The sequence below is a fragment of the Pseudomonas sp. GW822-FHT02D10 genome, assembly GCF_058802345.1.
In genome coordinates this window covers 170,377-228,047 of sequence record NZ_JBXAOB010000001.1, presented here as the reverse complement: position 1 = coordinate 228,047, position 57,671 = coordinate 170,377, and the positions used below count along the sequence as shown (strand labels likewise).

General features: G+C 55.6%; 49 protein-coding genes and 1 pseudogene (1 of these 50 running past the window's edge). 21 read left to right on the top strand and 29 right to left on the bottom strand.

Annotated features, from left to right (window positions below):
• Positions 1-418 precede the first annotated feature (418 nt).
• The 4 genes from AC1RPZ_RS01070 to tnpA all read right to left on the bottom strand — a co-directional run bounded on the left by AC1RPZ_RS01070 (position 419) and on the right by tnpA (position 3,121).
• Positions 419-772 (bottom strand): NIPSNAP family protein, encoded by a 354-nt coding sequence (locus tag AC1RPZ_RS01070; RefSeq protein ID WP_122737120.1) that lies wholly within the window; start codon positions 770-772, stop codon positions 419-421.
• 57 nt (positions 773-829) lie between these two features.
• The gene (gene tnpC, locus AC1RPZ_RS01065) at positions 830-2,395 is read right to left on the bottom strand and encodes an IS66 family transposase (protein ID WP_493133927.1); all 1,566 of its coding nucleotides are present in this window, start codon (positions 2,393-2,395) and stop codon (positions 830-832) included.
• Positions 2,396-2,456: 61 nt separating this feature from the next.
• Positions 2,457-2,792: an IS66 family insertion sequence element accessory protein TnpB gene (gene tnpB / locus AC1RPZ_RS01060; protein WP_493133925.1), complete on the bottom strand. Its 336-nt coding sequence runs from the start codon at positions 2,790-2,792 to the stop codon at positions 2,457-2,459.
• Positions 2,789-3,121: an IS66-like element accessory protein TnpA gene (gene tnpA, locus AC1RPZ_RS01055; RefSeq protein WP_205347564.1), complete on the bottom strand. Its 333-nt coding sequence runs from the start codon at positions 3,119-3,121 to the stop codon at positions 2,789-2,791. Before tnpA ends, tnpB begins: the two co-directional genes overlap by 4 nt.
• Before the next feature lie 336 nt (positions 3,122-3,457).
• Between tnpA and AC1RPZ_RS01050 the strand changes: the two genes are divergently transcribed.
• Positions 3,458-3,700 carry an AbrB/MazE/SpoVT family DNA-binding domain-containing protein gene (locus tag AC1RPZ_RS01050; RefSeq protein ID WP_493133922.1) on the top strand — a complete coding sequence of 81 codons (243 nt, stop codon included), beginning with the start codon at positions 3,458-3,460 and terminating at the stop codon, positions 3,698-3,700.
• 146 nt (positions 3,701-3,846) lie between these two features.
• Here AC1RPZ_RS01050 and AC1RPZ_RS01045 read toward each other — a convergent pair whose 3' ends face one another.
• Positions 3,847-4,296: an Xre family toxin-antitoxin system antitoxin gene (locus AC1RPZ_RS01045; protein WP_493133920.1), complete on the bottom strand. Its 450-nt coding sequence runs from the start codon at positions 4,294-4,296 to the stop codon at positions 3,847-3,849.
• A gap of 474 nt (positions 4,297-4,770) precedes the next feature.
• Here AC1RPZ_RS01045 and AC1RPZ_RS01040 point away from each other — a divergent pair, with 474 nt between their 5' ends.
• From AC1RPZ_RS01040 to AC1RPZ_RS01025, 4 genes are all read left to right on the top strand, one after another.
• Positions 4,771-5,466, top strand: a complete 696-nt coding sequence (locus AC1RPZ_RS01040) for a hypothetical protein (RefSeq protein WP_493133918.1) — start codon at positions 4,771-4,773, stop codon at positions 5,464-5,466.
• Between the two features lie 63 nt (positions 5,467-5,529).
• On the top strand, positions 5,530-5,739 hold the full coding sequence (locus AC1RPZ_RS01035; protein ID WP_493133916.1) for a hypothetical protein: 210 nt from the start codon (positions 5,530-5,532) through the stop codon (positions 5,737-5,739).
• Between the two features lie 98 nt (positions 5,740-5,837).
• Positions 5,838-6,176, top strand: coding sequence for a DUF7693 family protein (locus AC1RPZ_RS01030; protein ID WP_493133914.1), 339 nt, complete (start codon positions 5,838-5,840; stop codon positions 6,174-6,176).
• A gap of 54 nt (positions 6,177-6,230) precedes the next feature.
• Positions 6,231-6,473, top strand: a complete 243-nt coding sequence (locus AC1RPZ_RS01025) for an AbrB/MazE/SpoVT family DNA-binding domain-containing protein (RefSeq protein ID WP_493133912.1) — start codon at positions 6,231-6,233, stop codon at positions 6,471-6,473.
• A gap of 262 nt (positions 6,474-6,735) precedes the next feature.
• Here AC1RPZ_RS01025 and AC1RPZ_RS01020 read toward each other — a convergent pair whose 3' ends face one another.
• The 6 genes from AC1RPZ_RS01020 to zorA all read right to left on the bottom strand — a co-directional run bounded on the left by AC1RPZ_RS01020 (position 6,736) and on the right by zorA (position 19,114).
• A complete protein-coding gene (locus tag AC1RPZ_RS01020; protein ID WP_493133911.1) occupies positions 6,736-8,928 on the bottom strand; it encodes a DEAD/DEAH box helicase in 2,193 nt (730 codons plus the stop codon).
• Positions 8,925-10,541 carry a HamA C-terminal domain-containing protein gene (locus AC1RPZ_RS01015; RefSeq protein ID WP_493133910.1) on the bottom strand — a complete coding sequence of 539 codons (1,617 nt, stop codon included), beginning with the start codon at positions 10,539-10,541 and terminating at the stop codon, positions 8,925-8,927. Before AC1RPZ_RS01015 ends, AC1RPZ_RS01020 begins: the two co-directional genes overlap by 4 nt.
• A gap of 394 nt (positions 10,542-10,935) precedes the next feature.
• Entirely contained in the window at positions 10,936-14,697 is a 3,762-nt protein-coding gene (locus AC1RPZ_RS01010) for an SNF2-related protein (protein ID WP_493133908.1), read from the bottom strand.
• Positions 14,698-14,708: 11 nt separating this feature from the next.
• Positions 14,709-16,367: an EH signature domain-containing protein gene (locus AC1RPZ_RS01005; protein WP_493133906.1), complete on the bottom strand. Its 1,659-nt coding sequence runs from the start codon at positions 16,365-16,367 to the stop codon at positions 14,709-14,711.
• Positions 16,364-17,074: an OmpA/MotB family protein gene (locus AC1RPZ_RS01000; RefSeq protein ID WP_493133904.1), complete on the bottom strand. Its 711-nt coding sequence runs from the start codon at positions 17,072-17,074 to the stop codon at positions 16,364-16,366. Before AC1RPZ_RS01000 ends, AC1RPZ_RS01005 begins: the two co-directional genes overlap by 4 nt.
• Positions 17,075-17,077: 3 nt before the next feature.
• A complete protein-coding gene (zorA, locus tag AC1RPZ_RS00995) occupies positions 17,078-19,114 on the bottom strand; it encodes an anti-phage ZorAB system protein ZorA (protein ID WP_493133902.1) in 2,037 nt (678 codons plus the stop codon).
• A gap of 380 nt (positions 19,115-19,494) precedes the next feature.
• Between zorA and AC1RPZ_RS00990 the strand changes: the two genes are divergently transcribed.
• The 3 genes from AC1RPZ_RS00990 to AC1RPZ_RS00980 all read left to right on the top strand — a co-directional run bounded on the left by AC1RPZ_RS00990 (position 19,495) and on the right by AC1RPZ_RS00980 (position 23,588).
• Positions 19,495-19,848, top strand: a complete 354-nt coding sequence (locus AC1RPZ_RS00990) for a type ISP restriction/modification enzyme (protein ID WP_493133900.1) — start codon at positions 19,495-19,497, stop codon at positions 19,846-19,848.
• 97 nt (positions 19,849-19,945) lie between these two features.
• Positions 19,946-21,997 carry a DUF262 domain-containing protein gene (locus AC1RPZ_RS00985; protein WP_493133898.1) on the top strand — a complete coding sequence of 684 codons (2,052 nt, stop codon included), beginning with the start codon at positions 19,946-19,948 and terminating at the stop codon, positions 21,995-21,997.
• A gap of 400 nt (positions 21,998-22,397) precedes the next feature.
• Entirely contained in the window at positions 22,398-23,588 is a 1,191-nt protein-coding gene (locus AC1RPZ_RS00980) for a hypothetical protein (RefSeq protein ID WP_493133896.1), read from the top strand.
• Positions 23,589-23,722: 134 nt separating this feature from the next.
• Here AC1RPZ_RS00980 and AC1RPZ_RS00975 read toward each other — a convergent pair whose 3' ends face one another.
• From AC1RPZ_RS00975 to AC1RPZ_RS00960, 4 genes and pseudogenes are all read right to left on the bottom strand, one after another.
• Positions 23,723-24,676: a hypothetical protein gene (locus AC1RPZ_RS00975; RefSeq protein ID WP_493133894.1), complete on the bottom strand. Its 954-nt coding sequence runs from the start codon at positions 24,674-24,676 to the stop codon at positions 23,723-23,725.
• Between the two features lie 316 nt (positions 24,677-24,992).
• Entirely contained in the window at positions 24,993-27,137 is a 2,145-nt protein-coding gene (locus AC1RPZ_RS00970; RefSeq protein WP_493133892.1) for a DNA recombination protein RmuC, read from the bottom strand.
• Between the two features lie 121 nt (positions 27,138-27,258).
• A pseudogene (locus AC1RPZ_RS00965) lies at positions 27,259-27,558 on the bottom strand (histone-like nucleoid-structuring protein, MvaT/MvaU family); the annotation flags it as partial.
• A gap of 31 nt (positions 27,559-27,589) precedes the next feature.
• Positions 27,590-28,483 (bottom strand): LysR family transcriptional regulator, encoded by an 894-nt coding sequence (locus AC1RPZ_RS00960; RefSeq protein WP_493133890.1) that lies wholly within the window; start codon positions 28,481-28,483, stop codon positions 27,590-27,592.
• A 132-nt stretch (positions 28,484-28,615) separates the two neighbouring features.
• On the opposite strand from AC1RPZ_RS00960, the gene AC1RPZ_RS00955 reads away from it, so the two are divergent.
• From AC1RPZ_RS00955 to AC1RPZ_RS00945, 3 genes are all read left to right on the top strand, one after another.
• A complete protein-coding gene (locus AC1RPZ_RS00955) occupies positions 28,616-29,596 on the top strand; it encodes an aldo/keto reductase (RefSeq protein ID WP_493134775.1) in 981 nt (326 codons plus the stop codon).
• Between the two features lie 87 nt (positions 29,597-29,683).
• Positions 29,684-30,373 carry a carboxymuconolactone decarboxylase family protein gene (locus AC1RPZ_RS00950; protein WP_493133888.1) on the top strand — a complete coding sequence of 230 codons (690 nt, stop codon included), beginning with the start codon at positions 29,684-29,686 and terminating at the stop codon, positions 30,371-30,373.
• Between the two features lie 94 nt (positions 30,374-30,467).
• Complete coding sequence (locus AC1RPZ_RS00945; RefSeq protein ID WP_008001722.1) at positions 30,468-30,779, top strand: putative quinol monooxygenase; 312 nt, start codon at positions 30,468-30,470, stop codon at positions 30,777-30,779.
• A gap of 223 nt (positions 30,780-31,002) precedes the next feature.
• Here AC1RPZ_RS00945 and AC1RPZ_RS00940 read toward each other — a convergent pair whose 3' ends face one another.
• Positions 31,003-31,218 (bottom strand): hypothetical protein, encoded by a 216-nt coding sequence (locus AC1RPZ_RS00940; RefSeq protein WP_493134773.1) that lies wholly within the window; start codon positions 31,216-31,218, stop codon positions 31,003-31,005.
• A gap of 621 nt (positions 31,219-31,839) precedes the next feature.
• Here AC1RPZ_RS00940 and AC1RPZ_RS00935 point away from each other — a divergent pair.
• Positions 31,840-32,661 carry an SDR family oxidoreductase gene (locus tag AC1RPZ_RS00935; RefSeq protein ID WP_493133886.1) on the top strand — a complete coding sequence of 274 codons (822 nt, stop codon included), beginning with the start codon at positions 31,840-31,842 and terminating at the stop codon, positions 32,659-32,661.
• A 24-nt stretch (positions 32,662-32,685) separates the two neighbouring features.
• Here AC1RPZ_RS00935 and AC1RPZ_RS00930 read toward each other — a convergent pair whose 3' ends face one another.
• Positions 32,686-33,588, bottom strand: coding sequence for a LysR family transcriptional regulator (locus tag AC1RPZ_RS00930; RefSeq protein WP_493133884.1), 903 nt, complete (start codon positions 33,586-33,588; stop codon positions 32,686-32,688).
• Positions 33,589-33,694: 106 nt separating this feature from the next.
• On the opposite strand from AC1RPZ_RS00930, the gene AC1RPZ_RS00925 reads away from it, so the two are divergent.
• The gene (locus tag AC1RPZ_RS00925; RefSeq protein ID WP_493133882.1) at positions 33,695-34,678 is read left to right on the top strand and encodes an aldo/keto reductase; all 984 of its coding nucleotides are present in this window, start codon (positions 33,695-33,697) and stop codon (positions 34,676-34,678) included.
• A 35-nt stretch (positions 34,679-34,713) separates the two neighbouring features.
• Positions 34,714-36,030, top strand: coding sequence for a Bcr/CflA family multidrug efflux MFS transporter (locus tag AC1RPZ_RS00920; protein WP_493133880.1), 1,317 nt, complete (start codon positions 34,714-34,716; stop codon positions 36,028-36,030).
• Positions 36,031-36,077: 47 nt separating this feature from the next.
• Here AC1RPZ_RS00920 and AC1RPZ_RS00915 read toward each other — a convergent pair whose 3' ends face one another.
• Both AC1RPZ_RS00915 and AC1RPZ_RS00910 read right to left on the bottom strand, forming a co-directional pair.
• A complete protein-coding gene (locus AC1RPZ_RS00915; protein WP_493134771.1) occupies positions 36,078-37,088 on the bottom strand; it encodes an aldo/keto reductase in 1,011 nt (336 codons plus the stop codon).
• Between the two features lie 107 nt (positions 37,089-37,195).
• Positions 37,196-38,089 (bottom strand): LysR family transcriptional regulator, encoded by an 894-nt coding sequence (locus AC1RPZ_RS00910; protein WP_493133878.1) that lies wholly within the window; start codon positions 38,087-38,089, stop codon positions 37,196-37,198.
• A gap of 165 nt (positions 38,090-38,254) precedes the next feature.
• Between AC1RPZ_RS00910 and AC1RPZ_RS00905 the strand changes: the two genes are divergently transcribed.
• Together AC1RPZ_RS00905 and AC1RPZ_RS00900 are read left to right on the top strand one after the other, a co-directional pair.
• On the top strand, positions 38,255-39,313 hold the full coding sequence (locus AC1RPZ_RS00905; protein WP_493133876.1) for an NAD(P)-dependent alcohol dehydrogenase: 1,059 nt from the start codon (positions 38,255-38,257) through the stop codon (positions 39,311-39,313).
• A 77-nt stretch (positions 39,314-39,390) separates the two neighbouring features.
• Entirely contained in the window at positions 39,391-40,170 is a 780-nt protein-coding gene (locus AC1RPZ_RS00900) for a carboxymuconolactone decarboxylase family protein (RefSeq protein ID WP_493133874.1), read from the top strand.
• A gap of 9 nt (positions 40,171-40,179) precedes the next feature.
• On the opposite strand, the gene AC1RPZ_RS00895 is transcribed toward AC1RPZ_RS00900, so the two are convergent.
• Genes AC1RPZ_RS00895 through AC1RPZ_RS00875 form a run of 5 tightly spaced genes read right to left on the bottom strand, consistent with a single transcriptional unit; the run spans position 40,180 to position 45,543 of the window.
• A complete protein-coding gene (locus AC1RPZ_RS00895; RefSeq protein WP_493133872.1) occupies positions 40,180-41,148 on the bottom strand; it encodes an XdhC family protein in 969 nt (322 codons plus the stop codon).
• Positions 41,149-41,159: 11 nt separating this feature from the next.
• Positions 41,160-43,370 (bottom strand): xanthine dehydrogenase family protein molybdopterin-binding subunit, encoded by a 2,211-nt coding sequence (locus AC1RPZ_RS00890; RefSeq protein WP_493133870.1) that lies wholly within the window; start codon positions 43,368-43,370, stop codon positions 41,160-41,162.
• 12 nt (positions 43,371-43,382) lie between these two features.
• Positions 43,383-44,366 carry an FAD binding domain-containing protein gene (locus AC1RPZ_RS00885; protein ID WP_493133868.1) on the bottom strand — a complete coding sequence of 328 codons (984 nt, stop codon included), beginning with the start codon at positions 44,364-44,366 and terminating at the stop codon, positions 43,383-43,385.
• Positions 44,366-45,046 (bottom strand): (2Fe-2S)-binding protein, encoded by a 681-nt coding sequence (locus AC1RPZ_RS00880; RefSeq protein ID WP_493133866.1) that lies wholly within the window; start codon positions 45,044-45,046, stop codon positions 44,366-44,368. Before AC1RPZ_RS00880 ends, AC1RPZ_RS00885 begins: the two co-directional genes overlap by 1 nt.
• A gap of 53 nt (positions 45,047-45,099) precedes the next feature.
• The gene (locus AC1RPZ_RS00875; RefSeq protein WP_493134769.1) at positions 45,100-45,543 is read right to left on the bottom strand and encodes a (R)-mandelonitrile lyase; all 444 of its coding nucleotides are present in this window, start codon (positions 45,541-45,543) and stop codon (positions 45,100-45,102) included.
• Positions 45,544-45,742: 199 nt separating this feature from the next.
• On the opposite strand from AC1RPZ_RS00875, the gene AC1RPZ_RS00870 reads away from it, so the two are divergent.
• Entirely contained in the window at positions 45,743-46,636 is an 894-nt protein-coding gene (locus tag AC1RPZ_RS00870; RefSeq protein WP_493133864.1) for a LysR family transcriptional regulator, read from the top strand.
• A gap of 9 nt (positions 46,637-46,645) precedes the next feature.
• On the opposite strand, the gene AC1RPZ_RS00865 is transcribed toward AC1RPZ_RS00870, so the two are convergent.
• From AC1RPZ_RS00865 to AC1RPZ_RS00845, 5 genes are all read right to left on the bottom strand, one after another.
• Positions 46,646-47,809 carry an efflux RND transporter periplasmic adaptor subunit gene (locus tag AC1RPZ_RS00865; RefSeq protein ID WP_493133862.1) on the bottom strand — a complete coding sequence of 388 codons (1,164 nt, stop codon included), beginning with the start codon at positions 47,807-47,809 and terminating at the stop codon, positions 46,646-46,648.
• 1 nt (position 47,810) lies between these two features.
• On the bottom strand, positions 47,811-50,990 hold the full coding sequence (locus AC1RPZ_RS00860) for an efflux RND transporter permease subunit (RefSeq protein WP_493134767.1): 3,180 nt from the start codon (positions 50,988-50,990) through the stop codon (positions 47,811-47,813).
• 44 nt (positions 50,991-51,034) lie between these two features.
• Positions 51,035-51,325, bottom strand: a complete 291-nt coding sequence (locus AC1RPZ_RS00855; RefSeq protein ID WP_493133860.1) for a LysR family transcriptional regulator — start codon at positions 51,323-51,325, stop codon at positions 51,035-51,037.
• Positions 51,315-51,626: an antibiotic biosynthesis monooxygenase family protein gene (locus AC1RPZ_RS00850; RefSeq protein ID WP_493133858.1), complete on the bottom strand. Its 312-nt coding sequence runs from the start codon at positions 51,624-51,626 to the stop codon at positions 51,315-51,317. The genes AC1RPZ_RS00855 and AC1RPZ_RS00850 overlap by 11 nt, the downstream gene beginning before the upstream one ends.
• 372 nt (positions 51,627-51,998) lie before the next feature.
• Positions 51,999-52,922: a LysR family transcriptional regulator gene (locus AC1RPZ_RS00845; protein WP_493133856.1), complete on the bottom strand. Its 924-nt coding sequence runs from the start codon at positions 52,920-52,922 to the stop codon at positions 51,999-52,001.
• A gap of 127 nt (positions 52,923-53,049) precedes the next feature.
• Here AC1RPZ_RS00845 and AC1RPZ_RS00840 point away from each other — a divergent pair, with 127 nt between their 5' ends.
• The 4 genes from AC1RPZ_RS00840 to AC1RPZ_RS00825 all read left to right on the top strand — a co-directional run.
• A complete protein-coding gene (locus AC1RPZ_RS00840; RefSeq protein WP_493133854.1) occupies positions 53,050-53,877 on the top strand; it encodes an HTD2 family dehydratase in 828 nt (275 codons plus the stop codon).
• A 55-nt stretch (positions 53,878-53,932) separates the two neighbouring features.
• On the top strand, positions 53,933-55,096 hold the full coding sequence (locus AC1RPZ_RS00835; protein ID WP_493134765.1) for an acyl-CoA dehydrogenase family protein: 1,164 nt from the start codon (positions 53,933-53,935) through the stop codon (positions 55,094-55,096).
• 10 nt (positions 55,097-55,106) lie between these two features.
• Positions 55,107-56,456: an MmgE/PrpD family protein gene (locus AC1RPZ_RS00830; RefSeq protein WP_493133852.1), complete on the top strand. Its 1,350-nt coding sequence runs from the start codon at positions 55,107-55,109 to the stop codon at positions 56,454-56,456.
• A gap of 103 nt (positions 56,457-56,559) precedes the next feature.
• Positions 56,560-57,671, top strand: partial view of a CaiB/BaiF CoA transferase family protein gene (locus AC1RPZ_RS00825; protein ID WP_493133850.1) — the 5' portion only. It continues 91 nt past the right edge of the window; 1,112 of the gene's 1,203 nt are visible here — the first part of the coding sequence; it begins with the start codon at positions 56,560-56,562; its stop codon lies off the right edge, out of view.

Genomic DNA, 57,671 nt, shown 5'->3' with positions numbered 1-57,671 from the left:
CACTCACTGCCTGCGTTCTTGTCGATTACAGAATCATCCCAGGCATGTACCCAATTTGACACGATCGCTGTGTTGGAAGAAATTGATGATCCGTCTCTTCTCTTCGACCTGAAATCTTGTGGTTGTATCTGCTGCCCAAATTTTCGACACGATCGATTAAATGTTCCCCAACCGCCCCCTGGCCCAGTCGATTACTGGGTGCCTGGTTTCCCAACAGGAGTGACAAATTGCTGACTCGGCCCGACAAAGACGCGCTACGTGCGATGCTGGAATCTCAAGTTCAAGAAAAGCTGCAGCATGACCCTGACGCGGTAACGACTTATGCAGCACAGCCTGAACCCGAACGGTAACCGTCCGGCCAACACATCTTCCTGATCCCCGTGTTTAAGGCTACGGGGTCTGCCTTTGTCGATGTCAGCTACGCGGATCTAGATAGATCTACGGAAGCTCTGATGGCATCAATTACGTCTTGAGCGAGCGCCATAACTGTCGTTGTACTGATTTCAATCCGACTGATAATGTCTTCTCTCGGGCCCTGTTTCCAGGCATCGCTTGCGTAAAAAGCATCTTGAGATACTTGGCGATGGCTCTCGCTTTCATAGGAACGAATCAGGTGATAGCTGTCACAATCATGTAATGAGCTGCCATAAGAAACGACATCTATGCCAGCTTCTAGGTGAAGCGGAACACTTACATTCTGCATTATTTGATGAAAGTCCAATCCCGATCCTGGCTTTAAGGTGTACATCAGGATTTCAATAATTCGAGTCATTCCAAGTCTTCCATGTGGAGTTTCAACGTGAGCATCCGTACATCCCAGCTTACGTTATTAGGCGGGAGTCCAGCTATGCGGCAGCAGTTGCGTAATCTCACTCGCTCGCTGCGTCGGCAGGCGCGTAAGGACGTCCTTCAAATAAGCATACGGTTCATGCCCGTTGAGCCGCGCCGATTGGATCAGGCTCATGATCGCCGCCGCCCGTTGTCCGCTGCGTAGCGACCCTGCGAAGAGCCAGTTCTTGCGTCCAAGAGCCCACGGCCGGATCTGGTTCTCTGCCCAATTATTGTCAATGGGTACGGCCCCGTCATCAAGGTAGCGCGACAGCGCTGCCCAGCGTTTCAGGCTGTAATCCAATGCTCTGCTGATGGCTGAGCCTTCAGGCACGAGATCACGCTGGGCAATCATCCAGGCATGCAGCATATCCATCACCGGTACCGCTTTTTCTTGCCGTTTTCGGCGCCGTAAATCCGGCTCTAGGTCGTGGACTTCACGTTCGATTTCGTAAAGCAACTGGATATAACGCATGGCCTGTTCGGCGAGCTGGCTCTTGTTGGTGGCGTGCAGCTCAAAAAACTTGCGCCGCGCATGGGCCATGCAACCGATCTCGGTGACGCCGAGTTCAAAACTGGCTTTGTAGCCGCCAAAATCGTCGCACACCAGCTTGCCCTTCCAGTCTTGCAGGAAGTTACGTGCATGTTCTCCGGCGCGGCTGGGGCTGAAGTCGTAAACCACCGCTGCCAAGTCCGAGAACTGGCTAGTGGCGTAGGCCCAAACATAGGAACGGTGGGTTTTCTTTGAGCCTGGAACGAGCATCTGCACGGGTGTTTCATCGGCATGGATAACCTGCTGCCCGAGCACTACGTCCCGCAGCGCATCGACCAGAGGCTGTAACTGCACGCCAGTCACGCCAACCCATTGAGCCAAAGTTGAACGTGGAATCGCCAAGCCAGCTCGACCGAAAATCGATTCCTGACGGTAAAGAGGCAGATGGTCAGCAAACTTCGCGATCATGACGTGGGCTAGCAACCCTGCGGTCGGGATGCCCTTGTCGATGACCTGCGCCGGAACGGGTGCCTGGATCAGCGTTTCGCAGTCATCGCATACCCACTTGCCACGGACATGGCGTTCAACGGTAAACACGCCGGGCGTGTAGTCCAGCTTCTCGCTGACGTCTTCACCGATACGTTTCAGTGCGCAGCCACATGGGCAGTGGGTGTTGTCCGGTTCGTGATGGATCAGCGTGCGTGGAAACTCTGCCGGCAACGCAGTGCGCTTGGGCTTTTGCTTTTTCTCGGTCGGCGTTAGAGCTGTTTGCAGGGCTTGAAGCTCTGCTTCAATCGCCGCGATATCGGTATCGATCAAGTCATCGAGTAAACTGGCCTGCTGCGGATTCAACTGCTCGCTGCTCTTGGCAAACCTCAAGCGCTTGAGTTGTGCGATCTCGTGGGTCAGCTTCTCGATAACCGTTTGGTCGCGGTTGATCTTCTGGCCCATGGTCTCGACCGTCTTGCCCATCGTCTCGACTTGCTGGTCGAGAGTCTCGACACGCTGTATCAACTGCGCCGTCAACGCGCGCAGTTGTTCAGGATTCAGGTGGTCGAGATTAGGGAGAGTCATGGTGCCGATTTTGCCAGACCAGGCAGTTCGCGGCGATGGATCGATAGGCTAATGGCAGCCGTTAAAGCAGTGTGATCGCGCCTCTGGAGCCCGCGCGTTGCCATGGCAGGCCCAATACCAAGGCTTGAAGTTGTTCGGTATCTAACTGCATTTCAGAGCCATGGTGAATGCCTGGCCAGTGGAACTTGCCTTGATTCAACCGGCGAGCAGCCAGCCAGATCCCGAAGCCGTCATGCACCAGAACTTTCATTCGAGTGGCGCGGCGGTTGGCGAACAGATAAGCACAGTGCGGCTTCGCCGCACCAAACACCGCGATCACTCTGGCCAACGCCGTCTCGGTACCGGCGCGCATGTCCATAGGCTCGGTGGCGAGCCAGATGGAGTCGATGCGAATCATCGCAGCAGGTCTCGAAGAAAGGTCGCGCAGGCAGCAGCACTTTCGGTTGGCCAGTTCACTTTGACGGTGCCGCGTGGGTGCTGGATCTCAACGCAGATATTCGATGATGCTGCGTGCGAATTAGCTCCGGCCAGCTGCATGGGTAACGGGATAAATGCAGGTTGCAGCGCTGTTTTTTTCTGCGCTTGCACCCGAATCCATTTGTGGACGAGGTTAGCGTTGAGGCTATGGCTGAGTGCGATGCTGGCAATCGAAGCGCCGGGCTGGGCACACTCCTGAATGACCTGGGCCTTGAAGGACTTGGAGTAGGAACGGCGTTGTGGCTGCATGAAATACCCGCTTAAAAGGCTAGAACTGGTGCCCACTTAAATTTAAGTGCACACCATGTCTTGGCTTTGCGGGGCTGGGTAGATGACTTGGCCGGACGGATACCCCGAACGAAAGCCATACACCAGTAAGCCCACAATTCAGGACAAGGCATTTCACAAGGAACTCGAGCAGATGCGTGCGGATGCAGAATCGGGAGTGATGCATACGCCTAAGCGCGCACCGGAGGACGGAGGCGCTCCTAGCCTTAAGCTTGATGATTATCCTGATCTGTAAACGTGCCACTGAGAATCTACAGGCAGGAACGGCTTGCCAGCTCATAGAGACGGAGATCAAATGTGAAAAAGCCACCTATGAAAATTATGATCGAAGAATGGGATGGTGACGGTGCGATTCGAATTCCCGATGAGGCGCTGCAGGAATTGGAGCTAGACGTCGGCGACGCTGTGTATCTGATAGAGGAATTTGTCGGCAACACGCGCTGCCTCGTCCTATCAACAAAGCCTCAAATCACGGATCGAATAGACGAGCTCACTGAAGCCTGGGATAGCGCACGGATTGGTAACGCCCCGGAGAAATGAGGCAGCTGCAATGCGTCGTGATCGGCCAAATGTTGAGTGACTCGCCCAAGGCATGTGAAGACTTGGGATCGAGCCGGGCTTAAGCCCGAAGGAGCGATAGCCGTAGTAGCTTTAGCTCCACAGCCTAACAACTCGCCTATCGAATCTCACACAAGAACTCCCCTCTGCAGTCGACCGATAAGATCGAGCACAGCGTTCGTCTCCACCCTCGTCCTCAGCATCTCCAGCGGGCGCTTTGAACCGAGCCCTCGAGCCGGCGAGCTCATCCATTCTGTTGCTGCGGCGACGTCGTCCTCGAACAGGGACAATGCTTGCTCAAAGACAGTAATCAATGCGACCAAGCGGTCGCTTTCAACGGTGCTGAAGCGTCCCGTTTTTGCCCTACGTGCTAGTGATGCAGGAGATACACCGATAGCCTGAGAAATGAGCTTTCGCTCGACCTGCAGATTGTTCGCTATCAGATTGAAATACTCGTAAGGAAGGCCTCGGTGTATGAGGTCATGAAGGGTTGTGCCGCGCGAGGTCAGCCCTAAGGTTGACCAAATGTTTCCAAGCTTTGATGGGCCCGGCAGGTACTCTTTGATCGATGACAGCATTTGTACCTCCATTAGAAAAACCTAAAGCTAGCCGGGCCCTGCTGGCGCGAAGCATCGACTATAGGAAAAATGGCTCTACACGGCACCTGCTGTTATACCCTCGTTCTTGCGATGGGAAACACGGTGCACCGTCATAAATTGTCTCAGCTTAAACCCGCCCCGTTCTTGAAATCGTCTTGTTTTGCCGGTACTTCTAAGTGACCAATGTCATGCACGGAAAGCGACCATGCACGCAAGATTCAGAGTGATTGAAACCACCACACTGGACGATGGCAGCAAGCGATACAGGGTTGTTGATCTTGTAGAGGGAGGCTCAGCCAGTAAGCATGGTGTGTTCAAAGTCAGGACGGAGGCAGATGCTGTTTGCTCGACATTGAATGCTGAACACCCGAGGCAGTTGGCAGTGCGTGATGCTGCACCGTATGGCACCTACTGAGCTGGTGCAGTTGATTTAGCTATAGGGGACGTTGCCAAGTGGGAGACCTGATTGGTGAGTTGGATGGTCAGCTCGTTGATGGCTTAGAGTTTTGTGCCAAAGCCTATGCATTGTTCGAGGTGCTGAGAGCAGAACCTGGTGGCATTGAGCGTCTACGACTGAGATCGGGCAAGGATGAGAAACGTCTTTTAGACGAGATTTTACCAATCTGCCGCTATGTCCAGAACTACTACAGGCCCGGACGCTACATTTCCGTTCGTTGGGTCAACGGAAGCCAATCCTACGATGCCGAATTAACCCAGTCCGGAGACTACGTCACTCACGGGTACTATAAGCAGAACGCCTTTCTCGAAACCACTAGCGCAATGCACCCAAACGAGCATTGGGCATGGAAGCTCTTGAATCAAGGAAAAACCGCGTTTGCACCCGAAGGAATCGATGCAAAAAGAGGAACACCTCTTACGTCGGAACCAGTGGTTTTCACCAACTCCGAGCATGTGCTTGGATTCGCTCCTTTAGTCGTTTCTTCTATCAGAAGAAAAATGGGCATTCCGTACCCGGAAAATACATCGCTGGTCGTTCAGTGCCATCTGAATAATTTGTATGTGCCAAGCGATTGGCAACTACTCGTTTCTGAAGTCGAGCGTGCAGTAGTCGCAACGCCATTTTGCGAGGTGCTTCTGATCGACAGTCTTACGCAGCGCGCGACTCCATTGGCATTGCAGGCACTTTGATTCAAGTCCTCCTATCTTCAGTTTTTCCCCTGCTACGCTGACCTCTTCCACAGAGGAATGACTATGTCGAACGCAGACCTGCTCCCGTCCCTGCTATCCAAGATTTACCAAAATCAACTCGCACTCGAGGCGGCCATAATGGAGTTAACGCTGTGGGTCGAGCAGCGAGGCTCAGCGGAGGTCGCCGACAACGTTCGCGGTGCTTTGGACACAATCAGCAAGAACGAAGAGTTCATCAACATGACGCTTGCGGTGCTGATGTCGCCGGAGTGAGTAGGGTTCGAGTTTGTTAGGCTAGCCGGGGTCGTTGGCTCGAACGAGTGACACTCAATTCACGTCACTTCAAACCGCAGCTAAGCTAGGGGCAAGCGATGACTCGAACGCAGAATGATTTGAACACAACCTCTCCTCTCACCGCCCTCGAGGTCTGCCAGCTACTGACGGACGTCGCGCTGGGCAAACGCATCATGACGCGAGGTTCCATCCAGTCTTGGAGCGAGATCTATCGTGGCCTCATGCCCGTGAGCACTGATGGCTGGGTACTCACCCTTTTCAATGACTGTGACATCCTGGACTACTGCGAGTACTGCAGGTCGCCTGACGGCCGAGTCGGGACACTTGAACTCTGGCAGCGCGACGGAGCTGATCCAGTCGACCTATTGAGTACCTGGGAGCGTGAACAGCTCGAATGTTTGCTCGCTGCACTCTAAGCCTGTACGCAAAAGCACGTTACCATTACCGACCAAAAGCAATGGAGACTACACGTGAGAAAGCCACCTATGAAAATCATCATCGAAGAATGGGATGGTGACGGTGCCATTCGAATCCCCGATGAAGCGTTGCAGGAGTTGGAGCTAGATGTCGGCGACTCTGTGTATCTGATAGAAGAATTTGTCGGCAACACGCGCTGCCTTGTCCTATCAAAAAAACCTCAAATCGCGGATCGAATAGATGAGCTCACTGAAGCCTGGAATAGCAAACAGCGCGGCAGCCTTGAAGACAAATGAGGAAGCCATAAAATGCTTCGCTGAACCAGTACATTAGGCTGAACTTCAGAGCCCTCCGCCAAGCCGGTAACGCATACCTGGCACATCACCTGAAAGCGCGAGATCGAGCCGGGCTTAAGCCCGAAGGAGCAAACGTAATAGCTCAAGCTCCCCAATACTTTCAGGGATCGCAGGCCAGATTGAAAGGCTCAAAAGCATCGAACGCTATCTGCATAGCGTGCAAAAAGGCTCGCTACTGGCAACCTTAGGCGCTGCGTATCTATCAACAGAACTCCTGAGCGATACCCAGCGCACGTCTGACGAACGTCTGATCCACTTGGCCAATATCCTTCCAGGCGTCCACATTAGCCCTGAGATAATCAGCCAAGCCATCAACGCCAAGCTCCTTCGGGAATTCCACCACCGACGCCATCCGATGCAAGGTTTGAACTGGGATACCCATTTCCTCCAGGGCATTTACCCCAGGCGGAAGATGTAGATTCTCGAAGATCATCCTCAAATGGCCATAATCGATTTTGCCCCGAATGTTGCGCTTCGCCGCGTGCAGACGAACGACATCCTCCAGCAGTCCCAGCAGTTTCGGAATGGTGTATCCGAAGGTGTTGGTCACCAGCTTCAGGTCGTTGTTGAGCATGTTCGAGAGCGTGTGCTCGTCACCCTGCTCGATCCGCTGCTTCGCATACACAATCTGGCTCTTCAAATAGTCTGAATAACTCGAAGCGTTCAGGTAACCGGCCAGCTTTGCCACGACTACCTCGGTGGTTTTAGTCTGTACCCCGTTTCTGGAAAATGTGTTGGGCACTACCCGAGAGATCACCTTGGCAAAGGTCTTCAGGAACTCTGCCGCTGGCAGCCAGTGGAAAACGAGCGACGCAAATTGCTCATCCTTCAGCATCTCAACCAAGCTGTACAACTGCTCGAACTGCTCCATCCTGAAGTGGGAATGCTTTTTCACCAGATCAATGGAGAAACGGTCTTGATCGAATGCATCCTCAAACCTGTCCTGGGAATAGTCGGACAGATGATCAGGCTGCGCGCTAGCCAGGAGGTTGAGTGGTGTGTCTTCATCTTGTACGCCTAATGGGATGGCCACCTCTTGGTTGAGGTTGTCTTCCGGCACATCCTCCAAGCAGAACACCTTGCCAACGAAGTGGACACCCATACGGCCCGCACGCCCTTTGATATTGCCATGGGTGAATTTGTCGATACCACGACTGCCGTCCCGGTTGTCGTAGATGACTACATTCTTCGCGACAGTATTCACGCCCTCAATGATGGTCGAGGTGCACAGGAGAAAGCGGATGTCACCGGCATTGAAACGATCCGCCGTGTACTGCTGGAGCGCCCTGGGCAGACCACCAAAATGCAAGCCAATGCCGTTCTTTAGCGCGACGGTGTAGTCCCACTCAGGATCAAACTCTTCAGCGACCCAGTCGATGTGTTGACTCTTGAACTCCTGGCCATACCCTAGCCGGATGAGCTCCCGTGCCACTTTTCCGGCAACCCCGGAGGACTTGCAGTAAACAATCGTGGCACCTTCACACTGCTTGGCAATCTTGGCCAACGCTCTGAGCTTGCCCTTGTCGTCGTTTGCCTCCACGCCAAACGTCTGCACATCCACGGCGACCGTGTTGAAATCTGCTGAAATGAATGTGTGCTTGTATCCGAGCTCTGTTAGCCCGCGAATGCTGTTCACGAAGGGGCCGGTGAGATAGAACTGCTTCGATACCTTCAAGAGCTTACTCAAGGCGATATTAAGCTCGATAACCCGCTCATCCTTGAAATCAGTTCCGCCGCTTTTCAGTTGCCGGAAGGCCAGCTTGTAAAACTCGTCGATGACGAACAGATCGATGTCCTGGATGTCGTCACGCTCATTGACCCTCTCTTGGGTCAGGACGTATACAGCCCTGTCGGAACGGCACTCTTGTGAGCTGTGATGGATGATTTGATATTTGTCACCAAACCGATCCTGTAGACGTCGGCGGGTCTCGTCGGCCAAGGCGACTGTAGGCACGACCAGCACCACACGCTTCAGTTTCCCAAGCCCTAGGAGGGAGTCAACGATGGCGCTCTTCCCCATGCTCGTAGGAGCACTGAGCACTAGGTTGCGGCCCGCTTTCAGCAGGTCGAAGATGTGGAATTGCATCGAGTGGAACACGTACTTGTCGGAGAACGGCGTCCGATACAGGTCGAGCGCGACGCGGTCGCCGGGGGTGAGGTCAGTGAACTCTTTCTTGAGGTAGGGAAACAGACCCGATTTCCTTACCATGTTTCGCAGGATGGCAGTGTGGTCTGAAAACTTTTCGCGGGCATCCAGTGCCCTGACGATCAAGTCTCGCCCGAGATTGTTCGATACCGGGTTGGACAGGAGGGTATTGATCGCTGCCAGGTATCGGAACGCCGAAAAATCCTCACGCCCTAAGCTGAGCTTCGCCACATCATAAACATCAGTCATACGGCCTCCCTTACCTTAGCCTCAACCATCCTGGTCAACTTTTCCAAGCTCGGTGCTGGGTAGATGAAGACATCAATGACGAGCTCTGCGAAAGGCGAGTCGTGTTGCAGATCATCCGCAAACGCCTCGAAGAGCGCTGTCGTTTCCTGCTCCAGATGGTCTTCGTGCCCGGACGTCATAGGCTCAGTCAGCAGCGACGAGTCGTAGCCTACAAACAGCACGAACCGGAATCGTTCCAGGTGTTTCTCGAATGCGTGGCTTCCATCCAGAATCTCATCGATGTCATGGCGCAATAGGTAGTCATCATCCTTTATGTCGAGGATCTTGCCCCTGGCAGTGTCGAACCACTCGGAGATTTCTTCGTACAGCTGCTCTCGAATCTTCGGCAACCGCGTGGTGATGTTGGCTGCCGTTACCAACTCGCTGAAGCCGACCCATAGCTGATCGCCCTCTGGGTCACGGCGGACGATATGCACGTTCTCCAGGATCTTTTCTTCACCGTCCCCGTCCAGGTAGAGCAGGCATGGGATGGGCTGGCTCTCGTGCATTTGGCGTATCGTGGCGTGGAGTAGCACCCGCCCTAGAAAAGAACTGACGTCCGTCAATGACGCGAACACACTCGTCTTCAACCGCTGTCGCTGTTCAACGAAAGACAGCTTGTGGATGTCTGCCATTTCTTTGGGGCGAAGAAACACTTCATCCAGCCAGTTGCACACATTTTCGGCGATGTGCTTGTAGCGATAGCATTTCAAGCTGTAGTGCTGATGGAGCACCCTTCCATTTCGCTTTTTGCACGGTGAGGCGAGCGGGCTCCGAAAGGGAACGAGAATGTGTGGCAAGTCGCGTTTGACGTAAACCTTGCGCCCGGACTGCCTCTGATCCTCATCAACCAGTGCCTTGAACCAAGTGTTCAGATCAGCGCGAAGGTAGGACTTGTCATCTACGGTATAGATCCTGCGGGAAAGTGCGCCTTTGCGGGTGACCGTGTCCAAGATCCTGCGCCAGATGTCCTCCGCGCACGCCTCTGAACTCAGCAACACTCCGTGAAGATCCTGGACAGCCAGGCGGATGTTCCTCACGCCGAGCAGCTCAATCTCTCGCAAGGATCGGAAGACCTCCCACCACGTTGCATCAACCCAATCTGCAACATCCACGCCGCAGGGAGCTACGTAGTCCTCGGTTTTCATATTCAGGTACTCGATCAATTCGTCGCGCCCCTGCTTTTCCTCTCGGCCATCGCGGCTGACCCGCAAGTACTCAAGCGTCACCTTGACGGGATCTTCCGTGACGATACGAAATTTTCTCGGCACTTTGAGGCCAGGCTCGCTCTGCATGGATTTGTGCAGAATGGAACTGCAGGGGATCTTGGTCTTCCCGGTACCGGTGGAGAGGACGACAAGATGGGATCTGTCCCAGCGTGCTTTCGTGGTGGTTTTCACCTGCACGAATTCGACGAAGTCATCGCAGACAATGTCGATGTCGTCCGTGACCTCGCAGCGAATACGTTGGATGGACTTGTCACGCAGCATGCGGGTTACATGATAGGCGGCAACACAATCCTGAAAGATGAAGCCGTGCTTGGCGGCAACTCCGCCAGCGTCATTAGGTTCCATCTCGACTTCCATGGCATGTATGGAGTGGAATCTATGGGAATAACTGCCCCCAGTCCACACCATTAGTGGCGTTTTGCCCTGCGCTCATCGACAGAGATAAGCTGGATATCGCATTTCAGACCGTCTCGATGAGTTGAGGATAGGTAAACCCCCAGAGACCGTAACGCGGATTACGCCGCAATTATCCAGAGCAGTTCGGCCCCTGACCTGTTGTTCAAAATAGGTCACCTGTCTTGTCGGCTTTGATCTTCTCGCTAGGTCGAAGCTACCCCGACGATCAGTGCAGATGAGTACCGTGTAGTGGTCAACTAATACCGGACACCTCGATAGGTGCGATGTCCAACGTCCCGATCTCTGATGATCAGAGAGTCCCCCCGACGTTCCATCTCTAGCGCTATACAGGATCAGTTTGCCGCCATTCGGAATACAGCATCTTCTCCACTTCCTGCATCGTGATGGGGTACTTTTCCAACAGCTCTCTTAGGCTGTTCTGATCTAGCAGCTCTACCGAATTCAACGCGGCGTGCTCATGAGCCTGACGATTGAAGAACTGATTCGTAAAGCAAACCTTTTCAAAAATCACATTGGGGTGACGACGTTTATAGAAGGCCTCACCTGTCACCACATCCTTGACAGCCTCCCAGCTCAACATGGCGCCGTTTGTGCCACTGGTTTTTGCCTGCACCAACTGGCCCCTTCCTTCCCCTAGAGCCACCATATCCACGCCGTTGTCGTTGCTTCCTGGAGTTCGGTAGCACGAGTAACCGCGCTTAGCCCACAGCACACCGGCTAGACATTCGAAATGCTGCCACCCCATACGGAGTGCCATGTCGAGGTCGACACGCTCGTCTATACCCTCTTGATTGGCGTTCGGCACTACATCCACCAAGTTGAAGTCGCCTGGGCTGACATCACCAGCGCCATTGAGCATGTCCTCTGCCAATCCCCGCTTGTAGGCAAGCAACTGATCGAGCTTGACATCGAAGGTCGTGAAGTCATCGGCCCGAACAACGGGGTAGTACACATAGACATCTTTTTTCTGGCCGATTCTATAGGCCCGATCTGTCGCTTGATCTTCCTTTGCGGGATTCCAAGTACGGGTGTAGTGCACCACATGGTTCGCTGCCTGGATGTTCACACCGAAGCCAACCGCTACTGGAGAGAGAATCAGCACACCGAACCCGCCCGACTCCTGAAACGCTTTGATGCGTTTCTGGCGACTATCGGCGTGCCTCGTCGATGCGCTGGTATCGCCATTGATAATGTCAGGTTTGTAGCCAAATTCCGTTTCAATATAGTGCTGAAGTAGTCGCTGAATCTCTCGGAATTCGCAGAAAACGATGGCCTTCTCACCTTTGGCCTTAATGTTTAGCAATTGAGTCAGAAGCCAGTCGAGCTTCGGAGCCTTGCGGCGGTAATCGTGGGTGGGCTCAGGCTTGAACACATTCAGACCATGTTGCCGCGGATCCGTACAGATCAGACGGAGGTAGTGCAGCAGGCCCAGGTGATTCTTAAACGGCGATGGAGATTCAGCATCGGCACGTCGCTTAAAGCTCTCCACCGCCTTGGCATAGAGGATACGTTGCATTTCCGAGAGCCGAAGACTGCGACATTCTTCGACGATGATCTTCCTAGGCAAATCCTTAGCCACGTCAACCTTTAGCCGACGCAGTATTTGCGGCGCAATACGGGCGCGCAGTTCATCAACACGCGCATTTTCTTCGTCGGTCTTCGCTTCGATAGGTTTTCGATACCGCTGACCAAAGTCATTCAGCGAACCGAGCAGGCCTGGTTGGACATAATCGAACAAGCACCATATGTCAGCCAGCGTGTTTTCCACCGGCGTTCCTGTGCAAGCGATCTTGAATCCAACCTGCTGTTTCTTCGCTGCTCGAGTGATCATCGCAGCAGGATTTTTGATGCGTTGGGCCTCGTCGCACACCATGAGTGACCATTTCTGCGAGGCAAATGAGAACTCAAGGTCACGAAGCGTCTCATAGGTTGTCAGCACAATCTTGGCGTGACCTACCCAGTTTGGTGTCAGAAACTTAACTAACCCATCTTCAGATTGCAGTCGCTGATCAACTTGAGAGCGCGGTACACGTAACGGCGTGAGTGAATCACCATAAGCCATCAGGATAGAGAACGTGCCAGGCTCAAAGAACTTCTCTGCTTCTTCCTCCCAGTTCTCCAGCAACGAGACGGGTGCTACCACCAGCATCGGTTCGATAACTGGATCGCATTCGATGAGATAAGCCATCAAGGCTAAGAGCTGGAAGGTCTTGCCGAGCCCCATATCGTCAGCCAACACCGCGCCGCGCACCTGGTACTCGGCCTGCAAGTCATATAAATGCTGCATCCATGCCAGTCCTGCTCGCTGATGAGGAAGCAGAGTGAACTTGGCACGGATGGCTTTAGGCAGCCGGGGCTGCGCAGGGACAGCTTCAAGCGCTTCGCGGCGCAATTCCTCGTAATCGAGCGACTGTATATTTGCCCTCAAGATAAGTTGCTTGTGGGCGACCTGATCAGCACTCCTGGTGGGACGACGATCTTCTCCTGGATCGAATGTGCCCTCATCAAGCTCCTTAAAGACCTCCTTAAAGGTATCGGTGATCCGCTCTGCCTCCTCAAGTGAGATTGCTGTAGGGAGCCACGGTGGGTGAACAGTTTCCTCACCTGCAGTCCTAGCTTTCTTGACAGCTTCCTCCAACCTATCGATGGCCTTCCTGTCGGTGGGAACCGCTAACGGTTCGGCGGCACCATCCGGTAGATAGACCACAACGGGCATGACGTTTTCTGGAAACCAGCCCTCATCATCCTTTTTCTTGGCGATATAGGGCGAGTAGTACGGTTTCTCAACGCCAATGGATTCGATGCGTGATGAGTAGCCACTGAGATCATGAACTTGAGCATAGGAAACGAGGGTGGGTGGTGCCCGTCTTTGCTGTAAGGCGATTTTCAGTTCTTCGATATGACGTGGTGTATCGCCTTGTATCTCCAGTTCATATCCATTCCAGCTGATCAGTTGGTAGCCTAGACTGAATGCACGATCCGCAATGTTTATGAACGAAGACAACGGTTCATCATCCAGCCACTGGGTTTCAGATGAGGTAGGGCCACTTAGACTGGCGGTTTCGACAAGCAGTCCGATACGGAGCGGATATCCCGAGGCGTCCCGCTTGAAGGTTGGCACGAACCGCTCGTAGTTGAGTCCCGCCGCCTCCCGGGCCTGCTCGAATTGGGACTCGACGATGACATCAACCGCATTGTCACCCAAGGTGGCATAGGGATTGAGCAAAAAGGCTTGGGCACGGGATCCTGCGACTCGCCGGCCAGGCAGGCGCTTGATCTCCTGGAGGACAGTACGCACTTTGGGTGTCACCAGCACCTGTACGATGCCGTCAGGCGTAACGATATCGTAGCGATCCCGCACATCGCGGCTGCGGTCGAACGCGTCCAACCAGCCGGATGGCGCACCAGCGAAACCGGGCTCAATCTCGACCACTCGATCATCGGCCACCGCATCGGACTGCCGCAGACCAATCTCGAGCTTCTCCGGCGCTAGGACAACCGAGCGATATAGGAAATCATCGAGACGGGCATTGGCGGCCAATGCCAAAGACCGAATCCGGCTCCAGGCTTGGCGGTGGGATAGATCGTCCCGCTCATCTTCAGAGCGTCTTGCGAAGCTAATCACTTCCTTGAAGAGTTGCCACTGCTCCGAGCTCATCATTTCGAACTGCTCATCACGCGACATCAACGGGCCGGTCATTTCACATTGAGATTCCCGCCCATCCCCGAATTCCCAACCGGCAACCACCACCAAGAAGTCCCGGTCAGTCAATGAGTGGTTGCTTCGAAGCAATTGCCTAGCTCCAGTAAGCGTAGGCAGCATGAGCAATTCCGACAATGCCACATACTCAGGTCGACTGGTCGCCGTGTAAAACTCGTCCCATCCAAGCAGGTAGCCATCCGCTGTATCCAGCACCAAGCCGTCATCGACGAGCTGAGTCAGGAAGCCGTTCAGCAGCGAGCTTTCGACCCGGATACCGCCTTGTCCTTCGACACGAGAAAGCACAACCCCAGCGGGTAACAAACGCCTGCGCCAGAGTGCGGAGTTGCTGGATTCTTTCGACTTCCTGAAGATATTGAGCATTCGATCCCTCCTTACTTCCACCACCCCTTGCCGGCCTTGTAACGGAACCCCCAATGAGTCAGAACTTCAGAGACACGGGTGTCATCCACATTAGCCCGCACCCAAAGGCAGCCGCCTTGATGAGTTTTGTCCTCAACATGCAAGCCATGCTCCTTTACCAAGCTATCTAGTGCCATGCGACTGTACAGTTGTGCCCCATGGCTATGGGTAGCGGAATTGGAACGGCTGGCATGAGTGATTGGCGGGTTGTCCGAGACAAGTTTGGTCTCAGGTTTTATGCCGAATTTCTGCTTCATCACTCCCTCAAACCTTTGCTCCCACTTTGCCCAACCACGTATTCCGTTTTGATGCTGCAACCACAACACGCTATGAGGCGACTTATGCTTTAGGGAATTCGGGGCGTCAATTGCTAGGCGAAGAGTTTTTGTCGAATCAAACGGCAATAATTTGCTAGCGTCGTAGCCATACAGTGCATTCCCCATACCACTGAATTCGACTACGACCAGATCGCCCATTCTCATGATGAATGCGTTGTTCGTACCGGATGCGTCCAGATCGCAGATGAGCCCCTTCATCTTGTCGCGCAGCATAACGAAGTCCCTCTCTCGTGAACTCCTAGCGGTCGAACCTAGGGCAAACTCGATATGCTGAATTGCCTTGACGTAGCGCTTCCAGAAATCCATGCGCCGGCGATCCCCAAGTCCATCCTCGGCAAGTTTCGTGAAGAACGTCTCGATGAATTCAAGCTTGAGCCAATCGGCGACCATCGTCCGTGCTGCGTGAACAACGGCCCCCCAGCGTGTTTCGTTCGAAGGAAGCCATGGGTTGCCCCACCATTGAACCGAAGCCTCCCGAAGCCCCTGATGCAGGTGAGCTCCCGGAACATTCACATAGCGATCCAGGATCAAGGAGAGCCCCCTATCGCGTAGCATCACGTTGTTGGCCAACAACTCCAGAAGGCGCGGCATGAGCTCCTGGAACTGCTCATGACCAAGCTGAGTCGCACCACGCACCTGTGCGAGTACAAGCTCTCGAAGAAACCAAGAAGCTTTGCCGATTCCGAGTTGTTCGCATAGGTGGTCAATCGCACCAACATCTCCCCTCAGCAGTGCTTCAACGTAGGGCTCGCAAGGACTGTCGCCGAATAGCTGTCGATTTCCAATCGCCGTTTCGACCCACTCGGGGTTGATCTGAGTATCGTGAATCAGGCTATTCCGATCCTGCAGGTAATCGCGAAGGAGTTTCCAGTTATTGCGTCCGGCGGGAGGAACCGAGTCTGACAACGCGTCGTAGCTGAAGTAGCTCCTGACCAGTCCTTGGTAGAAGCGGCGGTACGCCGGTGGCTGGTAGTTCCAGTTGTCCGCGCGATCTAAAACCCGCTGGAGTCGAGGACGATCGTCGAGTACACACAGACCCATCGGGTGATATGGCAGACACAACCCCCATGAGAGCAAATAGGTGTCCCGGAAAGATGGCTCTTCCTGACTGTCCCAGAAGCGCCGTACAGCTTCGAGCTGATGATCCTCTGAGACCGATCTAGTAGTTTTCGACTTCGCACGAGAAGCCATCTCCGCTAGGACATCATCAATTCCAGAGAAGGTCTGCATGGGCTTGGCACCTTCTTGGATGCCAACCTGCAATAGTGCTACGAGATAATCGAGCCTGCTCATCGCAATGCGCACTCCCCGAAATTTTCGGAAGCAGCACCCGCACCGGCACGCTGTTCACCAATACCGAGAAACTCGATGCGCATCTCTACACGGCGGCTCTCTTCGTCACTGTCCTTGCTCGAATTGAATGAATAACCGCCGACAAGAAACAGACTGCGCACATCCAGTTTCTGTGTATTGCTCAGTAAATTGGGGCCTGAGTTTGTGAACATCGTGCAGAGCACGCGCTGACTACGCTGCAGGCTCAGATTGAGGTTGCTAAGGTATGAGCCCGTCTTATCGGTATAGCCTTCCACCACTATTCGCTTGAGTACGCGCTTTCCAAGTTCGTCATTCGCAAGGGTCAGGATCTCAGGAACGAACTGACGCAAGACGTTTTCCTGATCCACAGACAAATTGGACTTACCGAATGCGAAGCGGGCCCGGTCACCGAAGTCGATTACCCGTCGCTCTTTGTCGATCTTTATTCCGTCAAAACGCCTGGCGGCTTCAGTGAAACGCTCCAGGATGAGTTCGATATCCTGACGATGCAATTCTTCCTGTTTCTCTCGCTCGGTGACGTTCTTGGTGACGGCCAGTAATGCCACCCCCATCACGACAAGGAACAAAACCATGAGAGCAGTCATCAGATCGGAAAAAGAAATCCAAAATGGTTTCTCTGCTTCGTCTTTACCTCCGCGTTTAATGACAATCTTGGCTCCGAGCATCGCTTACCCCCTAGCCGAAGTCAGCGTGCCAGTTGATGCAAGAGTCAACTCAAGCTCTACTAGCGATGACGACAGCAAGCCCACCGCAGCAGTGAGTTTGGTGTGGAACTCGAGGTTCGCTTTGTCAAGCGTCCGTTTGACCTCCTCAGCGAACGAGGCATGTGCATCACCGAGAACACGACTAATCCCATTGAGGTATTCATCGGCCTGCTTCTGGGCCGTGGCCAGCAGGTTCGCAGACCCTTCGATACGATTGAGAATGTCGGCGGTCAATGTCGCTTCTTTACGAGCCCCTTCGACCGTGGCCCGTAGCTCGGCGAGCATCGATACCACTGCTTCACGCTGCCCCTGGTAGTCGCGCAGCAGTTCTTGCATCGTTGAAGCACCGGCGTTGAGGGAGTTCGAAGCTTCCGATAGCTTCACGGAAACGTCAGCGGCATGCTCCATGACACCGGCGACACGTTCACCCGCTAATGCAAAATCCTTCGAGGCCGTGCCGAGGAGCTCAGCACTGGTTTCCATCTTGCCGATGGAGGTACTCGTCGCTTGGGTCAGAGCCGCCACATTCTGTGCCATATAAGTCGATGCCTCGCTCATCTCCTTTATGGCGACCTCGACCGACTCCGACATCCCATCAACGGCACTTTGTGCACGTTCGGCCATGGATTGCTCACGAGCCCGATTGCCATCGAACACCTGCGCTTGAGATTCGCTCAACGTTGCGAGCATGCCAGTAACTTGAGTACCTATGGCTTCCATAGTGGTCTGAAGTTTCTGGCTGGTTTCGGACTGGGAGGTAGAGACCAATTGGCGGATCTGCTCGACGAATGCAGCAGACTGTTCATTCATCGCGTCCTGCCGAACCTCCATCTTCTCGATGGCTTGGGCCATTCGATCTGCCATAGAGTCAGTTGATCGGCGACTGGATTCCTCAATATTTTCAACCAGTGACTTCAGCGTAACGACCGCATCCTGAATGCTTCGAGCCGTTTGCTGATTTAAGTCGCTGAGTCCCGAGATCTGCCCACCGAATAGGTCGTTCAGGCGCTGGCTGAAGCTCGCCATCACATCTTGTAGTATCTGTGCCGCCGTTGCGCTCTGATCTCCGCTGGCGGTTTTCACTGTCTCGGCAATATCCTGCAGCGGGCCTCTCAAACTTTGTTGGATGCCTTCTACAATGGTAGCGCCCAGCGCCTCGTTGTCCTGCCGTGACGCTTCCGTGAGTCGGTCAACCAGTAGTGTTTGTTGCTCCTTCGACGACGCGATCTGAGCATTGGTAAGCTCTCGCAGTAACTCCCCCAACTCCGTGACCAACGCATCTTTTAGAATTTTAGATTGGCTGGCAGAGTCTTCCGACGCTTTGACCAGCCTGGAAAGGTATTCTTCACCCGCACCAGAGTCGAAACGGGCATCGATGTCATGCGAGATTTCTTCAGTGCGGCGGTACAGAGACGCAAGGAGGAGCTTCTCAAGCAACGTCACCAGCATGGCCGCAGTAATGGCTGCGGCAGAGATCAGGAATGCCTCGCCAACAAGATGCATCAGCGTTTCAAGGCTGGAGCGAACCGTCGCTGCGTTCTCGCTCACTTGGAACTGCCGTAGCCCTTCGATCAAGCCAGAAAATGTTCCAATAATTCCGATACCAGTGAATAACCCTGGCAGGTGTTTAAAGAACTCAGATCGCAGGCGGCTATCTACAACGAACTGACTGTTGAAGAAGAGCTCTGCCGGCACCGTGGCTCTCACTGCGGAGACAACGGACTGACCGTCGCGGTCTTCGTGTTGGAAATGAAGTGAGTCCTGATATTCCTTCCACAGATGGGATAAACGCTTATCCCCCGCGAACACCTTCTTGAATTCGGCAGCGAAGTTTTGAGATGAAAACTTCGCTATACGTCGCTGTATTCTTCGCAATCGAAACCAATGCAGCACTCCGGGAACCAGAAAGAAGAGGAGAAATGCGACGACAAGAATGACCAGGATGGAGGCCACAACGAGCAAAATCGTTGGCGCGGATCCTATCAGCGCTTGGATGTTCACTTGGACTTTTCTCCCTGATGGCTTTCGGCCTTAGGCCCGGTCGGGGCCTAACTCCCATGCTCCTCGCAATACACAAAGAGCAATATTTCAGCGTGTTTGCAAAGGGGGGGCGCTCACGGGCCGCCGCTTCTTCGAGCAGGTACTTAAAGCGTGGGGATACTCTGAAACTGACAGAGACCTTTCCCTCAAACATGGCCGTTTGCTTTACAAATGTATAGCTCATTGAATCGTCCCTGGTTTTGTAGACACGCCTGAAGAGCTTCTTTTGGCCGTTTTCTGCCTGGGCGATTGAAAAAAAAATCTAAACGAAGCTGAGGCCGCTGAGGACTGAAGAGTTCGCGCGCCACAATCGACCCACACTGGGGCTAGATCGCGGAAGCTTGCCCCACCTAAAGGGCCTGTTGGATAGCTGGAGTTACGCCCTCGTAGATTTGAAATTGCCCGCAGGCTTCGACTTGAGATTGGAGCGTGGGAATCTACGCTGGTATCGGCACTCCAAAAAAGGCGACAAGACCACAGTGATCTACAATCAGCGCATCACTCTACGCGGCATCCCACTTGAGGCATGGGACTATGTGGTCAACGGCAAGGCCGCGCTGGACAGGGAGATGGAGCGCCAGTACGTAAAAAGGAAAAAGCCAGCGGTATCGTCAGCGACACAACAATTGGGCCATAGAAAACTATGGGCAACTCTAAGCACCCACGGGAGCTGCTCCTGCGTGTGGTGGCGGTAAGTTTGGAAACCCAAAAGGTCGAAGGCACTGCCTGCCCTCAACATCGAATAGGATGACTGAGGTCACCTATGTTTGAAACACAGACAAGGACTTCAGGATGCAACCCAGTAAAACTACGGTCACCGGCCTGTTCAGTACCCCTCATCAGTACCAGATTCCCATTTTTCAGCGGGGTTACGTCTGGACGCTGGAAAAGCAGGTTGGCCCGCTGTGGACTGACATCCAAGACCGTGCAGATGCCGTGCTGGAGCAACAGTCGCTAGCATCAACGGGCACCACGGCGGCATTGAAGCCGTTACAGAAGCACTTCCTAGGTTCAATTGTGATGACTCCTGTGCCCAACAGTTTCGGCAGGGCGCCAGCTTTCGAGGTGATTGATGGCCAACAGCGTTCGACGACCTTACATCTCCTACTACTCGCCTTCCGCCAGGCAGCGCGTGAGCTGATAGACAGCCCCATACCGCAAATGCTCGATGGCTTGGTGCGAAACCCCGGCCCTTACCAGCGTGCAGAAGATCATTACAAAGTTTGGCCAACCCAGGCGGGGCAGGACGAGATGCGCCGCCTGAGCGATACCGCCACTTACGCTCAGGACGTGTACACGACTTATCCGGCACGCGATGTACGCACTCGGATTGAGCGCCCCCTGATGGTGCAGACTTACCTGTACCTCTACCACGCCTGCCTTGCCTATATGCGGGGTGTTGACCTCACTGATGTTGTCAATCCTACAGTCGACCCCACGTTCGGGGATACGCTGATCGCGGACATCCGCCGCAATAACGACGTGTCGCCGTTGCAAGCCCATATGCCGCTAGAGTCGAAGCGAGCTCAGGCGCTTTACATGGCATTGGCCGACCACGTGCAGATCATGACCCTGACCTTGGACGCCGAGGACGACCCTCAAGTCATCTTCGAAACGCTTAATGCGCGTGGAGAACCACTGCTGGCGTCTGACCTTGTACGCAATTTCGTGTTCCTTGAAGCCGCTCGCCAGGGACAAGCTGTGCCGCAGCTATATGAACGGTACTGGAGCCCATTTGATCTTGTTGCGACCACCGGCCAGGGCGTTTCGGCAAATGCCTACTGGCGGGAAAAGGAACGCCAAGGGCGCTTGACCTATCCGCGCATTGATTTGTTCTTCTACAACTACACGATCCTGCGCAGCCACGAAATTACCCTAGCTAGTCATGTGTTTCAGTCATTCAAAGCATGGTGGCTAAAGCAGCTACGCGATCTTGAAATGGAGCTGGCGCAGCTTGTTGCATCTAGCCGGCACTTCCAGGAGCTGGTATCTCCCGAGGGTACCGGACACTTGGCTGAGTTTGCGCGCTTGGTTAAATCACTTGACGTGGGTACGGTTACACCGGTTTACCTTGCACTGCGTGAGCGGTTGGCAAGCGACAGCGTGGAGCTGAAACAGGCTCTCGGCGACTTGGCCTCCTATCTGACACGACGCGCTGTCTGCGGTTTGACCACCAAGGGCTACAACCGCTTTTTCATGCGTGTATTGCAAGCTGTGTTGGGCGCACCCGAAGCCCCACACATAGCTTTACGCAAAGTGCTTCAAGCAGCGACGGCACTCAGCGAGGTTTGGCCGGATGACAGCATTTTTAGTGACAAGTGGTGTCATCGTCCGGTTTACAAGGAGCTTCGCCCCGTTAAAGCGTGCGGTGTTCTGCGGGCGCTGGAGTATGCCGCTCGTGGCTCTCAGCAAGGGAGCAATCATGTGCCAGCCCAGTCTGATTTGACCGTCGAGCATGTGATGCCTCAAAGCTGGGAAAAGCTGCCTGCATACCAGATAACAGACATGACCGAGACACAGCGTCAGTTCAGAGAGACGGCAGTTCATGGTTTTGGGAACCTGACGTTGCTTACTCAGCCGCTGAACAGCTCGATCAGCAACGGCCCCTTTGCCGACACCCAGGGTGCAGGCAGTGAACAGGTTCTGGGTAAACGGTCTCGACTGGGTCAAAGCGCTCTATTATTGAATACCTATTTTCAGCAGACAGCGCTTGTAGCATGGGATGACGATGCCATCGCGAACCGTTCTAAAGCCCTGCTTAAAGCCGCGCTACTCGTGTGGCCAAAGCCTGTAGGCGGCAGCGCGGCACCCGTAGCTGTGGCATCGGCGATCTCAGGGAACTAACCTGCCCTCCTCTCGCGGGGACGTGGAACCACCCCCTGGGGGATTGGTATAGCGCAGCGGGCAGCGTTGGATTCCTGGTGGATGGGTGGCGGTCGCCAGGAGCTGTGCTTATGTGGGGCCTAATTGGCTCACCCGATCTCGATCTGTGACTACTAGGCCTATACACCCTCCCGCTCAACACGGGTGAGGTTGGAGGCAACGTGCGCGGTGCGCTGGACACGATCAGAGCAAATGAAGAGTTCATCAACTTGACGCTGTTAATGGCACCGGAATGATCCCCCTACGAAGAAACCAGATGGATAGCTGGACGTTACGCCCCGGTATCACTCGCAAGATTTGACTTGAGATTGGAGAGAGGGAATCTACGCTGGTATCGGAACGCCAAGCGCCGGGTACCTATATGTACAAGATCGTAAACTTCACTCCCAGCGAGCTGTTCGACAAGGCTTGGGAAACACCTGTCCTGAAGCTGGCCCAAGAAATCGGCATATCAGACGTCGCGCTGTCCAAGGCCTGTCGGAAAGCTGGCATAGCTCTGCCCTCACGAGGGCATTGGGCAAAACCAGTTTCAAAACGCCTAGGCAAACCTAAACCTCCCCTCGGCGGACAGTCCATCAGCTTCAGAGTATTGGATCGAAGCACGCTTCCATTACAAAACGCGGCATCTATAAAAACGAAAGCAATCCGTTCAATCATCGAAGTACCTCACACCCTCTTATCGCCTCACCCACTGGTGATCAAGTGGTTGAAATGCGTTAAAGCGGCCAAGCCTCATGAAGGCCATCTCGTGACCACAGGCAAACATGTGCTCGACGCGAGAATCTCCTCCGGACTCATTGATCGCTGTGCACTGATTTTCGACACCCTAATCAAAGAGAGCGAGGTACTCGGCTACACATGGAAGGTCACATCGGACGACAAAACGTTGGTCGAGGTCGACGGCGAGCCCTTGGTAATCAAACTTGCTGAGCGCTTGAGTAAGCAAATTATCCCGCCTCCACTACCAGCGCCACGACGGCGTCCTGCTCAATGGGAGCCTGATTTCTCGTTGCTGCGCGCGCCTCAGTTTGAATGGTCTTCCACTGGTGAATTAAGCCTGCAGATTGACGCACGCACCGAATACGGAAAGCGGAAGAACTGGACGGACACCAAGACCGGAAAAATTGAGGAGAAACTGACGAGCATTCTCGACGGCTTCGAGGCGATAGCCGAGTCGGTGAAAGTTCTGCGTTTGAAAAATGAAGAGGCTCGTCGTGAGCGAATGGCTGAAGAAGCGATACGACTTGAGCGCGCCAAGCGCGAAGAAACTCATAGGCGCCTACGTCACAAACTCGTGGAGAATACAAAGCGTTGGGAGCAAGCTCAGCGATTGAGAGCATTCATCCAGGCAACCTGCAATGCCAGTGCTACTACCTCAGAGCACAGCCAGCAACAAACTGCACTATGGGCGGCCTGGGCATCAGCCCAAGCGAACCAGCTTGATCCTCTTCACCCAGATGCCTCATCAGTCACTTCGCTCACCGTCGCCATCGAGAGTTGGTTCAACGGCTACGGAATGATGCGCACAGAAAAGGACTGGTGGTCAGAATGAAAGAACGCTCTGGAATGAGCCGAATATCCGAGGTTTTCACTACCTAAGCCTCCGTCATGCACATTGCTTTTCGAATCTACCCAACGCCCATTTTTCCACGCTCTAACGTTGGCCAACGTGGTGCCTACCCGCCTCTACTGTGGCCTTATCTGTTTCTGAGCAATCTTGGCCCAGTACCTGATCGATGGTTTTACTGGAAGCGTGGGGTCATGCGCGAGCCTCTCAATGAATGAGAGCACGAGGTCGAAGGTATCCATCTCCCTGGATCGCGCAGCGACTTCCTCAGAATTTCTGAAAAATGGGATTCCTGTGATATTTGTAGGAGCGATCTGTCCACTCGCTGTCCATAGGATGTGGGCCGCATGAGCTGAAGCATATCGCTCCTTGTCCTTTGGTTTCGTGTCTCTGGATCCACGCTCAATCCCAAGCACGGACTCATCGAACAAGCCTTGGAGGGTGTCGGAGACCATCCTCATCTGGTTAGGGGAGGTGCGCAAAAAAGGCTTCTTCTCAAAAATGTCTTCCTCGTATAGCTCAGGCGCTCGGCTGCTCGGCTCGGGAACTGCAGTGGCTTCCGGTTTCCTCACATTAGGAAGAGGTTCGGGCGCCTCAGGCAGGCCTCTTGCTTTCCAGTTTTCCTTGGCAGCTGCCAAATCAGTCTCTGCTACCTCGACCGCTTTTTCCCAAGTGCTCTCGAACCAGTCCAAGGCTTGCTTGAACTCATCGCACTCAGGGTCGAGCAACACCCCGGCTTCATTCCAGCCCAATGCCTGCCCCTCGAACCCGAGAGCAGCGTCAGAGAAGTTGGCTGACCCCACGATAGCACCCGCATTGGAAACAACTACCTTGGCATGCAGTCGGCTAGATTGCCTCATGCGGATGCCAGGCTGCGCCATGATGCGTTCTACAGCATAAGGGTTGGTTCCAGGGTGAGTCAGATTGCAAATCAGTCTGCCGGTTCCTTGGTGGGGTATCAGAGCCTCTGAGCCATTACCCCAGAAAGCGACCGCCACGCCGTAATCGGCATCGGGGGCCTGAATGAGAGTTTTGATTGCCGACAAAATTTGTTCGCGACTTCCCAAGAACATTGAGCAGAGTCCTTCCGTTGGCAATTGTATTGCGACCCTTCCAGATTGGAGCGGGAGAGCGGCGGAGGTGATCAGGGCCCGCTGATTGAATAATCGGACGGCACCCTATGGAAATATTGGTACCTAAATGACGTCAGCCACCAGAGGTAGAATAAGCCTCTTAGCCACTACGCGTAACCTCGACTAGCTACCGTCCTTTATCCACACTCTGAGGAGTGTTCCCTTGCCTGCAATGCAAGACCAATGAAAACCAGCTTGCCTTGGAGACGGCCACCATCGAATCTTCAAGCTGAATCATTCGCGTGTCTATCACCTCCTATTGGTGTGAACCATTAGGCCGGACGGAGTCAGATGAGGTTATCAATACCGCAGCTTCAACCTCTACGAGTTCATCGACAGCACTGCTTAGCTCTAAGTTTGCACGTTCGACCAGATCGGCTGGCAGCTCTTTCTGGACAGACACACCCAGGTCTTTAAACTCGGCGGCTTGTTTAATCAGGTTCCCTTTTCCGATGTACAACTGACCGAAGGCCTTGTCGTAACTTTCACGAGCTCTGTTCAACTGGTTGCCTACCCCCTGCATGCTGGTAAGGAAGCCATTGAGTTTGTTGTAAAACTTCTCAGCTCGGTTGGCCAGCTCGGCGGTGTGTTTGTTCTGATCTTCGAACCGCCAAAGCTGGCGGACGATATTAAGACTGGTCAACAGGGTGGTGGGCGTGGCAACCAGCACGTTACGCTCGATAGCCCGCTGGAACAGGGTTTCGTCGTACTTAAGGGCTTCGACATAAGCGGATTCGATCGGAATAAACATTATCACCACCTCGGGTGAGTTCAGGCCAGGCAGCTTGAAATAATCTCGATCGGCCAACTCATTGACCCGGTCACTCACCGCCTTGGTATGGGCCGCCAACGCTTGACCGCGTTCCAAGTCGTTATCGGCGTTTACATACTGGGTGTAGGACATTAACGACGTCTTGGCATCGATGATCAGATGCTGTTTTTGTGGCAGGTAGACGATCGCATCGGGACGTTGTCGGCCCTCTTCAGTGGTAAAGCTAACTTCCCGTTTGTAGTCGATATCAAGTCGCAGGCCCGAGTTGTCCAGTACGTTCTCCAGCATTAGCTCACCCCAGTTGCCCTGTACCTTCTTTTGGCCTTGCAGGGCGGTAGTCAGCTTGTCGGCCTGATCGGTGATCTCCTTGTTGAGTGTTTGCAGGTTTTTCAGCTCGGTTCTAAGCTCGATGCGCTGCTCCGAATCTTTAGCGTGAATATCCTCCACCTTCGCCTTAAAGCCTTTCATTTCAGTATGGAGGGGATTGAGCAGGTTGGTGATGCTCTCCTGATTCAACTCTTTAAACGCTTTGCCTTTGCGCTCCAGAACCTCGTTGGCGAGGCGTTCGAACTCTTTGGTTAACTCCTCGCGATTCTCCTGCAACAGCTTCAACTGCGCGTCAAAGTGTTGCTGCTTTTCATCCAACGAGGTCTTGAGCTGGCCATGGGCGTTGTCCAGCGCCGCATATTTGTCTTGCGTAGTCTTCAATTCGCCCTTGGACTGCTCCCACCACGCCTTGTAGCTGGTTAGCGCCTCTTGCTTCTCCTCCAGTTGTGTCTGCGCCTTCTTTAGCGTTTCGCGAATCTCAGCCAGTTGAGCAGCCGTGTGCTTTTGCGCTGCATCGGCGGTTGCCAGCTTTTCATCCAACTGCGCGATGCGCTGATCTTTCTCTTCGATACGCTCCTTGGAGGTCGTACCGTTGATGACAAGTTGCTCTTTCAACTTATTCACCGCTTCCTGTGCCGTGGCCCCAACCTCACGGGCCTGTTTTTCTGTCTTACGCAGGCTTTCGAGTTCGGCTTTCTGGGCAGTCCAATCACGTTCAAAACGCTCTTGAGCGACCAGTTTCTCCTCCAGCTGGGTCTGGGCTTGTTTCAGTGCCTCACGACTTTCGGACAGCAGCTTCGCCGTGTTGGCTTGTTGCAGTTCTGCGGTGATCTGCTTTTGATCCAACCCTGAGATGCGCTGATCTTTCTCTTCGAGACGTTCTTTGAAGGCGATACTGTTACTGGCTATCTGGTCTTTCAGCTTGTCGGCCGCTTCTTGTGCTTTCGAGCTCGTCTCTCTGGCCGCTTGTTCGGATTGTCGTAAGCGATCTATCTCAGCTTGCTGGGCGACCATATCACCCTCAAGACGGTCGATCCGTGTCTTGCTGCTATCCCGTTCCGTTTCCAACCGTCCGTAAGCAATATCCAGTGCTGCTTTCTCTCCAGACAGGCTGCCAAGTGTGGCCTGATGTTCCGACAACTCTGCCTGAACTCGCGTCAGATCGGCCCTTGTCACTTCCAGATCAGTCTGTAGCTGTTGGTTGTAGCGCTGGGCACGCCAACTGGCGATCACCCAGGCCAAAATGAAGGCCACAATAAAGGTCACTAACGGTAATACGATGCGAATCACCAAGTTTTCCATGTCCATTCTCCTACGTCCAAGTTGTAATTATTGAAGGTGAATGAGCTCTCAGGTCTTTAGCGTAGCTGACCCCAAGGATAAAAATGTCTTCTACCAAATGATGAATGGCGTCGCGCTTGATACTCAGCCAGGACTCGACAGTATCGGAGCCGTATTCCGCTTTCCATTCTTTCAAGGTTTTGTGATTGCCGCCTTTGGTTTCCACAACTTCGCCAGATTCCGGGTTTTTGTAGACCTTTACCTGACGTAGCTTTCTCGTACCGGATTTTGCCTCGGTAGCTGGTGCGCGACGACCAGCCTTAGGGTCAAGCAAGTTGATCACATTCAGCAGGCTATAGCCGTACTCGGCGAGCAAAGCGCGCAGCTTCGATTCAAATTCGATTTCTTTCTAGAGGCCAGCATCGCCTTTCAGTGCCTCGAGGGTTTACCACGGAATCAATCCGCACACTCCCCTACCCCCGATAGCGAAGAGCGTTAGCTACAAGCGCGAAGGCTGGTAAGGACTGCCTCCGGCTCGGGTAGTAAAGGTGATATCCGGGAAAAGTCGGCGACCAGTCTTCAAGAACACGGATCAACCGGCCATCCTCGACATATGCCTGGACAAGATCCTCCGGCGCATATGCCAGCCCGTATCCTTCCAGAGCGGCGGCCATTGTCTGGGGTGAGGTGTTAAAGATCATCTGCCCAGACACCTGGACATGCAGCGCCTTACCGGCCTTTGAAAACTCCCAGGCATACAAACCACCATGAGTGGGCAAACGCAGGTTCGCGCAGTTATGAGTTGTCAGATCCTGGGGAACTTGTGGTTTTGCACGATGAGCAAAGTAACTCGGCGCTCCCACCACAGCCATGCGAAAGTCAGGGGAAATCCTGACTGCGATCATGTCCTTTGCCACCTGATCGCCTATCCGCACCCCCGCGTCGTAGCGTTCAGCGACGATATCGATCAACCCGTAGCCAATGTTGATCTCCAGAGTCAGATCGGGATATTCCGGCAGCAACCTGGAGAGTTTCGGCCAGAGAATGGTAGATGCCGCATGGTCGTGCGAGGTTATCCGGATAGTTCCGGCCGGCTTGTCGCGCAGCTCTCCTAACGCGGCAATTTCGGCTTCTATTCCCTCGTAGTAAGGCACAAGGCTGACAAGCAATCGCTCGCCGGCTTCAGTCGGCGACGCGCCGCGTGTGGTGCGAGTCAGCAAGCGGATACCAAGACGTTCTTCAAGACTGCGGATGCTATGGCTGATAGCGGACTGGGACACACCTAGATGGGCCGCGGCCCTGGTGAAACTGCGCTCGCGCGCAACGGTGATGAACACCGCAAGGCTGTTGAAATCGCTCTGTGCCATGATGAATTTGTCTCATACCGGTTATCGCAGTATGCCACTTCTTGAATGGATCAGATCTTTTTAAAGTAGCTGCATCCCCAATAACCAAACAGTTTGTGGGTTGGTTTCCAATACCCTCAAAGGAGATGGATGATGCAAAAGCGCAATATCGGCAGCAACGGCCTCGAAGTTTCAGCCATTGGTCTGGGCTGCATGGGCCTGACATTTGGCTATGGCCCCGCCACTGACAAAGCGGACGCAATCAAACTCATCAGGGCGGCCTTTGAGCGTGGTGTCACCCTCTTCGATTCGGCAGAAGCCTATGGGCAAGTCAACGAAGAAATGGTGGGCGAAGCCGTTCAACCATTTCGCGAGCAGATCGTCATCGCGACAAAATTCGGTTTTAAGGACGGCAATCCCGCCGCAGGGCTGGACAGTCGACCTGAGCGCATCCGTCAGGTGGCGGAAGAATCACTCAAGCGCCTGAAGACCGACTGCATTGACCTGTTTTACCAGCATCGCGTCGATCCCAATGTCCCTATGGAAGATGTTGCCGGGGCCGTGCGCGACCTCATCACCGAAGGCAAGGTCAAATACTTTGGCATGTGTGAAGCTGGCGTAGACGCTATCCGTCGCGCCCATGCAGTGCAGCCGCTGTCGGCACTTCAAAGTGAGTATTCGATGTTCACCCGTGAGCCTGAACTGGAAATCATTCCGACTCTCGAAGCGCTCGGGATTGGTTTCATTCCCTTCAGCCCGTTGGGCAAAGGTTTCCTGACCGGGAAAATAGATGCCGGTACGACCTTCTCTAGCGGTGATGTACGGAATAATCTGCCTCGATTTGCTGACGGTGCCCGCGAGGCCAACCACCATCTCGTTGCCCTGATCGGCGAAATCGCCCAACGCAAGCAAGCAACCCCAGCCCAGATTGCACTGGCCTGGCTGCTGGCACAAAAGCCGTGGATTGCGCCTATCCCCGGTACAACCAAGCTGCATCGCCTTGAAGAGAACGTAGGCGGGGCAACCGTGCAATTGACCGCAGAAGACCTTCGTGAACTCGGTGAGGTTCTGGCCAAGGTGCCGGTACAAGGTGAGCGTTACAACTCGCAGATGATGAAAACCATCAACCGTTAAGCGTTCTTCAGCGCCTGACGGTGTTTATTCAGGGGCACCGTCACGCGCTCGTTTCCCACTATTCACCTGCACGAGCGATCAATCACTATGAAGTCAGACGAAGCGAACTTCGCCGTACCGGCATTTGCGCGCTACACCCAGGACGTGCTTCTGGAAGAGATATGGCAGCGTCCGCAATTGCTGCCCCGGGATCGCAGCATCGTGACCGTTGCCGCCTTGATTGCGCGGCATCAGCCAGCCGAAATGGCTCGCCAATTCGATTTGGCGTTGAACAATGGTGTTACGCCCACCGAACTGAGTGAAGTCATCACTCATTTGGCATTCTATTCAGGCTGGGGCAATGCCACATTGGCGGCATCCATCGCCAAAGACGTATTTGAGGCGCGCGATATCGCACCAACCGCGTTGGCGGATGTACAGGACAACATGCTCCCAGTCGACGAAGGCTTTGAACAGATGCGCGTGGCAGCGGTAGAACAGATGATCGGGCCTGCATTCGACGCGCTCGCAGGCTATACAACTTCGGTACTGTTCCATGACCTGTGGCTGCGCCCGGCACTGACACCCCGTGACCGCAGTCTGGTCACGGTCGCCGCCCTGGTTGCAGTGGGGCAAGCCGCTCAAATCCCTTTCCATGTGAACAAAGCCATGGATAACGGCCTGACCCAAATTCAGGCCGCTGAAATCATTACGCATCTAGCCTTCTATGCCGGCTGGCCGAACGCAATGTCGGCGGCAGCCATCGCCAAAGGAATATTCGAACAGCGCTCCGAGTAAACCGCTTGGCAAATCTGGCACTGTACATCGAATGATCGGCCGTGAATCAGTCATTTCGCGCGAGCGAAGATTTCAATACATCCAGGGTAAGAACATGCAAAGCACCAAATCCGAAGAGCGGCACATCATCTGCGAGCTTCGCTGCGATGATTGCAACACCGAGCGAGTCAAAACGTTGATCCTGCAATTTGTCGAACCGGCAAGAGCGGAACCCGGTTGCCTGTATTACGACCTCTATCAGAGTTTAGAGGCACCCAATACGTTTTACATTATCGATGGCTGGACAAACCAGCAGGCTGTCGAAGACCACGCTGGCAACCAACATGTCGCCAGCGTTATGGATGAACTACGTCCACTGCTCACTTTCGGCCCCGTCATTACGCTCAATGCACGGGTAAGCGACTGAGGTCAATCGACTGATAACTCCTCACAGGCGGAATCAACTGTCATGCGCTTCGGATTTCACCAAGAGTGGGCATCGGGTGAAGTCCGTTTGAGTCGATAGCTGCCTTTCCCCATTAGCAGCTATAGCCGAAGGGCCCTCGCAGGAGCCTTTTGTACTCAAACCAAACTCACTTGATCAGCCAGGACTCGACGATAGGCGACCGAGCTTAAGTGGTGGACGCGGGTCACGCGAGCTTGATGGCTCCACCCTGGATATCGCCCCGCGCCATTCGCAAGTCATTAGCATCCTGGTTGAGCCGATGAATCAAGTTGAGCAATCGTTGGCGCAACACCTCATCTTGAAGCTGTTCAGCAGCACGCATCACATCAATCGCCGCTGCCTCATTGTTGGTGGCAACGGCATCGAGCAGTTTGCGCATGCTTCTTGATGGCCGATTCATCTCCATCCCTCCTAGGTTTCGGTGACGCGAATCATATGGCCGAAATGTTTCGTCAGTGTTTCAGCTACTCGAACAAGCTCTGAATCACCGGCACTTGTCGAAGGCGGCTCAGCAAGCGGGTTCAAGATCAGAGCTGAAGTAGAGTCTGTTTGCATCGACTGAACACCGAGCATCCATGTGAGATAGCGGTATGCAGCTCCGCACCGCTAAGCCCCCGCTGATCTGCTGGTCACTCGAGGGCCAAGCGCAGGGTAACTGTTTTGAATTTATGAATGCCGAAAGAACCGGCATGGATTCTCGTTCAGAAAGGACGCTATTGACCTTCTTGAGGTTGAGTCGCTGACACTCATTTTCGGATTCTTCTCGGGTCTGGTAGGTCAGCTTCAGTCGACGCTCAATCAGCTATTGTTATTCCTAGGCCTTGATACATGATTCAACAATTAGGGGCCTACTACACAGCCTTATGAGGGTTACTCACCCATTCATATTTTCAATACTCGGTCACTGTAATTTTCTCGACGAATTACTGAATTGATCTCACAAGGCCGCGCGTTTTTGAAGGACTAATCATCAAGCGCCTCTCACCGTAGAGTGGAATCACACCATTGTAGGAAAATGAAAATGACAGATGTAACTGTGGTAATCGGTGCTGGTTCAATTGGCCAAGCCATCGCTCGGCGCGTGAGCGCTGGCAAACATGTATTGCTTGCCGATCTGCGGCAAGAAACCGCTGATGCAGCCGCGAAAGTTTTGAGCGATGCAGGTTTTGAAGTCACCACGTCCAAGGTTGATATCTCGTCCCGCGAGTCTGTCCAGGCACTCGTCGCACTTGCTGCAAGCATTGGTGACATTACCGGAGTCATCCACGCAGCAGGTATTTCTCCATCTCAGGCTGCACCTGCCACCATTCTCCTGGTCGACCTGTATGGCACCGCTTTAGTGCTGGAGCTGTTTGGAGATGTAATCGCAAAAGGTGGTTCGGCAATCGTCATCGCCTCGCAGTCAGGTCACCGCTTGCCGGCGCTCACCGCCGAACAGAACAAAGCCTTGGCGTTAACCCCGACTGAAGATCTTCTTGCTTTACCGATGCTACAGCCCGAGCTAGTAACCGATCCCCTGAACGCCTATCAGATATCCAAACGTGGCAACTCTCTGCGTGTGGCTGCGCAAGCCGTTCGATGGGGAAAGCGTGGGGCGCGTGTTAACACGATCAGCCCGGGCATTATTTTCACTCCTTTGGCCCGGGATGAACTCAATGGCCCGCGTGGGGATGGGTACCGCCGCATGATCGAATCGTCCGCAGCCAAGCGCGGCGGTACGCCCGATGAAGTGGGTGCGGTCGCTGCTCTGCTTATGGGCCCTGAAGGGACGTTCATCACCGGCAGCGACATTCTTATGGACGGCGGCGTTACCGCTCAATACTTGTATGGCGATGACCAGTAGCGACAAAGGCCAGCAGGAGTGGTTTCATTCTTGCTGGCGTGCCCACTCGCGCACCGCTTCCGCGAACATCCGCAAGGCCATAGGCGGGTGCCGATTAGCTGGGTAATAGAGACATGCGCCGGAATAGTAGGGGCCCCAGTCAGGCAGCAGATGGACTAGGCGCCCGGCCTGCAAATGTTCCTCGGCCTGATGCTCAGGTACCCACGCTATACCAATGCCCGCCAAAGCAGACTCTATCATCAGGTTGATGTTATCCATGGTCATGGGCCCGTCGACATCGATGCTGGCTGATCTGCCCAGATGATCGAGATCCCAACGAAACAGCGTGCCGCTAGCAAAGCGAAACCGGATGCATCGATGAGCCTTGAGGTCGTGTGGTGCCATGGGCGCCGGATGCCGACTCAGGTACTCGGGCGAAGCCACTGCAGCAAATCGCACATCGGGGCCGAAGCGCACCGCGATCATGTCGCGCGGAACATCGTCAAACAGCCGAATGCCCGCATCGAACCCATCGGCGACGATATCGACCAAGCGGCTTTCAGCCACACACTCGATATGGATCTGCGGATTGTCCTGGAGAAATTGGGGCATGACGTGGCGGATCAAAAGTTTGAATGACGATTCGGATGCACTCAGTCGTATCAGGCCTGAAGGGGTATTGCGCTCTGACGTGACGTCGTTGACCGCACACTCAAGTTCGCCCAACAGTGGCTGCACTCGCAAGAAAAGTTGCTCCCCCGCCTCGGTCAAGGCGACTGAGCGGGTTGTCCGATTGAACAAGCGAAGTTCAAGGCGCGATTCAAGCCCGCGCATTGAATGGCTCAGTGCCGAGGCCGAAACACCTAACATCCTGGCAGCGCCGCTGAAGCTACGTTGTTCTGCGATGGCTACAAAAGCAGTTAATTCCGGAAGGCCGGCACGGATCATTAGTGAATTCTCCTCAACTACCCATGAAACGGTACGCCAATTGTTGAATTATGCACAGGAATTTAAAGTGTACCTGTCAACCACAACTTTGCGAAGGAGACGAAACATGCAGAAACGTCAGCTAGGCAAAAGCGGTTTGGAAGTGTCCTCCATTGGCTTGGGCTGCATGGGCCTGAGCTTCGCGTATGGCCCCGCCTTGGAGCGTAACGCAGCAATTTCTCTGATCCGTAATGCTTTCGACAAGGGCGTCAACTTCTTCGACAGTGCAGAGGCTTATGGGCCTTACACCAACGAGGAACTGTTAGGCGAAGCATTGGCCTCGATCCGGGATCAAGTCGTCATCGCGACCAAGTTTGGCTTCAAAAATGGAGTTCCTGGTGAAGGTCTCGATAGTCGCCCCGACACCATAAAAGCGGTGGTCGAGGCCTCGCTGAAGCGGCTCAAAACCGACCGCATCGAGCTGCTCTACCAGCACCGCATTGATCCTCAGGTGCCGATTGAAGACGTTGTGGGTGCCGTGAAGCTACTGGTCGAGGAAGGCAAAGTTCTGCACTTCGGGATGTCAGAAGCGGGGCCAGATGCAATCCGCCGCGCGCACGCCGTGCTTCCTGTTGCCGCCCTACAAAGTGAGTATTCGTTATGGTGGCGCGAGCCTGAAGAGCAAATTTTGCCGGTGCTGGAAGAGCTCGGAATCGGCTTCGTTCCATTCAGCCCGCTGGGCAAAGGCTTTCTGACCGGAACCATCGACGCCGACACCAAATTCGCGGACGACGACTTCCGCAATGTGGTTCCGCGCTTCACCGAAGAAAACCGCAAGGCCAATGCGAAATTGGTCGAGGTGCTCGGTCAGATCGCCGACGGTAAAGGCGCAACACGAGCGCAGGTTGCCTTGGCTTGGCTGTTGGCGCAAAAGCCTTGGATCGTACCCATTCCAGGTACCACCAAGTTGAATCGACTGGAAGAGAACATCGGTGCAGCCAACCTCCTCCTGAACAAGGCCGATCTTGTTTCCATCGCTACGGCACTTGAGCAGATCAAGGTCGTGGGTGATCGCTACCCTGCTCATTTGCAGAAGAACGTTAACCGCTAACTTCCACCGCCCTAGCCAACCGCCGGCGCCCGTAGATGGGCGTCGGCGGTCTTGTTTTATTCAACCCGATTTCAAGAGTATCGCTGACCATGCCACCGACAGAACGCCACATGGAGACAGCTCAGCCGTCCGACAAACAAAGCCTATGGATTCTGGCGACCCTCAGTGCCTTGATGGCCTTTGCTTCCATCTCAACCGATCTCTACCTGCCTGCCATGCCCGCCATGGCTAAGTCGCTGCACGCTAACACGGGCCAGTTAGAGCTTACGATTTCCGGCTACCTGATCGGCTTTAGCCTAGGCCAGTTATTATGGGGGCCGGTCGGCGACCGATACGGACGGCGGCTGCCAGTCGCGTTGGGGTTGCTGCTGTTTATCGCGGGTTCCGCCGGCTGCGGCCTGTCGACGACGGCGCCAATGATGATTGGCTGGCGTGCGGTACAGGCGGTGGGCGCATGCGCAAGTGTGGTGCTAGCCCGTGCAATGATCCGCGATCTTTATGAAGGGCACCGGGCTGCGCAAATGCTGTCGACCCTGATGACAGTCATGGCCGTGGCCCCGCTACTGGGCCCGAGCATTGGCGGGATAATTCTTAAATTAGGCTCCTGGCATCTGATTTTCTGGGCGCTGGCGGTGTTTGGCGGCGGGACGCTCGTTGCCGTGTATACGCTTCCGGAAACCCTTCCTTTCGAACGCCGCAATCACGCCCCACTCTGGGGGGCCTTTCGCCGATACGGAAAACTGCTGACCGATCGCCGCGTTCTAGGTTATGCCTCAGCCGGTGGATTCTTCTACGGGGGAATGTATGCCTACATCGCGGGAACGCCTTTCGCTTACATCGATTACTACCACGTATCCCCGCAGACCTACGGGATCCTGTTCGGTGTGGGTATCGTGGGGATCATGCTGGCTAACCAACTCAACGCCAGGCTAGTCAGGCAAGTAGGTACTGATCGATTGATGCGACTCGGAGCCCTGATTGCCGCTCTGTCGAGCTTCTGGCTGGTAATCGACGCATGGAGCGGCACTGGCGGGCTGGCGGGATTAGTCGCGCCGCTGTTCGTGTTCGTCGCAGCAGCGGGCTTAATCGTCGCCAACTCGATCGTCAGTGCGCTGGACAGTTTTCCCCATATAGCTGGGGCAGTTTCTGCATTGATTGGGGCGCTGCAGTACGGAACGGGGATACTCGGGTCGGGCTTGGTCGGCGTACTGGCAGACGGTACCCCGAAGCCCATGGCGACAGTGATCGCATTGTTCGGAGTAGCCAGTATGGTGTGTGCGTTCTGGGTGGTTAAATCGAAACCTGAAGAGGACATCGAAACCCAAGGTGATGAGACAGCTACAGAGCGTTAGAACCAGGGCAGGCAGCCACTACGCTGCCTGCCCTACCCCCAATCGGTTCAGCTCACTTTACGCCCTTCGACCGGGTAGCCCGGATCAGTGAAGCCGTGGGTCGATGCATGGCCCGGCACAACCAGGCTGTCGACCAGTTTTTCGTCATCCGGCCCTAGTTCCAGCCCCAGAGCTTCCAAATAGCTGTCCCAATGCACCTCGGTACGAGGGCCTGCAATAGCCGCGCTAATCAGCTGATTCTTCAATACCCAAGCGATGGCAAAGGCAGCTGAAGTGATGCCGCGATCAGCCGCATGCTGGGCGATGGTCTGCGCGATCTTCAAAGACTCGGGACGCCATTCAGTCTGCTGGATACGCTTGTCACCGCGCCCTGCTCTTGTGTCAGCCGGTGGCGGCGCATCCACTGGGTACTTACCGCTGAGAACGCCACGGGCGAGCGGGCTGTAAGGGACAACCCCAATGCCGTAATTGCCTGCGACAGGCAATTGCTCTACCTCGGCGATACGATTGACGATGTTGTACAAAGGTTGGCTGACGGTCGGCCGCTGTATTCCCAACGAATCAGCGACGCGAACCATCTCGGCGATTTTCCAACCGTGAAAATTGGAAACCCCGTAATAGCGGATCTTCCCCTGACGAATCAGGTCTTCGATCGCTCGTAAGCCCTCTTCCATCGGCGCATCACTCAAGGTGCGGTGGAAATACAGGATGTCGATATAGTCGGTACCCAAGCGTTTCAGGCTGGCCTCGACATTCTGCATGATCCATTTGCGCGACTGCCCTTGTTGATTCGGGCCAGCGTCAGCCGACGACGGGTAACCGAACTTGGTCGCCACGATCCAGTTGTCACGCTGAGCCGCAATGGAGCAGCCCACCACCTCTTCGGAACGTCCAGCGTGATAAGCATCAGCTGTGTCGATGAAATTGATGCCTGCGGCACCCGCCTTGTCGATGATGCGCTTACTGGTAGCTTCATCGGTCTCGCCGCCGAACATCATCGCACCCAGGCACAAAGGCGATACTTTCAGGGCGCTGCGGCCCAGATAACGGTAATTCATCATTAACCCTCAAAGGCGTTTGAAAGATGAATTGATCCTAGACCCATTCGTATTGGTGATTAAGGTGCAAAAAAGGGATACGGCCATGAGACTAACTCATGAATGATTTACGCCTTGTAACGCAGTGCATCCACTACAAGAGCAAGTGCCCGTGAAGACTGCCGCCGGCTCGGGTAGTAGATGTGCAAGCCCGGGAAGGTCGGAAACCACTTCTCCAGCACCCAACAAAGGCGGCCGGCTGCAACGTACTCTTTAACCAGATCCTCAGGCAGATAAGCCACACCGCACCCGTCCAACGCAGCCGCGAGCATCGGGTATGTGCCATTGAAGGTCAGTTGCCCCTGCACCCGAAGCTGTAACTCGCGGTCACCGTTAGCCAGCTCCCATGGGTAGCAACCCCCATGAGTGGGGAGCCTTAGGTTGATGCAGTTGTGAGCTGCCAGATCTTCCGGTAACTGCGGCGCTGAATGCACTTTCAGATACGCCGGCGAGGCGACCATCGCCATGCGTAAGTCGGGGCCGATTCGAACGGCAATCATGTCCTGGGCAACCTGGTTCCCCAGGCGCACGCCAATGTCATAACGCTCTGCAACGATATCGGTCAGCCCGTAGTCGGTCATGATTTCAATCTTGATATCTGGATAGCGCGGCATGAAATCCGCCAGTCGCGGCCACAGCACCGCGTTGGCGGCATAGTCCGTGGCCGAGATACGAAGCGTGCCGCGAGGCGAATCCCGCAGCTCGACCACTTCGGCAAGGTCGGCCTCGATCTCGTCGAAGCGCGGGGCCAGCTTATTGAACAGCTGCTCTCCGGCTTCAGTAGGCGCCACACTTCTGGTGGTTCGCGTCAGCAAACGCACGCCAAGTCGTGCTTCCAGCGCGCGGATGGTATGACTCAGAGCCGACTGCGAAACGCCGAGCTGAGCGGCTGCGCGTGTGAAGCTGCGTTCCCGCGCGACAGCCACAAATGCCAAAAGGTCGCCGTATCCTTCGCGCGCCATTCATGAACCTCATTCATATAGTGATCGTTGTTGAGCATATCTCAGATCAACGTCCATTGATGAGCTGAACTCATGACGCCATGCAGGTTATGCCTCTTAATCAATGGATCCTGGTTGCCTACCATGGGTTGTCTATTCATTCGTTTCAAATGTTCGAGGTATGCAATGAAGACCATCGGTTACGCGGCACAAACCCCACAAAGCCCTCTCGCACCCCTGCGGTTCGATCGCCGGGAGCTGCGCCCTAACGACGTCGCCATGGAAGTGCTCTACTGCGGCGTCTGCCACTCCGACCTCCATACCGCGCGTAACGATTGGGGCTGGACGGTCTACCCCGCGATGCCAGGACACGAGATTGTTGGCCGCGTCACTGCCATCGGAAACGAAGTAAGCCGCTACAAGATCGGTGACGCCGTAGCGGTCGGCTGCATGGTTGACGCGTGCATGACCTGTGACCAGTGCCGCAAAGGCGAAGAACAACTGTGCCGCGAGGGGAATACCAACACCTACAACGGCAAGGATCGTTTGAGCGGTGAGAACACCTTCGGCGGTTACTCCAAGCACCTGGTGGTGCGTGAAGAATTTGTGCTGCGCGTCCCTGAAAGTCTTGACCTGTCAAAGGTCGCCCCGCTGCTGTGTGCGGGTATCACCACTTACTCCCCGTTGCGTACCTGGAACGTCGTTCCCGGCAGCCGTGTTGGCGTAATCGGTCTCGGCGGCCTGGGCCATATGGCCGTCAAGCTGGCAGTGGGAATGGGGGCCGAGGTGACGGTTATCAGCCGCACGCGGGACAAGGAAGCCGATGCCCTGGCCTTGGGTGCCACACGCCTTCTGCCATCGAGCGACAGCGCTGCCATGGTCGCTGCGGCTTCAAGTTTCGATCTGATCATCGATACGGTGCCAGTCAAGCATCAGCTCGATGGTTATGTATCGCTGCTCGATGTCGATGCGACCCTGGTGATGGTTGGCCAAGTCGGGCCGATGGAAGAGCAGAACACCGTGCCGATGATACTCGGCCGGCGCCGCATTGCTGGCTCGCCCATCGGCGGCATTCAAGAAACCCAGGAAATGCTCGACCTGTGCGCCGAGAAGAACATCCTGCCTGAGTGCGAAATGATCCGTATGGATCAGATCAACGAAGCCTTTGACCGGATGGAGCGCGCCGACGTGCGCTATCGCTTTGTCATCGATATGGGTTCGTTGCCAGCGCCTGCGCCAACCTGATCGCCAGCCGTACCCTCAGGTTCGCGGGCAACGGATCCAGGCCCGCGAGCATTTCGACACTCCAATAGGAACGCTCGATGAAACTGCTCACCGCTACGACCTTCGCCACCCTCCTCTTCGCCACCGCCGTGGACGCTGATCAAGCTCAGCCGCGTCCCGATCCGAAGCCGTCACCCGACCTACTGGAAGTCACCCCGCAGCTATACAAATACACCACCGAGCTGCTGTTCGGCGAAGTGTGGAAACGTGCAGAGCTGTTACCGCGAGATCGCAGCCTGATTACCTTGTCTGCCCTGATCGCCAGCGGCCAGATCCCGCAACTCACAGGGCACATCAAACTGGGGCTCGACAATGGCCTCAAGCCAAGTGAGATCAGCGCATTGATTACCCACTTGGCGTTCTACTCTGGCTGGCCGAACGCGATGTCTGCAGCCGGCGTCGCCAAGCAGATATTCAGCGAGCGACATATTCCAGCCGATCAGATTTCGCCACCAGTGGGCGCTCCCCTGACACTTGATCCAGAGAGTGAAGTAAAACGCCGTGCCGCAGTCGAGGCTGGTGTTGGAGGCGTTGCGCCGGAGCTGGCTCGATACACCAATGACGTGTTGTTCGGTGACCTTTGGCGGCAAAGCAATCTCAACGCCCGAGACCGCAGCCTGGTCACTGTCGCCGCTCTTATTGCCCAGGGCCAAGCGGCACAGCTCCCGTTCCACCTCAACCGAGCCATGGACAACGGCCTGAGCCAAGCCCAAGCCGCCGAGGTGGTGACGCATTTGGCGTTCTACGTTGGCTGGCCGAAGGCGATGTCGGCGGTGCCGGTGCTCAAGGACGTATTCGCTTCACGCAAGCAAGTCTGATACTCAAAGCTAGAGCGCGTGACGCTGTATACCGTTGGACACCCGCAGGATATCGGCCATCACCGCCATGGCGATTTCTGCAGGGGTCTTGCTGCCCAAGCGCAGGCCGATGGGTGCATGGATCCTTTGCAGGCTCGCGTCATCGAGCCCACCAATCCGCGCCAGGCGTTCAAAACGCTTACTGCTTGTGCGCTGCGAACCCATCGCGCCAATGTAGAACGCCTGAGTACGTACCGCTTCAAGCAGTGTGAGGTCGTCCAGGCGCGGATCATGCGTCAGAGCTACCACGGCTGTTGACGCATGGCATCCGCCATTGGCGATGTAGACCGCCGGCAGCACCTCATGTACTTCAACCCCCGACAGTGTGAAGCCGGCAATCAGTTCTTCCCGTGGCTCGCACAGAATCACCTCATAGCCCAATGCAATGGCAAAGCTGGCGCAGAACTCCGCGACGGGTGAAAGCCCGGCCAGCAGCAAACGCTGCACCGCGCCAATACGAATTGCCACCTGTTCCACGCCGACTTCGACTCTCGCTACATCCATGCTGCCAGGGTCGATGCGACGGTGCTCGGTGCCCAGCAGCACTTGACGAGTAATCAAGCCCGATCCAGCGAAAGCCGCCTCAACGGCCGCAAGATGCGCGTCGGTATCGCTGGTCGGAGCCAGATATTCCACAAGCACGTCTAGAACGCCACCGCATGGCAACGCCAAGTTGGGTGCCAGACCTCCCTCGCCATAGCGAACCACTTGGTTCACCGGCCTGAAGAATTGACTAGCGACCCGCTCAAGAAAATCATCCTCGACACACCCGCCAGACAGTGAGCCCCGATGCTCGCCAGAACTCAGACACACCAACATCGCCCCAGGGCCGCGCGGCGCCGAGCCGAAGGTGGCAAGGACAGTGCAAAGCCATACAGGCTGGCCCTGTGCGATCCAGGCTCGGGCCTGCTGAATGACCTGAAGATCAAGCTGTTTCATGGCATCGATCCTCAAATAGTCATTAGCTTTTCCTTGGTGATGGGTAAGCTGCGAATGCGTTTTCCAGTTGCGTGGTAGACAGCATTGGCAACCGCTGCTGCCAGGCCGGTAACGCCGATTTCCCCGATCCCTCGGGCACCGAACTCACTGAGGTTGTAATCCGGATAGTCGAGCAAAGTCACATCGATGTCGGGCAAGTCTCCATGCACGGGCACCACGTATTCGGCATAATTGTTGTTGACCGGCAAACCGCTGCTGGGGTCATTCTCCGACGCTTCGAACAGCGCCATCCCCACGCCCATGATGATCGCTCCTTCCACCTGATTTCGCGCCGCCAGCGGGTTAACCACCTTGCCCACATCGATGGCACTGACTACCCGTGCTACGCGCAGGCGCGAAATGCCTGGATCCCAACGCACCTCGACAAAGTGCGCGCCGAAGGAACGATACGAAAAGTCTCCGCCCTTGGCGCCGCTCTGGAAGTGCCCCTCGGCTCGGCCCAATCGCTTGTGACGAAGTACATCGGCGAAACTTGCACGCTGGCCATCCTTAACTAATTGACCACCCTCCACCGTCAAGCTATCTGGCTCACCACCCACCAGTAGCCCACCGTCCATGACAGCGTACTGCCGCAACTTTGCGAGCGCAGCGCGGGTGGCGCCTGCGATGGCCGGCAAGATACTTGCAGTGGCCCACGAACCACCCGCCAACGCGCCCGGCGGAAACGTGGAGCTGCCCAGTTCAACCTCAATACGCTCGAACGGCAGGCCAGTCAGTTGAGCGACGGTCTGCGCCACCACTGTATAGGTGCCGGTGCCGATATCCTGCTGACCGCATTGCACCAGGGCGCTGCCATCCGAGCGGATGATCACGCGGGCGTCGGTGGGAACCTGGAAGGCTTCCCAGTTGCAGGCGCCCATGCCATAGCCAATGACCTCATCACCGTCACGCATTGAACCGACCGCTGCGTTCCGTGCGTGCCAGCCAAATCGTTCGGCGGCGGTATCAACCGCTTCGGGGAGATGATTACTCGACCATTCCAGGTTGAGGCTTTCGTCTCGCGTGGCCAGATTCAGCCTGCGAAACACCAGCGGATCAACACCACGCAGCAGCGCCAATTCGTCGATCGCCGACTCCAGAGCAAACAGGCCAGGTGCGGCACCAGGTGCACGCATTGATGTGGGAGTGCCTCGATTAAGCGGACTGTTTTTGTGATTCACCAGCACGTTCGGACAAGAATAAAGGCTACGTGTGACGCCGCCGCATGCTTCGGTGTAGGCATCGGTGGTCGAGGTGCTATTGAATGACTCATGCCGAATCGACACCAACTTGCCGTCCCCATCAGTGGCAAGGCGAATGCGCTGCAAGGTTTCAGGACGATGCCCTGCGGTTGTAAACATCTGCGCCCGGGGCAGCATCAATTGCACCGGACGCTTCACGACCTTGGCGGCGGCGCAGGCTGCTATCGAGTGAGGCCACGGCCACAGTTTGCTGCCAAATCCGGAACCGATGAAGGGTGCATGTACTTCAACGCGGTCTGGAGGCAGGTCGAAGACATTGCCCAGCACGTTGCGGTGATTGACGACTCCCTGCGTGCCCTCGTAGACATACAGCTTGCCGTCGCGCCAATACGCCGTAGTGGCGTGCATCTCCATCGGGCTGTGGGTTTCCACCGGAGTGGTATAGGTCTGATCCAGCCGCGTGGCCGCCGTCTGCCAGGCTGCATCCGGATCGCCTCGGCTGTGCCCGCGCCCTCCCTCGCGCGCACCCTTTTGCCGCAGTGCATCTTTGAGGTTGGTGATGGCCGGACTTTCGGCATATTCCACCTTGACCTGATGCGATGCCGCTCGGGCCTGCTCGAAGGTATCAGCCACAACTAACGCTACAAACTGGCCCGGATAGGCGACCTTGTCATCCTCGAAAGGCAATCGGCGCTCGTCGACCTTGGCGGCACTGAGAATGTCCTTGAAGGTCATGGCTACATCAGGTGTGCGGTGCAGCGCGGGGAAGTTTCCGTGGTGCAGAACGGCGACCACGCCCGGCATCGCGCGTGCCCGTGTGTCATCGATGGCCACGACCCGGCCATTGGCGATCGTGCTGTAGACGCCGTAGGCATAAGCCATGTCTGGAAAGGGATGGTCTGCAGCATAGCGTGCTGCGCCCGTGACTTTAAGGCGGCCGTCGATACGCTTATACGGGGTGCCGATTATGGACTGGCTCATCAGAGTGCGCTCCTATGCTGTCAGATCGCGAAGGTTGCGAGTCACGACCTGTTGGCCGAGCGGGATCTTGAACGCGTTATGCTCGTAAGCGCGGGCGCCCTGCATGGCGCGCTCCCCCACCTGCGTAAACAGCCCAATATCGGCTTTCTGGCCGACCAGGGCACGCTCGGCTTCGAGGGCTCGCCAAGGCTTGGTGCCCACCCCGCCCAAGGCAATCCGTGCATCAGTAATGCGCTGACCGTCCATTACAACAATGACGGCACTCGACGCCAGGGCGAATTGATAGGAGTCCCGGTCACGCAGTTTCAGGTAGGCCGAGCGACTATTCGCCAGCGGTGCATCCAAAGTCACATGAGTGATGAGCTCATGGGGCTGGAGCGCATGTTCGATCCAGGGCGTCTGACCCGGCAACATGTGGAAATCGCCGAAGGGTATCTCGCGTTCCCCATTCGGGCCCTGCACTGTCACCTGCGCACCGATGGCGACCATCGCCACGCACATGTCCGAAGGGTGAGTCGCGATGCATTGCTCGCTGGTACCTAGCACGGCGTGGACGCTGCGGTTGTGACCACCGATAGCCGCACAGCCGGATCCAGGCTGGCGCTTGTTGCAGGGCGATACACCGTCGCGAAAGTAGTTGCAGCGCACTCGCTGCATGACATTACCCCCGGTGCTGGCCTTATTGCGCAGCTGCGTAGAGGCACCGGCCAGAATCGCCTGAGACAACACGGCATAGCGATCGCGGATCAGCGGATGGCTCGCTAGTTCGGTATTGCTAACCAGCGCACCAATGCGCACGCGGCCATCAGCAAGCGGCTCGATTTGCTTGAGAGTGAGGTGATTGATATCCACCAACCGGTCGGGTTGCATGACATCAAGCTTCACCAGATCCAGCAACGTAGTACCGCCTGCCAGATAGAACGGCAGGCCCGGTGCGGCATGGCTACTGATGGCCTGAGCAGGCGATTGCGCGCGGGCATAGTCGAAAGTACGCATCAGACCGCCCCTCCCATCTTCCCGCGTGCCGACTGAATCGCCGCGAGAATGTTCTTGTAGGCACCGCAGCGACAGATATTGCCGCTCATGGCCTCCTTGACGCTGGCATCGTCACTGCCGATGTTTGGATCATTGAGCAGCGCCACGGCGCTCATGATCTGGCCTGAAGTGCAGTAGCCGCACTGATATGCATCGTGATCCCAGAAGGCTTCCTGTACTGGGTGCAGGTCGTCTCCCTGGGACAAGCCTTCAATGGTAGTGATGCTGTCTCCATCGTGCTGCATGGCGATTGAAAGGCAGGAGTTGATCGCGACACCATTGACCAATAAGGTGCACGCGCCGCACTGGCCGTGATCGCAACCCTTCTTGGTGCCGGTCAGTTGCAGGCGGTCGCGCAAGACGTCCAGCAATATCGCGTTAGCCGGGACGTTGAGCTTGTGCAACTTCCCATTTACCGTCAGTTGGATGCGTTGCTCACCCGCTTTGGGCGCGCCTTCGTCTTCGATCACTTGTGGCGCCAACTGTGCAGCAACCACACTTTCAGGGATCCAGGTCGACACGGTCGCTGCGGCGATTCCCGAAACGCCAAACTTCAGAAAGTGACGTCGTGAAGGTGTGACGCCGGATAGCACCGCAGCCGGTGAACCTTCGGGCTTGTCCAAATCTTTAGTCTCAGTCATCAAGTTCAACCTTTAACAGTCGCCGCTGCGGTGAACGCGGTGCGCGGTGTGAATCAAAAGGCCTTGGCGTAGTCTTCGTCGGACACTTGCTCTAGCCATTGAACCGCGCTGCCTTCGAGCAACTCGGCGATTGCGACATGACTCATGCCATTTGTGGGCGTTGCGCCATGCCAGTGTTTGACGCCAGGCGGAATCCACACCGTGTCGCCCGGGCGAATGACATGAATTGCCTGTCCCTCCTGTTGCACTAGGCCGACACCGGAAGTGACTATCAACGTCTGGCCCAACGGATGGGTGTGCCATGCGGTACGAGCACCAGGCTCAAAAGTTACGGTACCTCCGCTGACGCGAGCACCATTTGATCCCTGGAACCGTGAGTCAACTCGGGCCTTCCCTGTGAAGTATTCCGCAGGGCCTGTAGTGGACGGTTGAGAGCCCACCGGGGTGACCGTCACTGATGAGAACTCTTCACCGCGAACACTGAATGCAACAAGCATTAGCGCCACGCCGATCACTTGAAACAAAGTTGCATATTTCAGTCTGTGTGCCCTGAGTGCGGGAAAGCCAACAGCAGACATAGGATGTCCTCGAATTGGGGGAAGCCTGGCGTGGGTGATGCAGCGTTTGAATGTAGCCTTTACGGATACAGGTGATTAGTAGGTAGAATCCACATAACCTCATGAACTGGGCTCATCAATGCTTCGGGAAAATGCTAACGACTTGCTTGCCTTTCTCGCGGTAGCCCGGGAGCGCAGCTTCACCAAGGCGGCAGCCAAACTAGGCGTATCGCAATCGGCCCTTAGCCATACTGTCCGGGCGTTGGAAGCTCGATTGGGACTGCGCCTGCTGACCCGCACCACGCGCAGCGTATCGCCCACCGAAGCGGGCGAGCGTCTGATCAAAAGGGTTGGCCCACGATTCGAGGAAATCGAGTACGAATTGGCGCTACTCAGTGATCTGCGAGACACCCCTACCGGGAAGATCCGGATCAACGCCATGGACTATTCATTGGACTTGGTACTACGTCCGGCGCTAAAAAATTTCTTACCGGAGTATCCCGACATCTCAGTGGAGGTTTGCTGCGACTACAGCTTCGTCGATATCGCAGCGCAAGGCTTCGATGCCGGCGTCCGGCTCGGCGAAGACGTCGCCGAGGGCATGATTGCCACTCGAATTGGCCCGGACTTGTGCATGTCGGTTGTAGGGGCGCCCGTTTATTTCGCTACCCGCACGCTGCCGCAGACACCTCGTGATCTCGTACAGCACCAATGCAACAATCTGCGCCTACCCACAAATGGTGGTCTGTACGCCTGGGAATTCGAAAAAGACAACGAGACTCTGAAGGTTCGCGTATCAGGGCAAATCACGTACAACGGCGTTTATCATCTACTGGACGCTGCACTAGACGGCTTTGGTCTGAGTTACGTGCCCACGGACATTGCCGCTCCTTACATTGCAGAGGGACGCTTGATCCACGTGCTTGAGGATTGGAGCCCTCGGTTCCCTGGCTTCCACCTTTATTATCCAAACAGGCGCCAGGTGTCCCCTGCATTTGCTCTTTTGGTGGAGGCTTTGCGTTACCGGGAGTAGTGCATTTATCTACTTCGCTGCAGTGGCCTCTACCTGGGCAATTCGCACCTGGTCACCCGAACTTAATCCGTCAGGCGGATTGGCAATGACCTGGTCGGACTGGCTAACTCCATCGGCGAGTTCAAGGTAAGTGCCGTAGTCGCGAGCCACCCTGACCTTCTTTAGCTGCACTGTTCCAGCTCCATCCACCGTCGCCACCTGCACGCCATTCTTACTTACGATCAGTGCACTAGGTGGCAGACTGAGCGTAGTGGGTGTAAGCACACCTTCAAACTGCACGGTGGCGAACGATCCTGGAAGCAGTTCATTACCCTCGTTTTCAACACTGAGTTGAACGCGCATTGCCCCAGATCCCACATCGACCGCTTGGGCCAACGACTGCACCGTGGCATCGAACGTCTTTCCAGGACGCTCGGGAACGCTGAGCTTGGCGCGACCACCTACTTTTACCCACGCAAGTTGACGCTGAGGGACGCTGACATAAACGCGCAGCCGACTCATATCGGAGACGACGAACAATTCGCTTCCTGCTGTCATACCGACGTTTATCAATGCGCCGACGTCCGTGTTGCGGGCAGTCACTACTCCATCAAATGGCGCCACGATTCGGGTGTAACGCTGCAGCGCCTGCAGCCGGTCTACATTGGCCTGAGCTTCGTTGACCTGAGATCGCTTGGTGGCGAAATCGCCGAGGCGCTCCTCAACTTCTTGAAGCGATACGGCTTCGCTCTCACGCAACTGCTCCCAGCGTTTGGCCGTGGTGCTGGCCAATGCCATTTCACTGCGGGACGTGGCCAACTCTGCGCGGGCCTGGCGCAATTGCTGGTCTAGATCCGGGGCATCGATCTCGGCCAAAAGCTGACCAGCCTTGACCGGCGACCCTATGTCCTTGTCCCAACCCTTAAGGTAGCCACTGACTCGCGCATACAGTGGCGCGCGTGACCAAGCTTCGATACGCCCAGGAAGCTGCAGGGAAGCTGGCGTCACAAGGCTGGGCATGACCAGTGCGACCGTAGCGATCCGTTTACGCTCCGCAATCTGTTCCAACTGGCCAGCTTGCGAGTGGCGGCTAACAATCCCAACGATGATAATCACGCCGGCAGTCGCTACCGCCCCGAGGATGAACAGAAAGCGGCCGGATGTGCTGAAGTTCGCGAGGGCTTTCACAGGCATATCAGATTGCTCCAGAAACAAGGTGCTGCTTGGGTTCAGTACGGAAATCGTTGCGGTGAGCCAGGCTGAAAAGCACTGGAACAAATAACAAAGTCGCGACGGTTGCGAACAGCAGACCGCCGATCACTGCGCGGCCCAGTGGGGCGTTCTGCTCCCCCCCCTCGCCCATGCCCAATGCCATGGGCAGCATGCCGAGGATCATTGCCAACGCGGTCATAAGCACTGGTCGTAAGCGTGCGATGCCGGCTTCCAGCGCTGCTGCGGTCGCATCACCCAGCTCCTGCAGGCGTTCGCGAGCGAAACTGATCACCAGCACGCTGTTGGCAGTAGCCACGCCCATGCACATGATCGCCCCGGTCAACGCAGGCACAGACAAGGTGGTACCGGTGGCAAAGAGCATCCAGACGATTCCCGCAAGAGCAGCGGACAATCCGGAAACGATCACCGCCGGGTCAACCCAGGATTGAAAATTGACGACGATCAACAGGTAGATCAGCACAACGGCGCCGAGCAGGCCGTACAGCAGACCGGAAAACGCGCGCTCCATGGTCTGCACCTGCCCCATCAGGTTAACCGTGCTGCCGCGTGGTACCTCATTGGTCATTTGCGCAATGATCTGCCGGATGTCCTTGGCGACGGCGCCAAGGTCACGGTCTTGGGTAGCCGCATGGATTTGCACCATCGGTTGCACGTTGTACTGGCTGACCATGCCGCTGCCGGTCGTTCGCTCAAAGTCCGCTACCGCCCCGAGCGTCGTGACGTTCACGGTACTACCGTTGCCGACAGGCAGGTTGGCCAGGGCAGCTAACGAATCCAGTTTGGGCTGTGGCGTCTGTAGCACGATCGGATAGCTCACCCCGTTAACGGGATTGAGCCAGTAGGTGGGTGCTACCTGGCTGCTCCCCGCCAGGTTGACGACCAGGCTGTTGGTGACATCGCGAGTGGTTAGGTTCAGCAACTGGGCCTGGGTGCGATCCAGGTCGACATTGAATACCGGCGCTTTGTTCGATTGCAGGATGCGAGCATCGGCCAATCCCGGCACAGTGCGGATTCGCTTGAGCAACTGCTGCGCATAGGCGAAGTTCGCTTCTACGTTGTTGCCCCGAATCTGAATGTCGATAGGCGCAGGGGCACCGAAGTTGAGGATCTGACTGACGATGTCCGCTGGAGGAAATGAAAAGGTACTGTCCGGGAATCGTTCAGGCAAAACCTCACGCAACTTCTTCACATAGTCAGCCGTGGGCTGATGGCCAGTGCGCAACGCGATCTGGAAATCGCCATCCTGGGAGCCCATGACCCCAGTATTGTTGTAGGTCAGGTTGATGTTGCTCGGTGGCAGGCCGATGTTGTCTACCAAGGTGGTGATCTCATCGGCCGGGATGATGCTACGTATCGCCTCCTCTATCTGCGCGAAGCGTGAGGCGGTCTCCTCTACGCGAGTGCCCACAGGTACCCGCACATGCATCAGCACTTGTCCGGAATCCACCGTCGGGAAGAAGTTGCTACCAATAAAAGGTACCAACCCGAACGACAGTGTCACGACCGTCATGAAACCCAGGAGGAATGCTTTGCGACGGCGCAGTGCACTTTCGAGCACTTGCTGATATCGCTGGCGTAGTCGGTCGAAACGGATCTCAAAACCCCTTTGAAAGCGTATCAGCGGGTTCCGTGAAACCGGCTGTGGCTCATGGTGTACTTGATGCGGCTGCAGCAGGTACTTGGCCATGGTCGGTACCAGCGTCCTGGACAGAATGAAGGAACAGATCATGGCAAAGATCACTGCTTCGGCCATCGGTACGAACAGATACCGCGAAACGCCTTCGAGAAAGAACATCGGAACAAACGCGATACAGATGCAAAGCAGCGACACGAAAGCAGGCGTAACGATCTGGCGTGCCCCGTCCAATATCGAGGTCTCGACGTCCTTGCCCTGCTCCAAGTGCCAGTTGACGTTCTCGATAGTCACCGTTGCGTCATCCACCAGGATGCCGATGGCTAGCGCCAAACCGCCGAGGGTCATCAGATTGAGGGTTTCACCCAAGGCAGCCAGAATGATCAACGAACCCAAAATCGCCAGTGGGATCGACACCGCAATGATCAGGGTCGACCGCCAGCTACCGAGGAACAGCAGAATCATCACGCTCGTTAGCACAGCAGCGATAGCGCCTTCCAGGACTACACCCTTGATTGCCGCACGCACGAACAGCGACTGGTCATTGATGGGTTGAACATTCAGCGCCTCGGGCCAACCTGGCTTGAGGGCTTCGATTTGTGCTCGAATCCCATCAACGATGGCCAGCGTTGATGTCGATCCATTCTTGAGTACCGACATCAACACCGAACGGCTTCCGTCGACGTGGACAATATTGGTCTGCGGAGCATTGCCATCATGGACATCGGCGACGTCTCGGAGATAGATCGTGCTGCCGTCAACAACTTTGACCGGCAGCAACCCCAGATCGTCGATCGCCGACGGAGCACCATTGAGCTGCAGGGTATATTCCAACTCGCCGATCTTTTGTGTGCCAATCGGCACCAGGATATTGTGGGCAGCCAGCGCAGCAGAAACATCCTGAGCCGAAAGTCCACGGGCCTGCAGCGCTTCAGGGTTGACGTCAATCTGAACTTGGCGTTGCTTGCCACCATAAGGCAGAGGCATCACTACACCAGGCACGGTAATCAAGGGCGTCCGAACGGTGTTCATACCCAGGTCGAAGAGTTGCTGCTCCGATAAGCCCTCACCCGAAAGCGCCAGTTGCAGAATCGGCACAGTGGCAGCGTTGTAGTTGAGGATCACAGGCGGCTGGATACCAGCAGGCATCTGCCGCAACGCGACTTGCGAGGCGGCCGTGATCTGCGCGTTTGCAACAGCAATATCTACACCCGGCTGGAAAAAGATCTTAACGACGCCCACGCCCGGGTACGTGTTGGATTCTATGTGCTCGATGTCGTTAACCGACGCGGTTAGCAAGCGCTGAAAAACTGTAGAGATTCGCCCTGCCATCTGGTCTGGCGGTAACCCCGTGTACTGCCAGGCCACGGCAATCACCGGTATCCGAATTTCCGGAAAAATATCGGTCGGTGTACGCAAAGCAGTTAAAGGGCCAACAATCAAAACGAGCAAGGCCATCACTACAAATGTATAGGGGCGGCGCAAGGCCACCATCACGGTACGTATCAGCACTGATGGCTCCGATGACTTAATCGACGAAAGTTGAATTCAGTTCAGCTCTTCGACTGGAAGTGTCCCAGAGCAACTTCGATGTGCATGAACGCTGGCGTGAGTTCGTCAGCAATAGTTCGAGCTCGTCGCGTTGGAACCAGGGCTCCGGCGTCTCGAATGAACAGCGGATCACGAAAGTAGATCCGTAGTTTGGCCAGCGTGTTGCTGACGGCTGGCTGGCTGATATCGAGACGAAGAGCGGCGCGGCTGACACTGTGCTCGTGGTAAACCAGCAAAAACGTCAGCAAGCTATTCAGATCGATGCCGTGCAGCATCTGCGCGTTAATCGCCATGAGTTACGGCCGTCTGGGGAACAAAGCTCCAGAAATTCAGGCTTGCGCCCTCTTCGACCAGGCAGTTGAGCAACTGCATCATGGGCACGCTTTCGTACGATAGGGTCATTTTGGATTCACTGTCCCAATAGCCGGTGAGCCACCAAAGACCGGCCTCTCGCGTGCTTCGAGTCAGGGTGTAGTCGAGACACCCAGCGGAATCTTGAAGTGTTCCGATGCAAGACTTGGCGGTTTCTTCGAAAGTCGATTCAGCGGTCTCGAAAAGACGTATTTCAATAGTATTGACGCATTCGATAGCCATCGGCTGATCCTGCTTAATAGGCTTAGCGCGAATCTAGCTGCGACGAGGTAAAGCGACTAGGCCACTCAGTCAACATATGCCTATGAGCTCAGCTCATGAATAGACTCAAAGCCACGTAATTCGTGACATTGGAACTGAAACTTCCAATTGATAGACACAATTTGAAATCAATACCGACCGTGCACCTCGGAGATAGGGCCGGCTGCCGGGAGGAAGTGCGCTACAGCTCAGAGCGCTACCGGCGTAGCAAATCTGTTGAACGCTGCACTAATAAAAAAGGCCCTCTCGGGCCCTTTTGTACTCAAACCAAAATCACTTTGTCAGCCAGGACTTGACACCAATCAGGTAGAAATCGGTGATCACGTGATTCATTCACGATGGATCCGATGGCGTTAGTCCTTCCTCCTCCGCAACCGCAGGCATCAGTGTCGCAATTAACGCCCGAACAGCCCCCGGCAACGCATCCAGCTCCCTGACCAAAATACTTCGTTCGCGAATCGCCCAAGGCTCATCAAGTTCAACAATCTCAAGCTCCATGGTACGACTGTGCCGAAGCGCAGCAGACTCGGGAATAATCCCGATCCCCACCCCGGCCTCAACCATCCGGCAGATCGCCTCGAAACTCGACACCTGAATCCGTAAAGACAGGTTCTGCCCGAGCCGCTCCACGTGGTCACGTAGAAAGCTCAGTAGCGTGGTACCTTCATGCAAACCAATGTGCTGGAACGCCAGCGTTTGTTTCAACTTCACCGGTTTCGGCCCAGCCAACGCGTGTCCCGCAGGCACCACCAACACCAGTCGATCGGTACTGAAATGCATCACCTGTAGCCCCGTAGCTTCCACCGGCCCAGCGATAATCCCCATATCAGTGCTGCCGTCCAATACCCCTCGCACGATATCCCGCGACATACGCTCTTGCAGGTCAACCGTCACCGCAGGCCGCTTCGCCAGAAAGCCAGCCAACACTTCCGGAAGGAATTCGGTGACTGCCGTGGTGTTGGCAAAAATCCGTATATGCCCAGCCGAGTCGGCATCGTTGGTGCTGAACTCGGACTTCAGATAATCCACCTGACGCATGATCAGTCGTGCATGTTTGAGCAAGCGTTGTCCGGCTGGGGTCAACTCGACACCCCGGCTGTCCCGGTACAACAAACGTGTATCGAGTTGATTCTCCAACGCTTTGATACGGGCACTGGCCGCCGCCGGTGACAGGAACGCTCGGCGAGCCCCCTGGGTCAGGCTTGGTGATTCGCCTATGTGGATAAACAAGCGCAAGTCGGCCAGATCGAAGTGCATGATCGTTTCCAAAAAAACACTGAGCGTTCAGCATACATGAACGCTGGTATACGGAAATGCAAATTCTCAGAATACCAAACGCCTTGCATGATCCCTCTCAGAACAATAACTGGCGAGGGTATCCCGCATGGGTGATACAGATTTTACTGCTTGGCTGGGGCGCACCGAAGAAGCTCAGGATCATTTGAGCCGAAATCTGATCAAGCGCATCGCCGCTACCTTTGGTGAAGACACTCCAGCTAACGGCGCAGCACTACCGCCGCTTTGGCAGTGGTGTTTCTTTCAGGAGCCAGTGGCGGAGTCCCAACTCGGCACGGACGGTCATCCAGCACGCGGCGGATTCTTGCCCCCGGCTGACAACCGCAACCGCATGTGGGCCGGTGGCCGTATCGAGTTTATCGAACCGCTGCGAGTCGGCGCTGACGCCCATCGCTTGTCGACCATCACCCATATCGAAGAAAAGATAGGTCGCACCGGCGCGCTGTTGTTCGTCACCGTGCGCCACGAGTACTCCCAAGACGGTCGTTTGGCGATCCGCGAAGAACAGGACATCGTTTATCGCGAACCGAATCCACCCAAGGAAAGTTGCGGCCATGCGCTTGATGAGGGTGACTGGAACGAAAGCATCGAGCCAACACCGACGCTGCTTTTTCGCTACTCCGCCGTGACCTTCAACGGCCACCGTATTCACTACGACTACCCCTATGTCACCGAAACCGAAGGTTACGCCGGACTGGTAGTCCACGGGCCGATGATCGCCACCCTGAACCTGCGTGCATTTTCACGCGCCAATCCCGATGCGCGTCTTCGCCGCCTTTCCTATCGCGGTGTCCGTCCTCTGATCGCACCTCAGCCTTTCAACGTGGGCGGGCGAATTGTCGAGCCCGGAAAAGCACAGCTGTGGGCTGGCAACCATGCCGGAATCGCTCAAAGCGCTGAAGTCCTGTTCGACTAACACCGTCGTCCAGTTTTTAAAAATGTGTCCTTGCCTGACCCATGAGAACCTAATGATGAACCCGAATGACAACGAAGAACTGAATGCCATCCGCGAAGGCGTGCGCGCCTTGTGCGCCGAATTTGATGCTGCCTACTGGCGCAAAATCGACGAAGAAAAAGGCTTCCCGGAAACCTTCGTCAAGGCCCTGACCGACGCCGGTTGGTTGGCGGCGATGATCCCGACAGAATACGGCGGATCGGGTCTCGGGCTGGCAGAAGCTTCAGTAATTCTCGAGGAAGTGAATCGCTGCGGTGGTAACTCCGGTACCGTTCACGGGCAGATGTACAACATGTTCACCTTGCTGCGTCACGGCAGCGAGGCGCAGAAAAGCTACTACCTGCCAAAACTGGCCAACGGTGAACTGCGCCTGCAATCGATGGGTGTGACCGAGCCCACCACCGGCACCGATACCACCAAGATAAAGACCACCGCAATCAAGCGCGGCGACAAGTACGTGATCAACGGGCAGAAGGTATGGATCTCACGCATTCAGCATTCCGATCTGATGATCCTGCTAGCGCGTACCACACCATTGGCAGAAGTGAAGAAGAAGTCCGAAGGCATGTCGATCTTCCTGGTCGATCTGCGCGAAGCCATTGGTAACGGTCTCACCGTGCAACCGATCGCCAACATGGTCAACCACGAGACCAACGAGTTGTTCTTCGACAACCTGGAGATCCCTGCCAGTAGCTTGATTGGCGAAGAAGGCAAGGGTTTCCGGTACATCCTCGACGGTCTGAACGCCGAACGTACCTTGATCGCCGCAGAGTGCATTGGCGACGGTCGTTGGTTCATCGAAAAGGCCAGCGCTTATGCCCGCGACCGTGTGGTGTTCGGGCGTCCGATCGGGCAGAACCAGGGCGTGCAGTTCCCCATCGCTGAAGCGCACATCGAAATCGAAGCAGCCGACCTGATGCGCTGGCGTGCTTGTGAGGAATACGACAGCGGTATCAACGCTGGAGCCAGCGCCAACATGGCCAAGTATCTGGCAGCGAAAGCCTCCTGGGAAGCGGCCAACGCCTGCCTGCAAACCCACGGTGGCTTTGGGTTTGCTTGCGAATACGACGTCGAGCGCAAGTTCCGCGAAACGCGCCTTTATCAAGTCGCGCCGATCTCTACCAACCTGATTCTTTCGTATGTCGCCGAGCACTTGCTCGAACTGCCGCGCAGCTTCTGAGGACGCAATAATGAGCCATACCCAAGCCCTGGCCGGTTTCCTGGCCAAGCTGAAATACGACGACATTCCCAACTCTGTTCTCGACCGGACGGAAGACCTGTTTCTTGACTGGCTTGGCTCTGCGCTGGCCAGCCAAGGCTCGCACCCGATCCCGCTGTTCGAGCGTTATGCGCAGCGTATGGGGCCTAGCGATGGCCCATCGAAAATCCTGGTCAACGGCCGTGGGACATCTGCGTATTTCGCTGCATTCGTGAACGCTGCGTCGTCGCATTTAGTTGAGCAGGATGATCTACACAACAGTTCGGTGCTGCACCCGGCCACTGTAGTGTTTCCTGCAGTATTGGCGGCCGCTCAAGACTTGGGTAAGTCCGGACGCGACTTGCTGCTGGCGTCAGTTGCCGGCTATGAAGCGGGTATCCGCATCGGCGAATTCTTGGGTCGTTCGCATTACACGATATTTCACACCACTGCCACCGTCGGCACGCTGGCGGCAGCGGTCGCCGTTGGTAAGTTGCTTGATTTCGATACAGAGAAATTTATCAATGTGCTGGGTAGCGCTGGTACTCAGGCTGCCGGGCTGTGGGAGTTTTTGCGCGACGCAGCAGACTCCAAACAACTGCACACGGCTAAGGCGGCGGCTGATGGCTTGCTCGCTGCGTATATGACTCTCGATGGTCTGACCGGCGCGCGCAATATTCTCGAAGGTGACCAAGGTTTGGCCGCCGGAATGTCCCGCGACTCTGTCCCTGAGAAGTTATCTGACCGCCTGGGTACGCGTTGGGCACTGGCTGAAACCTCGTTCAAATTCCACGCGTCTTGCCGTCACACCCATCCTGCGGCCGACGCCCTATTGCACCTGATGCAACGCGAAGACCTGCATCACGAGCAGATCGCCAAAGTCAGAACCCTTGTTCACCAAGCAGCCATCGACGTGCTAGGTCGCGTAGTCGTTCCACAAACCGTGCACCAGGCCAAGTTTTCCATGGGCGCTGTGCTGGGTTTAATTGCTGTACATGGCAGCGCTCAATTAATCGAGTTTGAGCAACAGGCGCTGACCGACCCTGCTGTGGCCGCGTTTCGCGAAAAAGTCAGCATGGAACTCGACAGCGAAGTTGATGGCGCCTATCCGGCTCGTTGGCTGGGGCGAGTGATCGTCACCACTACAGACGGTCGCACGTTGTCAGCAGCCATTGACGAACCCAAGGGCGATCCGGGCAACACTCTGTCTAGGCCTGAACTGGAAGACAAATTCCAGCGTCTTCTGGCCTTCTCGGGAGCGCGAACAGTTGACCAGGGCAAAGCCTTGATACAACAGGTCTGGCAGCTGCGCGATGCCACCGCCCTGAATAACCTGAACTAGAAGACAGCCCATGCAAGCGCTGCCATAGGCTGTGATCGGCCGGAAATCGGTCGTGCCGCCTAAGGCAGTTCCTACACGTGTGGCATCATCCGAGGTACAAAAAATGACCACCCAGAATAACTTGCGTCCACTGGACGGCATCACTGTTATCAGCCTCGAACACGCGATTGCTGCACCGTTCTGTACCCGGCAACTGGCCGACCTCGGTGCTCGCGTGGTGAAGATCGAGCGCCCTGGCAGCGGTGATTTTGCCCGAGGATATGATGAACGGGTAAACGGTCTGGCATCGCATTTTGTCTGGGCCAATCGCTCCAAGGAAAGCCTTACCCTTGATCTGAAACAGGGCGAGGCAGGAGACATCCTTATGGGGCTTCTTGAAAAAGCCGACGTGCTGGTTCAGAACCTGGCGCCGGGTGCCTCGGCGCGGATGGGCTTGTCGTTTGAAGCGTTGCAGGAGCGTTTTCCTCGCCTGATTGTCTGTGACATTTCAGGCTATGGCGAAGGCGGCCCCTATGAGAAGAAAAAAGCCTACGACCTGTTGATTCAAAGCGAGGGCGGGTTTCTCTCTGTGACAGGCGGGCCGGGTGAAGATGAGATGGCTAAGGCTGGTTGCTCCATCGCTGATATCGCTGCCGGCATGTATGCCTACACCGGAGTTTTGTCCGCGTTGATGCTGCGCGATAAAACCGGGGTTGGCAGTCGCATTGATGTGAGCATGCTCGATAGCCTGGTGGAGTGGATGGGTTACCCGATGTACTACGGGTTCGAGGGCGCCGCGCCGCCGCCTCGTGCAGGTGCTTCTCATGCGACGATTTACCCGTACGGCCCCTTCCCTACCAAAGGCGGCGATACCGTGATGCTTGGGTTGCAGAACGAGCGTGAGTGGGCACTGTTCTGCGAAAAAGTGCTGCTGGATGCGGCACTGGCGACTGATGAACGCTTCTCGGCGAACTTCAAACGTTCGGCCAACCGCGAAGTGCTACGCCAGATCATTGTTGAAGGTTTTTCGCAACTGAGCGTCGACGAAGTAGTGGCCCGACTAGAATCCGCGCAAATTGCCAGCGCTCGGGTCAACGATATGCAAGGTGTGTGGGATCACCCACAACTCAAAGCCCGCGACAGTTGGCGTGAAATCGACAGCCCCGCCGGCAAATTACCCGCGCTTTTGCCACCTGGCCGGAATGCATCCTTCACCCCGCGTATGGACTCGGTGCC

Coding starts and splice junctions, on each gene's coding strand:
- AC1RPZ_RS01070 (WP_122737120.1), bottom strand. CDS start 772: ATGACTCGAATTATTGAAATCCTGATGTACACCTTAAAGCCAGGATCG.
- tnpC (WP_493133927.1), bottom strand. CDS start 2,395: ATGACTCTCCCTAATCTCGACCACCTGAATCCTGAACAACTGCGCGCG.
- tnpB (WP_493133925.1), bottom strand. CDS start 2,792: ATGATTCGCATCGACTCCATCTGGCTCGCCACCGAGCCTATGGACATG.
- tnpA (WP_205347564.1), bottom strand. CDS start 3,121: ATGCAGCCACAACGCCGTTCCTACTCCAAGTCCTTCAAGGCCCAGGTC.
- AC1RPZ_RS01045 (WP_493133920.1), bottom strand. CDS start 4,296: ATGCTGTCATCGATCAAAGAGTACCTGCCGGGCCCATCAAAGCTTGGA.
- AC1RPZ_RS01035 (WP_493133916.1), top strand. CDS start 5,530: ATGTCGAACGCAGACCTGCTCCCGTCCCTGCTATCCAAGATTTACCAA.
- AC1RPZ_RS01030 (WP_493133914.1), top strand. CDS start 5,838: ATGACTCGAACGCAGAATGATTTGAACACAACCTCTCCTCTCACCGCC.
- AC1RPZ_RS01020 (WP_493133911.1), bottom strand. CDS start 8,928: ATGACTGATGTTTATGATGTGGCGAAGCTCAGCTTAGGGCGTGAGGAT.
- AC1RPZ_RS01015 (WP_493133910.1), bottom strand. CDS start 10,541: ATGGAACCTAATGACGCTGGCGGAGTTGCCGCCAAGCACGGCTTCATC.
- AC1RPZ_RS01010 (WP_493133908.1), bottom strand. CDS start 14,697: ATGCTCAATATCTTCAGGAAGTCGAAAGAATCCAGCAACTCCGCACTC.
- AC1RPZ_RS01005 (WP_493133906.1), bottom strand. CDS start 16,367: ATGAGCAGGCTCGATTATCTCGTAGCACTATTGCAGGTTGGCATCCAA.
- AC1RPZ_RS01000 (WP_493133904.1), bottom strand. CDS start 17,074: ATGCTCGGAGCCAAGATTGTCATTAAACGCGGAGGTAAAGACGAAGCA.
- AC1RPZ_RS00985 (WP_493133898.1), top strand. CDS start 19,946: ATGCAACCCAGTAAAACTACGGTCACCGGCCTGTTCAGTACCCCTCAT.
- AC1RPZ_RS00980 (WP_493133896.1), top strand. CDS start 22,398: ATGTACAAGATCGTAAACTTCACTCCCAGCGAGCTGTTCGACAAGGCT.
- AC1RPZ_RS00975 (WP_493133894.1), bottom strand. CDS start 24,676: ATGTTCTTGGGAAGTCGCGAACAAATTTTGTCGGCAATCAAAACTCTC.
- AC1RPZ_RS00970 (WP_493133892.1), bottom strand. CDS start 27,137: ATGGAAAACTTGGTGATTCGCATCGTATTACCGTTAGTGACCTTTATT.
- AC1RPZ_RS00960 (WP_493133890.1), bottom strand. CDS start 28,483: ATGGCACAGAGCGATTTCAACAGCCTTGCGGTGTTCATCACCGTTGCG.
- AC1RPZ_RS00955 (WP_493134775.1), top strand. CDS start 28,616: ATGCAAAAGCGCAATATCGGCAGCAACGGCCTCGAAGTTTCAGCCATT.
- AC1RPZ_RS00950 (WP_493133888.1), top strand. CDS start 29,684: ATGAAGTCAGACGAAGCGAACTTCGCCGTACCGGCATTTGCGCGCTAC.
- AC1RPZ_RS00945 (WP_008001722.1), top strand. CDS start 30,468: ATGCAAAGCACCAAATCCGAAGAGCGGCACATCATCTGCGAGCTTCGC.
- AC1RPZ_RS00940 (WP_493134773.1), bottom strand. CDS start 31,218: ATGAATCGGCCATCAAGAAGCATGCGCAAACTGCTCGATGCCGTTGCC.
- AC1RPZ_RS00935 (WP_493133886.1), top strand. CDS start 31,840: ATGACAGATGTAACTGTGGTAATCGGTGCTGGTTCAATTGGCCAAGCC.
- AC1RPZ_RS00930 (WP_493133884.1), bottom strand. CDS start 33,588: ATGATCCGTGCCGGCCTTCCGGAATTAACTGCTTTTGTAGCCATCGCA.
- AC1RPZ_RS00925 (WP_493133882.1), top strand. CDS start 33,695: ATGCAGAAACGTCAGCTAGGCAAAAGCGGTTTGGAAGTGTCCTCCATT.
- AC1RPZ_RS00920 (WP_493133880.1), top strand. CDS start 34,714: ATGGGCGTCGGCGGTCTTGTTTTATTCAACCCGATTTCAAGAGTATCG.
- AC1RPZ_RS00915 (WP_493134771.1), bottom strand. CDS start 37,088: ATGAATTACCGTTATCTGGGCCGCAGCGCCCTGAAAGTATCGCCTTTG.
- AC1RPZ_RS00910 (WP_493133878.1), bottom strand. CDS start 38,089: ATGGCGCGCGAAGGATACGGCGACCTTTTGGCATTTGTGGCTGTCGCG.
- AC1RPZ_RS00905 (WP_493133876.1), top strand. CDS start 38,255: ATGAAGACCATCGGTTACGCGGCACAAACCCCACAAAGCCCTCTCGCA.
- AC1RPZ_RS00900 (WP_493133874.1), top strand. CDS start 39,391: ATGAAACTGCTCACCGCTACGACCTTCGCCACCCTCCTCTTCGCCACC.
- AC1RPZ_RS00895 (WP_493133872.1), bottom strand. CDS start 41,148: ATGAAACAGCTTGATCTTCAGGTCATTCAGCAGGCCCGAGCCTGGATC.
- AC1RPZ_RS00890 (WP_493133870.1), bottom strand. CDS start 43,370: ATGAGCCAGTCCATAATCGGCACCCCGTATAAGCGTATCGACGGCCGC.
- AC1RPZ_RS00885 (WP_493133868.1), bottom strand. CDS start 44,366: ATGCGTACTTTCGACTATGCCCGCGCGCAATCGCCTGCTCAGGCCATC.
- AC1RPZ_RS00880 (WP_493133866.1), bottom strand. CDS start 45,046: ATGACTGAGACTAAAGATTTGGACAAGCCCGAAGGTTCACCGGCTGCG.
- AC1RPZ_RS00875 (WP_493134769.1), bottom strand. CDS start 45,543: ATGCTTGTTGCATTCAGTGTTCGCGGTGAAGAGTTCTCATCAGTGACG.
- AC1RPZ_RS00870 (WP_493133864.1), top strand. CDS start 45,743: ATGCTTCGGGAAAATGCTAACGACTTGCTTGCCTTTCTCGCGGTAGCC.
- AC1RPZ_RS00865 (WP_493133862.1), bottom strand. CDS start 47,809: ATGCCTGTGAAAGCCCTCGCGAACTTCAGCACATCCGGCCGCTTTCTG.
- AC1RPZ_RS00855 (WP_493133860.1), bottom strand. CDS start 51,325: ATGGCGATTAACGCGCAGATGCTGCACGGCATCGATCTGAATAGCTTG.
- AC1RPZ_RS00850 (WP_493133858.1), bottom strand. CDS start 51,626: ATGGCTATCGAATGCGTCAATACTATTGAAATACGTCTTTTCGAGACC.
- AC1RPZ_RS00845 (WP_493133856.1), bottom strand. CDS start 52,922: ATGCACTTCGATCTGGCCGACTTGCGCTTGTTTATCCACATAGGCGAA.
- AC1RPZ_RS00840 (WP_493133854.1), top strand. CDS start 53,050: ATGGGTGATACAGATTTTACTGCTTGGCTGGGGCGCACCGAAGAAGCT.
- AC1RPZ_RS00835 (WP_493134765.1), top strand. CDS start 53,933: ATGAACCCGAATGACAACGAAGAACTGAATGCCATCCGCGAAGGCGTG.
- AC1RPZ_RS00830 (WP_493133852.1), top strand. CDS start 55,107: ATGAGCCATACCCAAGCCCTGGCCGGTTTCCTGGCCAAGCTGAAATAC.